73 protein-coding genes and 1 pseudogene are annotated in these 51,189 nt (G+C 70.7%); 15 read left to right on the top strand and 59 right to left on the bottom strand.

Annotated elements, in window-relative coordinates; all coding sequences use genetic code 11:
- Positions 1-162: 162 nt before the first annotated feature.
- Positions 163-423 carry a UBP-type zinc finger domain-containing protein gene (locus tag ACFVGW_RS28000; protein WP_352186996.1) on the bottom strand — a complete coding sequence of 87 codons (261 nt, stop codon included), beginning with the start codon at positions 421-423 and terminating at the stop codon, positions 163-165.
- Positions 424-470: 47 nt separating this feature from the next.
- Between ACFVGW_RS28000 and ACFVGW_RS27995 the strand changes: the two genes are divergently transcribed.
- Entirely contained in the window at positions 471-2,066 is a 1,596-nt protein-coding gene (locus tag ACFVGW_RS27995; RefSeq protein ID WP_385853895.1) for a Na+/H+ antiporter, read from the top strand.
- A gap of 33 nt (positions 2,067-2,099) precedes the next feature.
- Here ACFVGW_RS27995 and ACFVGW_RS27990 read toward each other — a convergent pair whose 3' ends face one another.
- Positions 2,100-2,993, bottom strand: a complete 894-nt coding sequence (locus tag ACFVGW_RS27990) for a 1-aminocyclopropane-1-carboxylate deaminase/D-cysteine desulfhydrase (protein WP_385853894.1) — start codon at positions 2,991-2,993, stop codon at positions 2,100-2,102.
- A gap of 29 nt (positions 2,994-3,022) precedes the next feature.
- Complete coding sequence (locus tag ACFVGW_RS27985) at positions 3,023-3,613, bottom strand: N-acetylmuramoyl-L-alanine amidase (protein ID WP_352186999.1); 591 nt, start codon at positions 3,611-3,613, stop codon at positions 3,023-3,025.
- A 278-nt stretch (positions 3,614-3,891) separates the two neighbouring features.
- Here ACFVGW_RS27985 and ACFVGW_RS27980 point away from each other — a divergent pair, with 278 nt between their 5' ends.
- Both ACFVGW_RS27980 and ACFVGW_RS27975 read left to right on the top strand, forming a co-directional pair.
- Positions 3,892-5,307, top strand: a complete 1,416-nt coding sequence (locus tag ACFVGW_RS27980) for a family 2B encapsulin nanocompartment shell protein (protein ID WP_383228448.1) — start codon at positions 3,892-3,894, stop codon at positions 5,305-5,307.
- A 101-nt stretch (positions 5,308-5,408) separates the two neighbouring features.
- A complete protein-coding gene (locus ACFVGW_RS27975) occupies positions 5,409-6,452 on the top strand; it encodes a family 2 encapsulin nanocompartment cargo protein polyprenyl transferase (RefSeq protein WP_385853893.1) in 1,044 nt (347 codons plus the stop codon).
- Here the strand turns inward: ACFVGW_RS27975 and ACFVGW_RS27970 are convergent.
- Complete coding sequence (locus ACFVGW_RS27970; RefSeq protein WP_385853892.1) at positions 6,433-7,032, bottom strand: TetR/AcrR family transcriptional regulator; 600 nt, start codon at positions 7,030-7,032, stop codon at positions 6,433-6,435. The two genes, ACFVGW_RS27975 and ACFVGW_RS27970, sit on opposite strands and share 20 nt — an antisense overlap.
- A gap of 129 nt (positions 7,033-7,161) precedes the next feature.
- Here ACFVGW_RS27970 and ACFVGW_RS27965 point away from each other — a divergent pair, with 129 nt between their 5' ends.
- From ACFVGW_RS27965 to ACFVGW_RS27955, 3 genes are read left to right on the top strand one after another with little or no spacing between them, the layout of a single operon-like run.
- Positions 7,162-7,743, top strand: coding sequence for a dihydrofolate reductase family protein (locus ACFVGW_RS27965; RefSeq protein WP_385853891.1), 582 nt, complete (start codon positions 7,162-7,164; stop codon positions 7,741-7,743).
- Between the two features lie 27 nt (positions 7,744-7,770).
- Positions 7,771-8,112, top strand: coding sequence for a hypothetical protein (locus ACFVGW_RS27960; protein ID WP_385853890.1), 342 nt, complete (start codon positions 7,771-7,773; stop codon positions 8,110-8,112).
- Positions 8,113-8,154: 42 nt separating this feature from the next.
- Positions 8,155-8,601 (top strand): DUF6304 family protein, encoded by a 447-nt coding sequence (locus tag ACFVGW_RS27955; protein WP_385853889.1) that lies wholly within the window; start codon positions 8,155-8,157, stop codon positions 8,599-8,601.
- A gap of 49 nt (positions 8,602-8,650) precedes the next feature.
- On the opposite strand, the gene ACFVGW_RS27950 is transcribed toward ACFVGW_RS27955, so the two are convergent.
- A complete protein-coding gene (locus ACFVGW_RS27950) occupies positions 8,651-9,109 on the bottom strand; it encodes a group II truncated hemoglobin (protein WP_385853888.1) in 459 nt (152 codons plus the stop codon).
- Between the two features lie 135 nt (positions 9,110-9,244).
- Complete coding sequence (gene snpA / locus ACFVGW_RS27945; RefSeq protein WP_383228454.1) at positions 9,245-9,898, bottom strand: snapalysin; 654 nt, start codon at positions 9,896-9,898, stop codon at positions 9,245-9,247.
- A 239-nt stretch (positions 9,899-10,137) separates the two neighbouring features.
- Between snpA and ACFVGW_RS27940 the strand changes: the two genes are divergently transcribed.
- Together ACFVGW_RS27940 and ACFVGW_RS27935 are read left to right on the top strand one after the other, a co-directional pair.
- Positions 10,138-11,094 carry a LysR family transcriptional regulator gene (locus ACFVGW_RS27940; RefSeq protein WP_352187007.1) on the top strand — a complete coding sequence of 319 codons (957 nt, stop codon included), beginning with the start codon at positions 10,138-10,140 and terminating at the stop codon, positions 11,092-11,094.
- Positions 11,091-11,618, top strand: coding sequence for a GNAT family N-acetyltransferase (locus tag ACFVGW_RS27935; protein ID WP_385853887.1), 528 nt, complete (start codon positions 11,091-11,093; stop codon positions 11,616-11,618). Before ACFVGW_RS27940 ends, ACFVGW_RS27935 begins: the two co-directional genes overlap by 4 nt.
- A gap of 88 nt (positions 11,619-11,706) precedes the next feature.
- Here ACFVGW_RS27935 and ACFVGW_RS27930 read toward each other — a convergent pair whose 3' ends face one another.
- Positions 11,707-11,922: a DUF6243 family protein gene (locus ACFVGW_RS27930; RefSeq protein ID WP_385853886.1), complete on the bottom strand. Its 216-nt coding sequence runs from the start codon at positions 11,920-11,922 to the stop codon at positions 11,707-11,709.
- A gap of 669 nt (positions 11,923-12,591) precedes the next feature.
- Here ACFVGW_RS27930 and ACFVGW_RS27925 point away from each other — a divergent pair.
- Complete coding sequence (locus ACFVGW_RS27925) at positions 12,592-12,819, top strand: helix-turn-helix transcriptional regulator (protein WP_385853885.1); 228 nt, start codon at positions 12,592-12,594, stop codon at positions 12,817-12,819.
- Between the two features lie 287 nt (positions 12,820-13,106).
- Here the strand turns inward: ACFVGW_RS27925 and ACFVGW_RS27920 are convergent, their stop codons facing one another.
- Complete coding sequence (locus tag ACFVGW_RS27920; protein ID WP_385853884.1) at positions 13,107-13,649, bottom strand: glycine-rich domain-containing protein; 543 nt, start codon at positions 13,647-13,649, stop codon at positions 13,107-13,109.
- A 136-nt stretch (positions 13,650-13,785) separates the two neighbouring features.
- Positions 13,786-14,259, bottom strand: coding sequence for a hypothetical protein (locus ACFVGW_RS27915; protein WP_385853883.1), 474 nt, complete (start codon positions 14,257-14,259; stop codon positions 13,786-13,788).
- A gap of 173 nt (positions 14,260-14,432) precedes the next feature.
- Between ACFVGW_RS27915 and ACFVGW_RS27910 the strand changes: the two genes are divergently transcribed.
- A complete protein-coding gene (locus tag ACFVGW_RS27910) occupies positions 14,433-15,677 on the top strand; it encodes a Twin-arginine translocation pathway signal (RefSeq protein ID WP_385853882.1) in 1,245 nt (414 codons plus the stop codon).
- Between the two features lie 2 nt (positions 15,678-15,679).
- Complete coding sequence (locus ACFVGW_RS27905) at positions 15,680-15,994, top strand: 4a-hydroxytetrahydrobiopterin dehydratase (RefSeq protein WP_385853881.1); 315 nt, start codon at positions 15,680-15,682, stop codon at positions 15,992-15,994.
- 63 nt (positions 15,995-16,057) lie between these two features.
- Here ACFVGW_RS27905 and ACFVGW_RS27900 read toward each other — a convergent pair whose 3' ends face one another.
- From ACFVGW_RS27900 to ACFVGW_RS27670, 47 genes are all read right to left on the bottom strand, one after another.
- The gene (locus ACFVGW_RS27900) at positions 16,058-16,717 is read right to left on the bottom strand and encodes a collagen-like protein (RefSeq protein WP_383292418.1); all 660 of its coding nucleotides are present in this window, start codon (positions 16,715-16,717) and stop codon (positions 16,058-16,060) included.
- A complete protein-coding gene (locus ACFVGW_RS27895; protein WP_383292415.1) occupies positions 16,714-17,046 on the bottom strand; it encodes a hypothetical protein in 333 nt (110 codons plus the stop codon). Before ACFVGW_RS27895 ends, ACFVGW_RS27900 begins: the two co-directional genes overlap by 4 nt.
- 34 nt (positions 17,047-17,080) lie before the next feature.
- Positions 17,081-17,323, bottom strand: coding sequence for a hypothetical protein (locus ACFVGW_RS27890; RefSeq protein ID WP_383292413.1), 243 nt, complete (start codon positions 17,321-17,323; stop codon positions 17,081-17,083).
- Between the two features lie 14 nt (positions 17,324-17,337).
- Entirely contained in the window at positions 17,338-18,156 is an 819-nt protein-coding gene (locus ACFVGW_RS27885) for an N-acetylmuramoyl-L-alanine amidase (RefSeq protein WP_385853880.1), read from the bottom strand.
- Positions 18,157-18,219: 63 nt separating this feature from the next.
- Positions 18,220-18,723 carry a hypothetical protein gene (locus tag ACFVGW_RS27880; RefSeq protein ID WP_385853879.1) on the bottom strand — a complete coding sequence of 168 codons (504 nt, stop codon included), beginning with the start codon at positions 18,721-18,723 and terminating at the stop codon, positions 18,220-18,222.
- Between the two features lie 3 nt (positions 18,724-18,726).
- A complete protein-coding gene (locus ACFVGW_RS27875) occupies positions 18,727-19,170 on the bottom strand; it encodes a hypothetical protein (RefSeq protein ID WP_385853878.1) in 444 nt (147 codons plus the stop codon).
- Between the two features lie 11 nt (positions 19,171-19,181).
- Positions 19,182-21,539, bottom strand: coding sequence for a hypothetical protein (locus ACFVGW_RS27870; RefSeq protein ID WP_385853877.1), 2,358 nt, complete (start codon positions 21,537-21,539; stop codon positions 19,182-19,184).
- Between the two features lie 13 nt (positions 21,540-21,552).
- Positions 21,553-23,748 carry a hypothetical protein gene (locus tag ACFVGW_RS27865; RefSeq protein ID WP_385853876.1) on the bottom strand — a complete coding sequence of 732 codons (2,196 nt, stop codon included), beginning with the start codon at positions 23,746-23,748 and terminating at the stop codon, positions 21,553-21,555.
- A 135-nt stretch (positions 23,749-23,883) separates the two neighbouring features.
- Positions 23,884-24,324: a hypothetical protein gene (locus ACFVGW_RS27860; protein ID WP_385853875.1), complete on the bottom strand. Its 441-nt coding sequence runs from the start codon at positions 24,322-24,324 to the stop codon at positions 23,884-23,886.
- Between the two features lie 9 nt (positions 24,325-24,333).
- Positions 24,334-24,855: a hypothetical protein gene (locus ACFVGW_RS27855; RefSeq protein ID WP_383292394.1), complete on the bottom strand. Its 522-nt coding sequence runs from the start codon at positions 24,853-24,855 to the stop codon at positions 24,334-24,336.
- A 12-nt stretch (positions 24,856-24,867) separates the two neighbouring features.
- Positions 24,868-25,854, bottom strand: coding sequence for a phage tail tube protein (locus ACFVGW_RS27850; RefSeq protein WP_383292391.1), 987 nt, complete (start codon positions 25,852-25,854; stop codon positions 24,868-24,870).
- 3 nt (positions 25,855-25,857) lie between these two features.
- Positions 25,858-26,058 (bottom strand): hypothetical protein, encoded by a 201-nt coding sequence (locus ACFVGW_RS27845; protein ID WP_383292388.1) that lies wholly within the window; start codon positions 26,056-26,058, stop codon positions 25,858-25,860.
- 25 nt (positions 26,059-26,083) lie between these two features.
- Positions 26,084-26,548, bottom strand: coding sequence for a hypothetical protein (locus ACFVGW_RS27840; RefSeq protein ID WP_385853874.1), 465 nt, complete (start codon positions 26,546-26,548; stop codon positions 26,084-26,086).
- Positions 26,548-27,099 (bottom strand): head-tail connector protein, encoded by a 552-nt coding sequence (locus ACFVGW_RS27835; RefSeq protein ID WP_385853873.1) that lies wholly within the window; start codon positions 27,097-27,099, stop codon positions 26,548-26,550. The genes ACFVGW_RS27840 and ACFVGW_RS27835 overlap by 1 nt, the downstream gene beginning before the upstream one ends.
- Positions 27,100-27,111: 12 nt before the next feature.
- Positions 27,112-27,405, bottom strand: coding sequence for a hypothetical protein (locus tag ACFVGW_RS27830; protein WP_385853872.1), 294 nt, complete (start codon positions 27,403-27,405; stop codon positions 27,112-27,114).
- A gap of 61 nt (positions 27,406-27,466) precedes the next feature.
- Positions 27,467-28,684 carry a phage major capsid protein gene (locus ACFVGW_RS27825; RefSeq protein ID WP_385853871.1) on the bottom strand — a complete coding sequence of 406 codons (1,218 nt, stop codon included), beginning with the start codon at positions 28,682-28,684 and terminating at the stop codon, positions 27,467-27,469.
- A 90-nt stretch (positions 28,685-28,774) separates the two neighbouring features.
- Entirely contained in the window at positions 28,775-29,458 is a 684-nt protein-coding gene (locus ACFVGW_RS27820) for an HK97 family phage prohead protease (RefSeq protein ID WP_385853870.1), read from the bottom strand.
- The gene (locus ACFVGW_RS27815) at positions 29,455-30,603 is read right to left on the bottom strand and encodes a phage portal protein (RefSeq protein ID WP_385853869.1); all 1,149 of its coding nucleotides are present in this window, start codon (positions 30,601-30,603) and stop codon (positions 29,455-29,457) included. Before ACFVGW_RS27815 ends, ACFVGW_RS27820 begins: the two co-directional genes overlap by 4 nt.
- Positions 30,604-30,616: 13 nt before the next feature.
- A complete protein-coding gene (locus ACFVGW_RS27810) occupies positions 30,617-32,146 on the bottom strand; it encodes a terminase (protein WP_385853868.1) in 1,530 nt (509 codons plus the stop codon).
- Complete coding sequence (locus ACFVGW_RS27805) at positions 32,088-32,363, bottom strand: hypothetical protein (protein ID WP_385853867.1); 276 nt, start codon at positions 32,361-32,363, stop codon at positions 32,088-32,090. Before ACFVGW_RS27805 ends, ACFVGW_RS27810 begins: the two co-directional genes overlap by 59 nt.
- 246 nt (positions 32,364-32,609) lie before the next feature.
- Positions 32,610-33,047, bottom strand: a complete 438-nt coding sequence (locus tag ACFVGW_RS27800) for a hypothetical protein (RefSeq protein ID WP_385853866.1) — start codon at positions 33,045-33,047, stop codon at positions 32,610-32,612.
- Positions 33,048-33,053: 6 nt separating this feature from the next.
- On the bottom strand, positions 33,054-33,323 hold the full coding sequence (locus ACFVGW_RS27795; protein WP_385853865.1) for an HNH endonuclease signature motif containing protein: 270 nt from the start codon (positions 33,321-33,323) through the stop codon (positions 33,054-33,056).
- A 16-nt stretch (positions 33,324-33,339) separates the two neighbouring features.
- Positions 33,340-33,810 (bottom strand): hypothetical protein, encoded by a 471-nt coding sequence (locus ACFVGW_RS27790; RefSeq protein WP_385853864.1) that lies wholly within the window; start codon positions 33,808-33,810, stop codon positions 33,340-33,342.
- Between the two features lie 156 nt (positions 33,811-33,966).
- Positions 33,967-34,146 carry a hypothetical protein gene (locus tag ACFVGW_RS27785; RefSeq protein WP_383292353.1) on the bottom strand — a complete coding sequence of 60 codons (180 nt, stop codon included), beginning with the start codon at positions 34,144-34,146 and terminating at the stop codon, positions 33,967-33,969.
- Positions 34,147-34,332: 186 nt separating this feature from the next.
- Complete coding sequence (locus ACFVGW_RS27780) at positions 34,333-34,635, bottom strand: hypothetical protein (RefSeq protein ID WP_385853863.1); 303 nt, start codon at positions 34,633-34,635, stop codon at positions 34,333-34,335.
- A complete protein-coding gene (locus tag ACFVGW_RS27775) occupies positions 34,632-35,141 on the bottom strand; it encodes a hypothetical protein (RefSeq protein ID WP_383292348.1) in 510 nt (169 codons plus the stop codon). Before ACFVGW_RS27775 ends, ACFVGW_RS27780 begins: the two co-directional genes overlap by 4 nt.
- A 10-nt stretch (positions 35,142-35,151) precedes the next feature.
- Entirely contained in the window at positions 35,152-35,301 is a 150-nt protein-coding gene (locus tag ACFVGW_RS27770; RefSeq protein WP_383292346.1) for a hypothetical protein, read from the bottom strand.
- Between the two features lie 17 nt (positions 35,302-35,318).
- Positions 35,319-36,056 carry a DUF2637 domain-containing protein gene (locus ACFVGW_RS27765; RefSeq protein WP_385853862.1) on the bottom strand — a complete coding sequence of 246 codons (738 nt, stop codon included), beginning with the start codon at positions 36,054-36,056 and terminating at the stop codon, positions 35,319-35,321.
- A 184-nt stretch (positions 36,057-36,240) separates the two neighbouring features.
- The gene (locus tag ACFVGW_RS27760; RefSeq protein WP_385853861.1) at positions 36,241-36,882 is read right to left on the bottom strand and encodes a hypothetical protein; all 642 of its coding nucleotides are present in this window, start codon (positions 36,880-36,882) and stop codon (positions 36,241-36,243) included.
- Between the two features lie 4 nt (positions 36,883-36,886).
- Positions 36,887-37,315, bottom strand: coding sequence for a hypothetical protein (locus ACFVGW_RS27755; RefSeq protein WP_385853860.1), 429 nt, complete (start codon positions 37,313-37,315; stop codon positions 36,887-36,889).
- Positions 37,312-37,443, bottom strand: coding sequence for a hypothetical protein (locus ACFVGW_RS27750; RefSeq protein ID WP_385853859.1), 132 nt, complete (start codon positions 37,441-37,443; stop codon positions 37,312-37,314). The genes ACFVGW_RS27755 and ACFVGW_RS27750 overlap by 4 nt, the downstream gene beginning before the upstream one ends.
- A 106-nt stretch (positions 37,444-37,549) precedes the next feature.
- Positions 37,550-37,762: a hypothetical protein gene (locus ACFVGW_RS27745; RefSeq protein ID WP_385853858.1), complete on the bottom strand. Its 213-nt coding sequence runs from the start codon at positions 37,760-37,762 to the stop codon at positions 37,550-37,552.
- Complete coding sequence (locus ACFVGW_RS27740) at positions 37,762-38,448, bottom strand: hypothetical protein (protein WP_385853857.1); 687 nt, start codon at positions 38,446-38,448, stop codon at positions 37,762-37,764. The genes ACFVGW_RS27745 and ACFVGW_RS27740 overlap by 1 nt, the downstream gene beginning before the upstream one ends.
- 77 nt (positions 38,449-38,525) lie before the next feature.
- Complete coding sequence (locus ACFVGW_RS27735; RefSeq protein ID WP_385853856.1) at positions 38,526-38,720, bottom strand: hypothetical protein; 195 nt, start codon at positions 38,718-38,720, stop codon at positions 38,526-38,528.
- 11 nt (positions 38,721-38,731) lie between these two features.
- Positions 38,732-38,965, bottom strand: a complete 234-nt coding sequence (locus ACFVGW_RS27730; protein WP_385853855.1) for a hypothetical protein — start codon at positions 38,963-38,965, stop codon at positions 38,732-38,734.
- The gene (locus tag ACFVGW_RS27725) at positions 38,962-39,687 is read right to left on the bottom strand and encodes an ATP-binding protein (protein ID WP_385853854.1); all 726 of its coding nucleotides are present in this window, start codon (positions 39,685-39,687) and stop codon (positions 38,962-38,964) included. Before ACFVGW_RS27725 ends, ACFVGW_RS27730 begins: the two co-directional genes overlap by 4 nt.
- A 2-nt stretch (positions 39,688-39,689) precedes the next feature.
- Entirely contained in the window at positions 39,690-40,553 is an 864-nt protein-coding gene (locus ACFVGW_RS27720; protein ID WP_385853853.1) for a hypothetical protein, read from the bottom strand.
- Positions 40,554-40,580: 27 nt separating this feature from the next.
- Positions 40,581-40,871: a WhiB family transcriptional regulator gene (locus ACFVGW_RS27715; protein WP_385853852.1), complete on the bottom strand. Its 291-nt coding sequence runs from the start codon at positions 40,869-40,871 to the stop codon at positions 40,581-40,583.
- A complete protein-coding gene (locus tag ACFVGW_RS27710; protein ID WP_385853851.1) occupies positions 40,868-42,304 on the bottom strand; it encodes a DNA cytosine methyltransferase in 1,437 nt (478 codons plus the stop codon). The genes ACFVGW_RS27715 and ACFVGW_RS27710 overlap by 4 nt, the downstream gene beginning before the upstream one ends.
- Positions 42,301-42,603, bottom strand: a complete 303-nt coding sequence (locus ACFVGW_RS27705) for a hypothetical protein (protein ID WP_385853850.1) — start codon at positions 42,601-42,603, stop codon at positions 42,301-42,303. Before ACFVGW_RS27705 ends, ACFVGW_RS27710 begins: the two co-directional genes overlap by 4 nt.
- Complete coding sequence (locus ACFVGW_RS27700) at positions 42,603-43,418, bottom strand: hypothetical protein (protein ID WP_383292309.1); 816 nt, start codon at positions 43,416-43,418, stop codon at positions 42,603-42,605. Before ACFVGW_RS27700 ends, ACFVGW_RS27705 begins: the two co-directional genes overlap by 1 nt.
- Entirely contained in the window at positions 43,415-44,296 is an 882-nt protein-coding gene (locus ACFVGW_RS27695; protein WP_385853849.1) for a PD-(D/E)XK nuclease-like domain-containing protein, read from the bottom strand. Before ACFVGW_RS27695 ends, ACFVGW_RS27700 begins: the two co-directional genes overlap by 4 nt.
- A complete protein-coding gene (locus ACFVGW_RS27690; RefSeq protein WP_385853848.1) occupies positions 44,296-44,763 on the bottom strand; it encodes a hypothetical protein in 468 nt (155 codons plus the stop codon). Before ACFVGW_RS27690 ends, ACFVGW_RS27695 begins: the two co-directional genes overlap by 1 nt.
- Before the next feature lie 109 nt (positions 44,764-44,872).
- Positions 44,873-45,214 carry a hypothetical protein gene (locus ACFVGW_RS27685; protein ID WP_385853847.1) on the bottom strand — a complete coding sequence of 114 codons (342 nt, stop codon included), beginning with the start codon at positions 45,212-45,214 and terminating at the stop codon, positions 44,873-44,875.
- Positions 45,214-45,582 carry a hypothetical protein gene (locus ACFVGW_RS27680; RefSeq protein ID WP_385853846.1) on the bottom strand — a complete coding sequence of 123 codons (369 nt, stop codon included), beginning with the start codon at positions 45,580-45,582 and terminating at the stop codon, positions 45,214-45,216. Before ACFVGW_RS27680 ends, ACFVGW_RS27685 begins: the two co-directional genes overlap by 1 nt.
- A 79-nt stretch (positions 45,583-45,661) precedes the next feature.
- A complete protein-coding gene (locus ACFVGW_RS27675; RefSeq protein WP_385853845.1) occupies positions 45,662-45,892 on the bottom strand; it encodes a hypothetical protein in 231 nt (76 codons plus the stop codon).
- 9 nt (positions 45,893-45,901) lie between these two features.
- Positions 45,902-46,147: a helix-turn-helix domain-containing protein gene (locus ACFVGW_RS27670; RefSeq protein WP_383292290.1), complete on the bottom strand. Its 246-nt coding sequence runs from the start codon at positions 46,145-46,147 to the stop codon at positions 45,902-45,904.
- Positions 46,148-46,322: 175 nt separating this feature from the next.
- Here ACFVGW_RS27670 and ACFVGW_RS27665 point away from each other — a divergent pair, with 175 nt between their 5' ends.
- On the top strand, positions 46,323-46,766 hold the full coding sequence (locus tag ACFVGW_RS27665; protein ID WP_385853844.1) for a hypothetical protein: 444 nt from the start codon (positions 46,323-46,325) through the stop codon (positions 46,764-46,766).
- A 409-nt stretch (positions 46,767-47,175) separates the two neighbouring features.
- Entirely contained in the window at positions 47,176-48,537 is a 1,362-nt protein-coding gene (locus ACFVGW_RS27660) for a LysM peptidoglycan-binding domain-containing protein (protein ID WP_385853843.1), read from the top strand.
- 126 nt (positions 48,538-48,663) lie between these two features.
- Here the strand turns inward: ACFVGW_RS27660 and sodN are convergent, their stop codons facing one another.
- A complete protein-coding gene (gene sodN, locus ACFVGW_RS27655; protein ID WP_352187010.1) occupies positions 48,664-49,059 on the bottom strand; it encodes a superoxide dismutase, Ni in 396 nt (131 codons plus the stop codon).
- A 151-nt stretch (positions 49,060-49,210) separates the two neighbouring features.
- On the opposite strand from sodN, the gene sodX reads away from it, so the two are divergent.
- A complete protein-coding gene (gene sodX, locus ACFVGW_RS27650; protein WP_383228457.1) occupies positions 49,211-49,645 on the top strand; it encodes a nickel-type superoxide dismutase maturation protease in 435 nt (144 codons plus the stop codon).
- Here the strand turns inward: sodX and ACFVGW_RS27645 are convergent.
- A complete protein-coding gene (locus ACFVGW_RS27645) occupies positions 49,549-50,178 on the bottom strand; it encodes a CGNR zinc finger domain-containing protein (protein WP_385853842.1) in 630 nt (209 codons plus the stop codon). The two genes, sodX and ACFVGW_RS27645, sit on opposite strands and share 97 nt — an antisense overlap.
- Positions 50,179-50,272: 94 nt before the next feature.
- Here ACFVGW_RS27645 and ACFVGW_RS27640 point away from each other — a divergent pair, with 94 nt between their 5' ends.
- Positions 50,273-51,037 (top strand): class I SAM-dependent methyltransferase, encoded by a 765-nt coding sequence (locus ACFVGW_RS27640; protein ID WP_352187013.1) that lies wholly within the window; start codon positions 50,273-50,275, stop codon positions 51,035-51,037.
- A gap of 62 nt (positions 51,038-51,099) precedes the next feature.
- On the opposite strand, the pseudogene ACFVGW_RS27635 reads toward ACFVGW_RS27640, so the two are convergent.
- Positions 51,100-51,189, bottom strand: a pseudogene (locus tag ACFVGW_RS27635) (ectoine/hydroxyectoine ABC transporter ATP-binding protein EhuA); the annotation flags it as partial.

The following is a 51,189-nucleotide window of genomic DNA, read 5'->3' as shown; positions in this document are numbered from 1 at the left end:
CGCCGTGACGCTATCGCGATCCATGCTGCCGTGTCGCCGTGGGACCCGGTCGGGACCCCGCCCCCGTCTGTCACTCATGGTAAGGCCATGAGTACGGACAGTGGCTAGAGGTCTGCGGGGCCCAATTGCGAGCGACCGGCGGAGGATTGTCGTACCCACCCCTCAGACGATCGAACCGTCCACGAAACACCACCGCCAGCGCTCGTTCCGCTCGAAGGTCCGCATCACCGGGTGGCCGGTGGTCGAGAAGTGCCCGCTGGCGTGCCGCCCCGCCGAGGAGTCGCAGCACCCCACGTGCCCACAGCTCAGACAGAGCCGCAGCTGGACGGGGTGCGTGCCGTCGGCCAGGCACTCGGGACAGGTGTCGGTCAGCGGCGCCGGTTCGGGGCGCGGCATTTCGGCAACGTGAGGACACTCGCTCATGATGGCCAGGTTACGTGCTGGAACGAGCCGGGGACGGGGACGTAGGGATGGACGCACTGCAGCTGGTGGGACTCGTCGCGGCGAGCGCCGCGGTGGCCGGAGCGGCCCGCAGGACGCCGGTGCCCGCGCCGCTGCTCCTGGTGGCCGCCGGCCTCGCCGCCTCGTACGTGCCCGGCGTCCCGGACTACACGCTCGACCCGCACATCATCCTCCCGCTCATCCTGCCCCCGCTCCTCTACACGGCCGCGGTGGACTCCTCGTACCTCGACCTGAGGGCCAACATCCGGCCCGTCGCCCTGCTCTCGGTCGGGTACGTCCTCTTCGCCACCGTGGCGGTCGGCTGGCTCGCGTACGTCCTCGTCCCGGACCTGCCGCTGACCGCCGCCCTCGTGCTCGGCGCGGTCGTCGCACCGCCGGACGCGGTCGCGGCGACCGCGATCGCCCGCAAGCTGGGCCTGCCGAACCGGATCACCACCATCCTCCAGGGCGAGTCCCTGGTGAACGACGCCACCGCCATCACGGCCTTCAAGGTCGCGCTCGCCGCGGCGGTCGGCGAGGGCATCAGCTGGGCCGGCGGCATCGGCGAGTTCGCGCTAGCGGCGGTCGGCGGCATCGGCGTGGGCCTGGTCCTGATGGCCCCGATCCACTGGCTCCGCTGCCGGCTCGGCGAGCCGCTGCTGCAGAACACCCTCTCGCTGCTGATCCCCTTCGTCGCCTACGCGGCGGCCGAGCAGGTCGGCGCCTCCGGAGTCCTCGCCGTGGTCGTCGTCGGCCTCTTCCTCGGACACCGCAACTGGCAGGTGGACTTCGCGACCCGCATCCAGGAGGAGGCCGTGTGGAAGATGGTCGCCTTCATCCTGGAGTCCGCCGTCTTCGCGCTCATCGGCCTGCAGCTGCCGTACGTCGTCCAGGGCCTCGGGCGGTACGGGATCGGCGAGGCGGCCGCGTACGCCCTCGGGGTCTTCGTGGCCGTGGTCGTCGTCCGCTTCGTCTGGGTCTACCCCGCCACCTTCCTGCCGCGCTGGATGTCGCAGCGGATCAGGGAACGGGAACCGGGAGTGGACTGGCGGGCGCCGCTGATCGTCGGCTGGGCAGGCATGCGCGGTGTGGTCTCCCTGGCCATCGCCTTCTCCATCCCGCTCGCGACGCACGGCGAGGAGTTCCCCGCCCGCAACCTCGTCCTCTTCCTCACCTTCACCACCGTGATCGGGACGCTCGTGGTCCAGGGCCTCACCCTGCCGCCCCTGATCCGCCTCCTGAAGCTCCCCGGCCGCGACACGTACGCGGAGACCCTGGCCGAGGCGCAGGCCCAGAGCGAGGCCTCCCAGGCTGCGGAGGAACGCCTCGACGCGCTGCTGAGCGACGAACGCAACGCCCTGCCGCAGCCGCTGGCCGACCGGCTCCGCGCGGTCATGGAACGGCGCCGCAACGCGGTGTGGGAACGCCTCGGCGCCGTCAACGAGGTGACGGGCGAGACGGCGGACGACACCTACCGCCGGCTCGCCGGGGAGGTGCTCGAGGCCGAGCGCGAAGTGTTCGTCCGGCTCAGGGACGAGCGCCGCATCGACGACGAGATGCTCCGGACGCTGCTGCGCCGCCTCGACCTGGAGGAGGCGGCGGCGTACCGGGAGGAGGGAGCCTGAGGGAGGGGCATCCCACAGGGCCCCGCGGCCCCGTCACTGCGGGGCGCCCGTGATCACCGCCGCGACGGTCGTACCCGGGGCGAACGCGCCCTCCTCGGCCAGGGCGACAAGTCCGTAGAGCATTTTGGCGACATACAGCCGCTCGACGGCGAGTCCGTGCCACGCTTCGAACTCCCGGGCGAACGCGTCGAGATCCGGTGTCGTACGGGCGTAACCGCCGCCGTGGAAGCGCTCGTCGAGGTTCCACTCGCCGCGCGGGCCGCCGAACGCGGCCACCTGGAGGGCGCGTATCTCCGCGCCCAGGAAACCGCCCTTGAGGACCGGAATGCCGAGCGCCCGCTGCCCGGGGCCCAGGCCGGCCGCCAGGCCCGCGAGCGTGCCCCCCGTGCCGCAGGCGACGGCGACGACGTCGGCCGCCCCGCGCAGCTCGCGACCGAGCTCCACGCAGCCTTCGACGGCGAGCGCGTTGCTGCCGCCCTCCGGGACGACGTACGTCCCCGGAGGGGACTGGGCGAGGAGTCCGGCCAGCACCTCGGGGTCCGCCTTGGCGCGGTACGTGGCGCGGTCCACGAACACCAGCCGCATCCCGTCCCGCGCGCACCGCGCCAGCGAGGGGTTCAGGGGGCGGTCGGCGAGCTCCTGCCCGCGGACGACCCCGATGGTCTCGAAGCCGAGCAGCCGTCCGGCGGCGGCCGTCGCGCGCAGGTGGTTGGAGTACGCGCCGCCGAAGGTGAGGACCGGACGGCCGTCGGCCGCCCGGAGGTTGAGCGCCAGCTTGCGCCACTTGTTGCCCGGCAGATCCGGATGGATCAGGTCGTCGCGCTTGAGCAGCAGCCGCAGGCCGCGCCGGGTGAAGCGCTCGTCCTCGACCGGCTCCAGGGGGGACGGGAGCCGGGGCCGCAGGCGGGCGAGGTCGAACGCGTTCACCCGGCCATTGTCTCCTCCGGGCCGCCCCGCTACCGCAGGCGCTCGCCGATCCGGGCGCGCATGGAGGCCATCGTGAAGCCGCGCGGGTCGACCTTCCCCGGCTGCCACTCCAGGTGGCCGATCACCGAGCGCTGGGTCCAGCCGTGCACCCGGCAGACCGCCGCGGCGGCCTTCTCGATGGCTTCCAGCTGGACCTTCGGCCACGGGTCCTTGCCGTCCCCGAGGTTCTCGCACTCGAAGCCGTAGAAGTGCCGGTTGCCGTCCGTGGTGGCCTCGTTGTCCGGAGGGAGGCGCTTCTCCGCGATGACCGCCCTCAGGACCTCGTCGTCGCCGGCCCCGGCGTGGTTGGCGCGGCCGTAGCCGACGAGGTGGACCGTGCCGTCCTTGGCGATCACGCCGTGGCAGAGCGGCCCGGGAAGGGCCTCGTGGCCGTCCCGGCAGAGCCGGACGGTGTTCGCGGTTCCCCGGGTGACCGTGTGATGGATCATCACCCCGTGGACCGGGCCCCAGGGGCCCTTGTGGTTGCGGTTGTGCGTACGCCACTCGCCGACCTGGACGACCGAGAGGCCCTCGGCGCGGAGGGCGTCGAGGAACCTGCTCGCGGACATGGGTGAGGCCATGACCGCCTCCTTCGGGATAAGCGGAACGGGACGGGGCCGAAGCGCCCCCCTGGTATACGGAGTACCGGAGCGAATGACTCCGCGGCTATCCGTTCGGCCGGTGTGCGAGCCGATCCGGACACCGCGCCATGGGGCGGCCCGAGCTGCGCTGTTCGAGTGGAACCGAAGGGCATGCCCAGCCCGAAGCCGATCACTCCCACTCATTTGTGTAATGGCGCGCGCACTCTCCGTGCTGAAAGGCTTCCAGTCGCAGGTCATTCACATCGAGAGGGAGTTCCATGTCCGTTGGTTCGGTTGGCGACGAGGTCCGCGCGGCACAGACAGCCCCGCAGCAGAGTCTCGGTACCGCCGCCGCGCGGAACCTGGCCACGACCACCAAGTCCGCGCCCCAGATGCAGGAGATCACCTCCCGGTGGCTGCTGCGCACGTTGCCGTGGGTGCAGGTCCAGGGTGGTACCTACCGGGTGAACCGGAGGCTCAGCTACTCCGTCGGTGACGGCCGCGTCACCTTCGTGCAGACCGGAGAGCGTGTCGCGGTGATCCCCGCCGAACTCGGCGAACTCCCCGCGTTGCGTGGTTACGAGGACGAGGAGGCGCTCACCGAGCTCGCCTCGCGGTGCCGTCAGCGGGAGTACGCGCCGGGCGAGGTGATCGCCGCCGCCGGCGAGTCCGCCGACCGCGTCCACCTCCTGGCGCACGGCAAGATCGAGCAGATCGGCGAGGGGCCGTACGGCGACGAGGCGATCCTCGGCGTCCTCGCCGACGGTTCGTACTTCGGAGACAGCGCGCTGACCCACGCGGACGCCACGTGGGAGTGGACCGCCCGCGCGGCCACCGCCTGCACCGTCCTCGAACTGACCCGTGACGACGTGCGCAACCTGGCCGAGCGGGCCACCTCGCTCGCCGACCACCTCGCGAGCGTCGCCGCACTGCCCCACCAGCGCACCAACAAGTACGGCGAGGCCGAGATCGACCTCTCCGCCGGCCATGTCGGCGAGGCGACCGTCCCGCACACCTACGTGGACTACGACGCCTCGCCGCGCGAGTACGAACTCTCGGTCGCGCAGACGGTCCTGAAGGTCCACAGCAGGGTCGCCGACCTCTACAACCAGCCGATGAACCAGACCGAGCAGCAGTTGCGGCTCACGGTCGAGGCGCTGCGCGAGCGCCAGGAGCACGAGCTGATCAACAACCGCGAGTTCGGCCTGCTCTCCAACTGCGACTACGAGCAGCGCCTCCAGCCCCACGACGGCGTGCCCAGCCCGGACGACATGGACGAGCTCCTCTCGCGCCGCCGGGGCTCCAAGATGTTCCTCGCCCACCCGCGCGCCATCGCCGCCTTCGGGCGCGAGTGCAACCGGCGCGGCCTCGTCCCCGAGTCCATCGAGATCAACGGCAACCGGATCCCGACCTGGCGCGGGGTTCCGATCTACCCGTGCAACAAGATCCCGGTCTCGGACGCCCGGACCACCTCCATCATCTGTATGCGTACGGGCGAGTCCGAGCAGGGCGTGATCGGCCTGCACCAGACGGGCATCCCGGACGAGATCGAGCCGAGCCTCTCCGTCCGCTTCATGGGCATCGACGAGCAGGCGATCATCTCCTACCTGGTCACGGCCTACTACTCGGCGGCGGTCCTCGTGCCGGACGCCCTGGGAGTCCTGGAGAACGTGGAGGTCAGCCGCTGGCGCTGACGCGCCGGCCCTGGTGACCGTGACGGGGGCCGTGCCGACCCGCCCCCGTCACGGCCGCCGTACGGAGCACCGAGCCTTCGACGAAAGAGGGACCTGTGACCATGACTCGGGCGGACACCGTGGCCGACCCCCAGGACGCCGTGGCGCTTCTCGACCAGACGCGGAGCGTCGTCGATCCCCAACTGCGATCCACCATCGAGTCGTTACCGGGCGGCATACGGAAAGTCGCGATGTACCACTTCGGCTGGGAGCAGGCCGACGGCTCCCCGGCCGACGGCCGGACGGGCAAGGCGATCCGGCCCGCTCTGGTGCTCGCCGCCGCCCGCGCGCTCGGCGGCGACCCGGCGCCCGCGGTGCGGGCCGCCGCCGCGGTGGAGCTCGCACACAACTTCAGCCTGCTCCACGACGACATCGTGGACGAGGACCCGACCCGCCGGCACCGGCCCACGGCCTGGACGGTGTTCGGCATCCCCGAGGCGCTGATCGCGGGCGACGCCGTGCTCGCGCTCGCGCTGCGGCTGCTCTCCGAGGACGGACATCCGGCCGCGGCCGCCGCGTCGGCCCGGCTCGCGGCGTGTGTCATCGAGCTCTGCGCCGGCCAGCAGGCGGACTGCGCCTTCGAGCAGCGCGCGCCGCACGAGATCACGCTGGACGAGTGCGTGGCGATGGCCACCGCCAAGACCGGCGCCCTGCTCGGCTGCGCCTGCGCCCTCGGCGCGCTGTACGCGGGCGCGGGGGAGGAGGAGGTCGCGGCGATGGACGCGTTCGGCCGGGAGGCCGGGCTCGCGTTCCAGCTCATCGACGACCTGATCGGCATCTGGGGCGACCCGGAGCGCACGGGCAAGCCGGCCGGCGCGGATCTCGCCGCCCGCAAGAAGTCGCTGCCGGTGGTCGCGGCGCTCGCCTCCGGGACCGCGGCGGGGGAGGAGCTGGCCGAGCTCTACTCCCATAAGGAACTGGACACCCGGGCCGTACGGGCGGCGGCGGACGCCGTCGAGCGGGCGGGCGGCCGGGACTGGGCGCAGGCCCAGGCGGCCGACCGCATGGCCCGCGCCGTGCAGCAGCTCTCCCGGGCGGTCCCCGACCTGGCCGCGGCCGGGGATCTGCTCGCCCTGGCGGAGTTCGTCACCCGCCGGACGCGCTGACCGGTCGGTCCGCCGGGACGATCCGGCGGACCACGGTCTCGATGAGGTCGTCCAGTTCGCGGTCGTCGTGGAGCCCGGGGACCGTGAAGTGGTCGAAGAGCAGTCCGGTCAAGGCGAAGTAGAGCAGCCGGACGGTGTCCGCGTCGCCCGGCATCCGCCCTTCGAGGTGCAGGCGGATGTTGAGGTCGAGGTCGTGGCGCAGCACCTTCGTGAGCTGGTCGCGCAGTTCGGGGCGGCGGGTGGCCTCCAGACGGAGTTCGAAGAGTCCCAGATAGCAGGTGCGCTCGGCGGCCAGCCGCCGTGCGAGCCACCGCATCAGCTCCACGACCAGCTCCCGGCTGGGCTCGGGCCGCATGGCCGTGTCCACGGAGCCCGGCTCCGGGGTGAGCCGTACGAAGATCCGGTCCCCGACCTGGGAGAGCAGCTGGTCCCGGTCGGTGAAGTAGTTGGACGAGGTGCCCGTGGGCACACCCGCCCGGGCATCCACCGCTCGGAAGGTGAGCCCACGGGCACCTTCGTCCGCGAGGACCTCGATCGCCGCGTCGAGCAGCGCCGCACGCCGCTCGGGATTTCTCGCCACCGGACCTCCTGATTCCACTTCTCTACGGAAGATAGTCCTTGCGTAACCACTACAGGTGAAGCACTATAGCTGTCGTGGTTGCGAACGCGGCCGCACATCTCGGACATTCGACAGACGAAGAGGACCGGTTTGCGCAAGCTCACCTACTACATCGCGTGCAGCATCGACGGCTTCATCGGCGACCCGAAGGGGGATGCCACGTCCATGTACAAGTTCGTGGACGCGCCGTACTTGGAGTTCATGAACGAGGAGTACCCCGAGACCGTCCCCAGGCAGGGGCGCGAGGCTCTCGGGATCGACGCCGCCAACAAGCGGTTCGACACCGTCATCCAGGGCCTCGGCTCGTACCAGCTCGCCCTGGACATCGGCGTCACCAGCCCGTACGGGCACATGCGGGAGATCGTCGCGACCCGCTCGCTCACCGAGTCGCCCGACCCGAACGTCGAGCTGATCGCCGACGACCTGGTCGGCCGGGTCCGTGAGCTGAAGGCCGAGGACAGCCCGCTCGGCATCTGGCTCTGCGGCGGCTCCATCGTCGCCGGTGAGCTCATCGAGGAGATCGACGAGCTGATCATCAAGACGTACCCGCAGGTCTACGGCTCCGGTATGCCGATGTTCGGCGCCGGGTTCGAGCCCCGCGACTTCGAACTGGGCGCCGTGCGGACCTTCGACAACGGCGTGCTCGTCCGTACGTACACCAGGAAGCGGTGACCAGGGGCGCGCCCTACCCTGGGAGGTATGGGCAGCGAAACCCCGCGTACGGTACGGGACCCGCAGGCCACGCCCACATGCACGGCCTGCGGACGTTCTCTCGGCATCGTCGCGAAGCGGCACAAGGTCCTCGGGGCCTGGGTGCCGGAGTGGGAAGTGCAGCCGTGCCGTAACCCGCGGTGCGCGCTCTACGTCCGGCCCGAGTACGCCGAAGGCGAGGGCGACGAGCCCGCCGACGACGCGGGGGAGACCGCGGGCGCGGTGGCGAACGGTGTTCCCGCGGGGGTCGCCGAGGACGGCACGGAAGCCGCTACCCCGCACGTGACCGGCAAGAACGGCGAGACCGGGAGAAGTCCGGCCACAGGGTGACCGGCCGCGCGAAGAAGCCGGTCAGACCGCTACAGTCCGCGCATGTCATCGGAGTCGACGGAAGTCTGGACCGGCTGGTACCGGGACCGCAACGGCGCGGAAGCGATCGTGATCACGGTGGACGGACGGCAGGTGTCCGCCCGCATCAGGGGAGTCGAGTACACGGGCGCGAGCTTCGCCGCCCTGCGCGCCGCGGATGCGGCGGTTGTTGCGGATGCGGCGGAGAAAAGCGGCGAGACCCTCACCGGCTGCGTCCTGGAATGGGACCTGCCGCTCCCCGTCGTGGTGGACGGTGCCGCCCAGCAGGCCACCCTCAGCTGCCTGCTGACGCTCGGCGAGCGGGCGGACCTGAGCCTGACGCTGCACTACGGCGGGACGGCCTACGAGTCGGGCATCGCGGGCGGTGACTTCGAGGAGGCGCTCCACCGGGTGAGGCGCCAGCTGCCGGAGGGTGCGGTGTTCGGCCGCCGGCTGCTGCAGGCGGCCTGACGGGAGAGACCGCCGGGTGGCGAGGCCCGGCGGTCCGGCGAGGCCGTGGTCAGGCGAGGCCGTCCCAGCCCCAGCGCGGGGTGGGGCCGGGTTCGCCGAGATCCGTGCCCGGCGCCGAGGCCGAGACGTCCTTGGCGATCCGCGTCCCCCAGTCGAAGTACTCCACCACCCGGCGCCGCAGCAGTTCGTCGTCCGGCAGCTCCTTCTCCACGGCCGCCGTCATCAACTCCATCCAACGCAGCCGCTGTTCCTCCGTGATGCCCAGACCGAGATGGGCCCGGAGCAGGGCCTGATGCCCTCCGAGGTCCGCCGTGAACCCGGCGGGCCCCGAGAAGACCTCCGCCAGCCATACGGCGACGTGCTCGACGTGTGCGGCGGTGAAGTCGGCGAAGACGGGTGCGAGGAGGGGGTCGGCCAGCACTGCTTCGTAGAAGGTCTCGGAGAGCCGGCGCAGCGCGTCGGCACCGCCCACGGCCTCGTACAGGGTGTTCGTGTGCTCGGCGGTCATCAAACGCCTCCGGATCCGGGATGTGTGCTCCCAGCCTTCACGCAACACACCCCGGATCCAAGGATGTTCGCTCTCGGCGGGGCGAACGGCGGCCGCTGCCGTCCGCCCCGCCGGGACGCGGCTCGGGGCAGGCGGTCAGAACCCCTTGAAGGCCGTGGCGAGGCCGTTGCGCCAGAGCTGGTCGACGCGCGACCGCTCCTGTGCGTTGGGCTGGGCGTTCTGGCAGGAGGTGCCGGGGCCGCCGCCGGACATCAGCTCGCTGCACGGGCCCGAGTAGTGGTCGGGGAGGCCGAGGACGTGCCCGGTCTCGTGGGCGGTGACGCGGGTGGAGTTGTACTGCTGGTTCTGCCGGTAGTCGAGGAAGATGTACCCGTTGCCGTGGCCGTCGGTGCTGGCGTACGAGCCGCGCGAGTCATTGCCCTCGTAGTAGCGGAAGTCCGGGTTGCTGCCCTCCACCAGCCGCACGTTGACCACGGAGCTGTTCCATATCTGGGTGCTCCGGGAGATCTGCGTACGGAAGCTGGGGGCGTTGGAGGCGCTGTACACGACGGTGACGGCGGCGGCGCCGGGGTTGGCGGCCCGCTTCTTCGCCACGGACTTCATCACGGCCTCGTGGAAGGCCTTGGTCGCCCTGGCGTCCTCGGCGGACCCTTCGTAGGCGGCGAATCCGGTGGGCGCGGCGCCGGATTCGACGGCTGCGGCGGAGGCGGTGGGGACGCCCAGCGCGGCGGCGAGTCCGAGACCGAGGGTGGCGGCGAGCGAGGTGGTGAGGACCTTGGGGTGTCTCATGGGGGGTGGCTCCTCCTGGTCGGTTGGGGAGAGTGTCGGGGGAGCCGGGGCGGGTGCGGATGATGGCAGCAGGCGATAGCGCGAACACATCACGCCGCCGGGGGCGGGGAGGTCGGTGCCGGGTTCGTCCTCTCCTCCCGTTCATTCCTCTTCGGTTCATCCAACTCCCTCCGATTTCACGCCAATTGGAGGGATGAGGGTGTCTGGTGCGGCGCAGGGTGCCGCCCTACCCTCGGGGCATGGAGCTGGAGGTGAGACATCTGCGCGTACTCTGCGCCATTGCCGAGACGGGCAGCCTGCACAAGGCGGCACGGCAACTGGGCATGAGCCAGCCCTCGTTGACGACACAATTGCGCCGGATCGAGAACTCCCTGGGCGCGGAGCTCTTCGCGCGCGGGCGCACCGGATGCCGTCCCACGCCGCTCGGCCGGTCGGTGCTCAGCAGGGCCCGCCCGCTGGTCGACCAGATGGCCACGCTGATCACCGAGGCCAGGGCCGCGGCGGCGCGCACCGACGGGCCGCTCCTGCGGGTCGGGTCGACGGCGAGCAGGGCACTCCCGGGGTGGCTGCGCCGGCTGCGCCAGGGCCTCGCGGGCACGGACATCGCGCTGCACATGGACGTGTCCGCCAACGCGCTGCTGCGGTCGGTCGCGGCAGGCCAGTTGGACGTCGCCTTCGTCCACGAGGTCGAGGGCTGTCCGCTGCGGGTGCCGGACGGCCTGCTGGCCCGGGTCCTGGTCGAACGGGAGCCGCAGTTCGTCGCGCTGGCCCGCGATCACCCGGCCGCCGCGCTGCCGGTGGTGGAGCTGGCCGATCTGGCGGCGGACCGCTGGATGGTCGACCCGACGGTGGACGGCGAGTGGGACGGGCTTCGGCGGGTCCTGAGCGAGGCCGGCATCGACCCGCCGCTGCTCCACGGCGACTACCACACGGCGGCCTCCCTGATCGCCCTCGGCGAGGCGGTGGCGCCCTGTCAACCGACATCGTTGCCACGCGAGGACATGGCGATCCGCCCCCTGCGTGACGACCCCCTGGCGGTACGCCTCCTCCTCTACGCCCGCGAGGAAGCCCTCCTGGAGCCCCTGTACGCGGACCTCGCGGAGGCCTACCGCGAGGCGGCCCTCCGCGTGGCTCCGTACCGCCGGTGGCTCCGCCACCACGGAATGTCGGTGGGGGCGGGCATGATGACGGCATGACGGACCGCGCAGACACCTCGCCCGAACCGGCCCACCCCGGGGGGAGGCCGCGGCCGACCGCCGCCCGCGTACGGCACGCACGGCCCGAGGACCTCGACCGGGTCGCCGAACTGGCGGCGGACCACGCCGCGTACGAGAAGGCCGCTCCGCCCGCCCCGGGCCTGGCGGACCGCCTCGCCCGCCTTCTCTTCGGGCCGGAACCTCCCCGTCTGCGCTGCCTGGTGGCCGAACTCCCGGACGGCCGCCTGGCCGGCTATGCCACGTGCGCCCCGGAGCTCTCCACCTGGGACGGCGCCGAGTACCTCCACATGGACTGCCTCTACCTCGCACCGACGGAACGCGGCCTGGGCCTCGGCCCGCTGTTCATGTCGGCCCTGCGCGCGGAGGCGGAGGCCCTCGGCCTGCCGGAGATCCAGTGGCAGACCCCGACCTGGAACGAGGGCGCGATCCGCTTCTACGACCGCCTGGGCGCCACGTCGAAGCCGAAACTCCGCTACACCCTCCCGACGGCGCCGCTGCGCTGATCGTCCTGGCGTCCCGTAGGGCCCGACGAGGGCCGTACACGCCGAAGGGGCCTGACCGGACATTCCGGTCAGGCCCCTTCGGCGTGCGTCAGCTCTGGGCGGGTTCGTCGCTCGCCTGCCCGGCGCCCTGAGTTCCGCCGGTCTTCTCGCGCATCTTGCGTACCAGCTCCGCCTTCTTGTCCGCCGCATTCCGGCGGTCGAGGTTGCGGTGCGGACCGTTGTTCTGCCGTTCGGCGCGGGACAGCTTCTTGCGCTGGCCGCCGCCCTGGCCCACGGGGTTGTTGATGTTCTTGCTGTCGGTCACGGGTTCTCCCGGTCATGAGGTGAAGTGATCTACGGATCCATCGGTGGGGGACGGGCGGCGACGTCGAAGACGTCAGCCGAGGCCCGTCACGCGCTCACCCGGAAATCGGCGTCTGGAAGAACATGACAACGACGGTACCCGGTTCGGTCGGCGCCGCGCGCCGGCCATGTCGCCGTCCGGCATCGATCGGAGGAGGGGGGAGGTCGCGCACGCGCCCCGTGGCCGGGCGGAAAAGACCGCACCCGGTCCGCTCTGGACGCCGTGTGCGGCGGCCTGCGGACCGGGTGCGGACAGGTAGGCGATGCGACCCGCGAAAGTGCAGGTCAGGCCGCCTGGAGGAAGATCAGGCCTTCTTCGTCTCCCAGAAGATGCGGTCGCTTGATGGGGTTGATAGGCGCCGCTGGTCGCGACCTGCGGGTATGCCTCTGACCTGCAGTTTAGTGGTGTGCCTATCTTGCAGTATCTAGCAGGAAGTAGCAGCGTCGCGTATCTACTCTCCATGATCATCTCCCATGGATTCTCCCACCCCTCCCATTCGCCCATGAGAAAGACCGCCCACCCGCCGGGGGTGCTCGGCAGGTGGGCGGCCGCTTGAGGGGGTTGACCAAGATCGAATAAAGCGTCACTGGTGACGCTGACATGGGATCATGCAGCTCAGAGCGTTGTCGAGTGCACGAACAACCGGGCTGGGTCCACGACAGGCGACGCGCTCTCGGCCGCCGCATCCGCGACCTCCGCATGTACGCGGGCCACACCCAGGAAGCTTTCGTGGAGATGACCGATATCGACCGGCGTACCCTCCAGCGCATCGAGGCCGGCGAGAGCGACCCGCGATACGGTCACCTGCTCCGCATCGCCGACGCGCTGAGCATCCCGCTCGCAGACCTCGTGCGGTAGCCCCGGCCGGGGGACGGTCCGACCGGGGCCGTTCGAGGGGCTACCCGCGCGCGATGACGAACCCGCGGGTCGGCTGCTGCCGACCGACGGCGGCCACAGCGTCGAGCGTCGCCTCGGTGATGTCCCGCTGGTCGGCGGGGTCCACTACGCGCCAGTCACCCGCCGGGTTCCGAGGGTCCGCGGGCGTGAGGACTCCAGGGAGTCCGTATCGACGCATCGAGTCGTGCAGTGCAGAGACGTCGCGCGCGTCCATGGCGTGGTGTCCTTCCGTCGGCAGGCCGTCGAGCCTATTCCCCGCCGCCGCCATGGGTGGCGCAGTTGCCCGGGTTGATCGGACCGCAGCCCCCGGGTGCCCCGGTGTGGTTGCAGCTCGCAGCGACCGTGACGAGCGACTGCTTGGGCCCGCGCCAGAGCTCGGCGTCGGGCGTGTAGCCGGCCTGCTCGATCAGGGCCAGGGTGCGGGTGATGACGTCCGGGTCGTGGCGGGACTCGTCGGGGCGCTCGGGGTAGTGGTGGACGGTGCGGCCGAGGCGGCTGCAGAGGGTCGCGTACAGGTGCGTGTGGAGGATGAGGGCGTGCCAGCCCTCGTCGACCTCGCGGGTGGGGGCGATCCGCACGGTCGGGAAGAGCGCCGCGGCGTGGACGAACTTGAGGCCCTCGTCGACGATCCGGGCCGCCATCGAGGGGTCCATGCCGGGGTTGTTGTCCAGGACGGTGTGCATCACGCCGTTGAACGCGCTGTCGCTCAGTAACGCTCGGGCGCTGGGCGCGCCGCCGGGGTTGGCCGAGCAGGGCGGCGGTACGGGCTCGGGCTGGTTCTTGCAGGCCATGGGTTCCTCCTGATGGGGTGCCGATGGTGCAGGGGCCCGCCTCATGGGGGCGGGAGTCAGTGGGTGATGCCGACGGCCAGGACGGCGAGGATGCCGAGGACGACCAGGCAGTACACGGCCTGGCGCTGCCACTCGGTCACCCGGCGTCCGGGGCGAGCGGGGGCAGGTCAGGGCGGCCGATGAACGTAGCCACGGCTGACTGCTGCTGGGTGCGGCGCTCGCGGAGGGCGCGGATCATGTCCCGGGCTGTGAGCGCGAGCTGCCGGGTGTACGACCAGGTTCCGAGCGGCCCGTCCGCGGGCCCATCGGCCTTCAGCTTGGTCCAGGTCTCCAGAACGCCCGTGGCGCGCGCGTCGCGCTCGGTGGCGGGGATTCCCTCGATGCCACCGGACATGCCCTCGCAGCGGGACAGCAGCCGGTCGGTGAGGTCCGCGAGGGCGACGTTCCCGGGGTGGTGCCGCAGCGCGAGTGCCTCGGCGATGTCGTGTTCGGCAGCGGCCTCCGCCTGCTCCTCGAAGGCGTCGCACGCCTGGAGGAGGAGCCCGGCAAAGTGGACCTCAACTCCGGACGCGGGCTTGTCCGCTCTGTTGTGCTCGATCTGCTCGCGCATGGCTGCTCCGTCCGTCGTTGGAGGGGCAGATCCGCCAACCGCTGTACGCCCCTTCGCGTTCAAGTCGATGATGTGTGAGCACGGCAACGAGCAGATAGGCCATCGAGTGGCCACGCATGGCCACGTCGCGGCCACGGCCGAAACGGCGCGCGATGACACCACACACTGGCGGCATGAGCCGCAACGACGCCCTCCGAGCATCACGGCTCCGGCGAGGCTGGCGCACGGTCGAGCAGGCCGCCGCCGGGCTCACCGCCCACGGGCAGCAGCTCCTCGACGACGTCCACTTCACCGTGTCCCCGCGGACATGGCGACGCTGGGAGGGCGAGCGGCCGGGCTGGCCTCCGGAGGAGACCGCGATCGTCATACACGACGCGCTCGGCCGGTGGCCCGAGGACCTCGGATTCACCACACCCCCCGGCTGGATCCGGCCGGAGCACCACGAAGAGGCCGAAGTGAAACGACGTGCATTCGTCAGCGTGACCGCCGCCGCGCTCGTTCCCGGACCGACGTCCACGCAGCACGTCGACCCTGCCCTCATCGACTACTTCCAGCAGCAGCTGGAGGGGCACTACAGGGCCGACATGTTCCTTGGCCCCCACGACCTCATCGGCACCGTGTCCGCGCAGTACCAGCTCATTGACAAGCTGATCCGCTCCGCGAAGGGCGAGGTACGCCGCGGCCTCCTGCGGGTCGGCGCGGCGTACGCGGCGCTCGTCGGCTGGCTGTACCAGGACGCCGGCGACTTGGAGGCCGCGAGCTTCTGGCGCGGCGTGACCCAGGAGATCGCGATGCGCTCGCGGGACGCGCACCTGATCGGGTACAGCCTGGTGAATCAGGCGCAGGTGCGGACCGACCTCGGTGACGGGTGGGCGGTCATCGACCTGTGCGAGGCCGCGCTCGACGACGCCGATCGCCTCGCCCCGAAGGTGCGCGTGATGTCGCTCCAGCAGCAGGCGCACGGCGCCAGCCTCATCGGCGACCGCACAGCCGTCGACCAGCTCATCGACACCGCCGACGGACTCCTCGGCCGCGTCGACGACGACCTCCCCTGGGGCAACGCCTGCCGCAGGACTCCCGGGTACCTCGAAGTGCAGCGGGCCACCTGCTACGGGCGCCTCGGGCTCGGCGCGGAGGCCGGCGCCCTGTGGTCCCAGGTCCTCGACATCGTGCCCTCGACCGCCCGCCGGGACCGCGGGGTCTACATGGCCCGGCATGCCACGGCGGCCGCGGCCGCACGCGAGCCAGAGCAGGCGCTGGAGATCGCCCGCGCCGTGGCGGAGATCGCGGTGGAGACCCGCTCCGCCCGGATGCGGCGGGAGTTGGTCACCCTGGAGCGGGCCATGCGGCCGTGGCAGGATGCCCCGGTCGGGCGGGATCTCGCCGAGGTCCTCGCACCTGTGACCGAGGGGAGCTGACAATGGCCGTACCTGCGCCGCTGTCTGACGAGGAGATCACGAAGCGGCTTGCCGCGCTGCCAGGGTGGAAGCGTAAGGGCGACGAGATCACCCGCACCTATGAGATCCGGTACCACGCGGCGGTGGCAGCGATTGTGACGATCGCGGACCGCTCGCGCCGGGTCCAGCACCACGCCGACCTCGACCTGCGGATGGACCACCTGCGGGCGACCATCACCACCCACGACGCCGGCCACCGGCTGACCGAAGCGGACTTCGACCTCGCGCGCCGCATCGACACGATCGTGGCCGCGCACCAGGCGCTCCCGCTCGGCTGACCCCGGACACGACGAAGGCGCCCCCTGCCCGGCCCGAAGGCCAGACAGGGGGCGTCGCGTTGTTCACGGGTAGGTCCGGCGGGCCGGGTCCAGGCCGAGCAGGAGCGTACGGGTCTTCAGCGGGGCGGGCGCCGTGTCGCGGCGGCAGACGAGCGCGTCGGGGTCGTCCTTCGGGGGCTGGAGCGAGTATCCGTCTGGGCATGTCTGTCCGTTGGTGCCGTCGGCTCCGTCCCGGCCGTCGGTCCCATCGCGTCCTGCTGGGCCCTGCTCGCCCTGGGGCCCCGGTGGACCCGTTGCCCCAGCCGGGCCGGGCGGTCCTGTCACCGTGGCGCCCGGCTCGCCCTGTGCCCCTGGCGGTCCGGTAGCGCCCGGCTGCCCAGGCTCGCCCTGCTCGCCGGGTAGACCTGCCGGCCCGCTGGGGCCGGGGATGGGCACGGGAACGGTGGTGCGCTGCGGTAGGTCGGCCACCGCGCGGTCCGGGTCGGGCGCTGCAGGGGTGTCGCCGTTCGCCTCGATCTGTGCCCGCAGCACGCGCACGTCGCCCGCGAGGACCGTGAGTGCGTCGCCCCGTAGGTTCGCCTCGGCGATCGCCTGCTCACGCGCCTCGGTCTCGTGGGTGACCCGCAGCCACACGAGCACCACCGCGCCCGACAGGACGAGCAGGACCGCGGCTACGGCGAAGGACCGCCACCGCTGGGATAGAACGATGCGCGTGCGGGTCACGAGGGTTGCCCTCCCAGTTCGGTGATGCGCTCGCGAAGCCGCGTGTTCTCGGCTGTGAGTTCCATGATCTGCGCCTGGAGAGCGGCCTTGTCGGCCCGCTCTCCTGCGAGTTCGGCGTAGGCCGCAGCGAGGAGCCGCTCGTTCTCGGCGATCTTCGCGGAGGCCTTGTCTCGCTCCTCCTGGAGGTTGTCGACGAGCGTGGAGTAGCCGCCGAGGACGGCGCCGGACTGGTTCGCCCGGTTGGCGCCGCGCTGCCCGATGGCCGCCGCGGCGGCCGCCACGATCCCGACGGTGATGGATCCGACAGCGGCGAGAGTCGCAGCGTCCACGCGGTGACCTCCGGGGGTGCTGGTGCTGGTGGGGCTACTGGCGCGGCGGGAGGGTCAGCGTCGGCGGCTGGTCGGTGCGGAGGAAGCCGGGGAGCAGCCGCTGTACGCCGGGCAGGGCCATCACGCGGGCGAAGCCGCCCGCGACGGCCAGGGCGCCGGCGACCCACGGGAGCGCGGCCGGGATGCCGGAGGCGTCGACGATCGCGGGCAGGGCGACGGCCAGACCGAGAGCGGTCTGGAGGATGGTGCGGGCGGTGCGCTTCGCAGCGTCGGACATGGGCGGTTCTCCTGTCAGTTGGTGAGGCGGGCGGCGAGCTTGTCGGCGACGAGCTCGGCGATCCGCTCGGCGAGGGTGGGGTGGGCGGCGACCGCGGCCGCGAGCGCGTTGAGCTGCTCGGCGGTGAGCGCGGGCGCCTTCAGGGCGTCGAGCTTGGCGGCGACCTCGCGGGTCTCGTTGCGGGTCTGCAGCGCCAGGGTGTTGGTGTCGCGCAGGTGCCAGTACGCGTCGCGGGTCACGCCCTTGCCCGTGTACGCCCAGACGTCGACCGGGTCCATGTCGTCCTCCTCAGGGGGTGTGGTCTTGCCGGTCGCGCGGGCGACGATGCCCGGGAACACGACCTCCTTGAACTGCTTCACGCGGGCGTCGCCGGGGCAGTTGGTGCCGTCCTTCGCCCACTCGGCGTGGAGCCGGTGGTAGCCGTACCCCGGGGCGTCCCACTCGGGGCAGAGCCGCAGCGGGATGCCGTGCTGGTGGTGCAGCCAGGTGCCGAGCTCGATGAGCTGCTCAACCTGAGCAGCCGTCCACGGATCCGTGCCGCTGGTGTTGGACGCGGTCTCGATGGACACCGCCCCGGTACCGTCGGCTCGACGGTTCGCCAGGTAGTTGGCGTCCGCGCGGGTCTCCGTGCCGATGAACTGCCCGAGGTCGCCCTCGTACCCGAGGCCGAAGTGGGACTCCAGGTTGGTCGAGTCGCGCCAGTACTCATACGTCCGCTTCGCCGTCCACGGCGCGATGATCGAGTGGACGATGAACTGAGTCGGGCGGATGGCCGGCTGGTCATCCGACTCCGGCTGAAGCTCGTACCGGGTCGCGCCCGGGAACCAGGCCATGGGCCCTCCAGAGATGACGAAAGCCCCGGCCGGGCGGCGCGGGGCGTCAGGGGTGGGGCGGGGTCAGGCGATCTCGTAGGTGACCTCGCCGCTGATGTAGCGGCTGGAGACTGCGGTCCAGGTGACCGGCGCGGTGGGGGACCACTCGGTCGCGGCGAGGTGTGAGTAGATCCGCGCCAAGTTCGTGCCGCGGGCGACACCGACGACGCCGGCGTACCAGTCCGCGCCGTGCCCGCGCGCGTGCCCCAGATAGTTCAGGGTCGACGTACTGCCCGAAGGGTTCTTCGCCGTGTGCGGCATCCCCCACGAGTACGTGCCAGTGCCGAACGTGGTTGTCGTCCCGAAGGTGATCTCCCACAATGCGGTGCACGACTTCCCGATGTCCTTGTGCCAGCCCACGAGCGTGCCGTTGCCCAGGCTCGGTGCGGTCCCGGTGGAATTCCAGGTCGGAGTGAAGGCAACCCAGGGGGCGATCAAGTCGTTGAACTGGTCGCGGATCTCCTGGTTCTGAATGGCGGCGGTGACGACTTCGCCGACGACCCAGGTCCGCGGTGTGGCCAGAGCCATGGGTCAGACCTCCGGCGTCTCGGCGGCGGGCGGATCCGGGAGCGGCGGCGCGAGCACCCTGACGGGGTCGTCGGGGTGCCACCAGTTCCGCTCCGATACGGGGAGCAGCGCCATCTCTTGCTCGGCCGCCTCCGGCTCGTCGGGGAACTTGAGCTGCCACCAGCCGGTGCCGCACTCGACGCACCACATGCGCGGGTCGGTCGGGGTGACGACCTGGGCGGACATACAGGTGCAGTCGGCCACCCAGCGGCCGAAGTTGATCCGGGCGTAGAGGGGCTGGCCGAGGAGCAGCCCGCTGGCGGTGATAGTGATGCGTCGCTGCTGTACTTCCTCGTACCAGCGGACCGCGCGCATCGCGGGAGGGACGAGGTCCCAGGCGTTGGCGGGCAGGCGGGGCGGCGGCTGGTAGAAGTCCTCGGCCCTGGCGACCGGGCGGGGCTCGGGCATGCGGGGTCCTCTCAGTAAGCCAGACGGGTGGACGTGCCCAGGACGCTGTACACGGGATCGTCGAGGACCCACACGGCGTCGATGTCGGAGCGGGACACCCGGAAGTTGAGGGCGTGGCCGCCTTCGGTGATCTGCTCGACGTAGCCCTCGACCGTGACCGTGGCCGTGGCGGCGGGCGCCTGGGTGGGAAGGTCGGTCACCTCGATGACGCTGGAGATGTCGGCGTCGAGGAGGGCCCGGAAGGTTGCGGTCGGGAGGGTCGCCGCGTCGACGGGAAGCTGCCGCATCTCCGGCATGGGGTCGGCGTACCGGACGATCTCCCACGTGGCCGCGTCAACGACCGCCTCGTCAGTCGTCTTGAGCACGTCGAGCTGCTGCTCGTAGGTGCCGTAAGCGGCGATCGATTCGGCGGACTGGATCCGCTGCTCGGCGCCGCCCGGCCGCGACGCCCTGATGAGGTTGACCAACTTCTGGTCGTCGTCGGAGAACTCCACGCCGTTCGTTTCCAGGTCGGCGTATTCGATGCTGGCGGTGATGGTCGGGTTGTAGCGGACGCTCCTGCTCTGGAACACCAGCTGGGCGCTGGCCCGGTCGGCGAACAGCTTCCCGCCCTCGGTGCGCTCGACGTCCCGCATGTGCGAGAGCGGCGAGGATCCCAGCTCACCCTGCGAGGCGACGGGACTGTAGGTGCCCGCCGAAATGACGCTCGCGATCTTGGCGTAGGACGCGAGGCGGACCATGCGGGTCCAGGAGTCCTCGCCCGCGTGCCCCGTCATGCCCGCCTCGTAGTGGTCGACGATGTCCGCCACGTCGGGATGGCTGGTGTTGACGACGTAGGCGGCGACATGGCTGATGGCGCCGGACCACAGGTCGGTGCCGGTGCTGGTGGCGCCGACGGTGAGGACGAGCATGTCCTGCCAGGTGCTGGTGGGAACGACGTACTGGACGCCATCCACGTACACGTCCTGCCCGAGCTCGTCCCACACCACGTGGTGTACGGCGCCGTCGGCGAGGTTCGCCGTGGCGATGGTGTGCGCGGTGGGCCCGACCGGGTAGAACTCGGTGATCTTGAGCTTCCCGGTTCCGGTCTCCAGGTAGAAGTAGATCCCGCTGTCGAACGCGGTTGCGGCGCCGGCCGACAGGGTCAGGATGACGCGGCCCGTCGTCGTGGTGGAGAACCAGAACTCGACGAGCAGGGTGCCCGGAATTGGGGAGCCGGTTGACCCGCTGGAGGTGAGCAGCGGATCGATGAAGCACCGCAAGTACTTGCCCTGCGTCGACGATGCCGGGGTGAACACGGGGGTCGACAGGCCGTCGGACGGCGGGCCGATCCCCTGGCCGAACGTGAGCGTGCCACCCGTTCCGGCCTGCACGATCGCGAGCGAGGGCCGTGCGTAGCCGGACTGGTCGCCAGCGGTCGTGCTGGACTCCGGTTCGGAGAGCGGGTAGTAGAGCTGTGCCTCGTCGCTCTGCACTTCCTCGACGAGCATCGGCCCCAGCGCGGGCCGACGACCGGGCCACTTCAGCATGTCCGACGCCGTGACGCTCGCGGTCGAGTGCAGCCCTTCCCAGCCCATCGGCCAGGACGTGACCATGCCGTAGAACCTGGCGTGATGCGTGGCTGGCGTCGACGACCAGGCGGTGGCCGACGAGCCCTCCTCGACCTGCGCCTCGTCCATCCAGCAGAAGTCACCGACCGTGGGGGAGGTGGTGTTGGTGGTGATCCGCAGAATGTGCGAGGCGGCGGTCGGCGTCCACGTGACGGTGATCCGCTGCCACTGGTTGGTGAGCGACGACGCGGTGCCGACGGTGGTCCCGTCGATGTCGAGACGGACGGCCGGGTCGCCAGTAGGTACCCAGACGTACACGGAAGCGGTGTAGGGCCGGCCGATCAGCAGCCCGTACAGCGGGCACTGCACCACGCCGCCGGTCCCGGAGTTGTCCCATCCGATCCTGAACGCGTAGGTCCCCGACTTCACGTGCGTGGTGTCGATGGCTGCCGGGTCCGGTACGGGCCCGCCCTCGTCCAGGGCGGACCACCCGGTGTCCGGCACCTCGAAACCGGGCTCGGGCAGGTAGTTCTTCCCGCCGAGGACGGTGGTGAAGACCCGGAGCGGACAGTTGCGCTTGACGTTCGGGTAGTACGGCGAGGCCGAGTTGCCCGGTGTGACCGCGCCGTCCTGGTTATCCAGCTCCAGGCTCAACGTGCCGGTCTGTGTCTCTGACTTCTCGTCCTCGGCGCCCCGCGTGATCCGGGGGCCCTCGGTGCTGGACAGCGCCACCCGTGCGGTGATGTCCGTCCACTCGATGTCGTCCGCGGTCACCGCGTACCCGAACCCGGCCTGCACTGTGAGGTGCGTCGCCGTCATAGGGCCCCCTTCATCAGTTGCCGCTGGTTCGCTGCAGTTTCAGCAGCACCCGCTCCACGGACTTCGCTGTGCCCACGGGGTCGATGGCCCCCTGAACGGTGATGTAGTTGTTGGTCATGGACATGCGGCCGGAGGGGCTGGCTGCGAGTCCGGGTGCCGCACGTCTGGGGGCGGCGGCGGTGGACGTGGCCAGCGCTGCGGTCTCCAGGCGGCCCGAGTTGAGGGCGTCCATCAGGCCCATGCCGTACTTGGCGACGGATGACGCGCGGATGACGTACTCGCCGTCGGAGAGCCACATCGGGATGCTGTCCGACGTCGCTGTACCCGGGCCCGACACGGGGCCGCCTGTGGCCCGCTCACGGCCGCCGGAACCCTTCGGGTGCCCGACCGTGCCGTGCTTCGTGATGAACACCGTCTTCACGTAGGTGGTCGACGTCTTCCCGTCGAGGCGGTCCATCTCCCGCTTCGCCTGCGCGATCTTCGCCTGCAGGTCCTTGATGTCGGCCGTCAGCTTCGCGCGCTTCCCCGGCGGGAGGTTCTTGTCGGACAGCTTCGCCTTCGCTGTGGCGATCTGCTGGTTCCAGTTGTCGATGTTCAGCCGCAGCTTGTTCTGCTGCAGCCTGGGCAGCGTCGCCTGGGCGAAGTCGCGGGTCTTCTGCTCAGCCGTCTGCAGGCCGCGCACGAAGGTGTCCTTGAACTTGCCGAACTCCCGCTCGGCGCCGCGCAGCTTGTCGCCGATGCCGGGCACCCAGCCGAACGCCTTCACCGCGCCCGACACGATGACGCCCAGCGCGACGAGGACACCCGTCGACATGACGCGGAACATGCCGACCACCTTCGGCAGGTACTCCAGCGCCGTCGAGACCATGTCGATGACGACGTTCGCAAAGATCCGGGCCCCCTCCTGGATCGCGCCCTTGTTCCGCTCGATCGCCTCCGACAGACGCTGGAACGGGCCGCGCATCTTGTCGACCTCGATCCCCGCGGGGATGAGCGCGGTGAAGATGGCCTTGCCCAGTTCCTTGATGGTCGGGCCGATGATGACCATCAGCTGGTGCATCGCCTTGAACCCGAACCCGACGTCCTTCAGGATCGGCCGGAGGGCGGTCAGGGCCTTCGTCGCGCCGTCGAGGAAGCCGGCGCCGAACGCCCCCTGGAAGCGAAACAGCTCGCCGAACAGCGACCCGAACGCGTTGGCGACCGCGCCAGAGAACCGGCCGATGGCGGGCAGCAGTTCGTTGATTCCGTCGAACAGGCCGTCGAGGAAGGCAGCGCTGCCCTTGACGCCGGTCTTCAGGCCCTCGAACATCCCGGGCAGTCCCTTGGCCAGCAGGCCGCTGATGCCGTCGGAGAACGCCTTCAGGGTCGGCCCGGACGCGGCGCCGAAGTCGAGCAGGGATCGGATAAACGGGCCCATGGATTTCGTCAGGTCCCGCACGAAGACGTTGCCCAGCTTCAGGGTGGCGGCGAAGTCCTTCTGGAACCCAGAGTCCTTCATCATCCGGCCGGCGCCGCGCGCCGCATCGCCGAAGCCCTTGCCCATCTCGGTCATGGCCTTGCCGAGGATGGTGACAGCGGGCTTGGCGTCCTTCAGAGCCTGGGTGAAGCCGGGCAGCATCGCCTTCTGGATCTGAGGGGCGAGCGCGGTGAACTGCCCCTTCATGCCCACGAGGGCCTTCGTGAACGCCCTGGCTTCCGGGCTGAGCTTCTTCAGGGCCTCGGCGTACTTCTTCTTGTCGCCGCCCGCCAGGGCGGCCGCCTCGCCGACCCCCTTGAAGCCGAGCGCCAGAGTTCCGGCGGCGACGCCGACACCGGCCATCATCGGCACCAGCGCGCCGAGGGCTGGGAGCAGGGACAGGACCACGACCGCGGCGATCGCCCCGAGTGCGCCGGACATGCCCGCACCGCCGGTGCCGCCGAGCTTGGACGTGGCGCCCGCCGCGGAGGACGCCACGTTCTGCAGGATCGGTGACAGGCCGGCGGTCTCGCCGCCCATGAGCCGGGCAGCGTCGCTCGTGGAGACGAATCGGCCGTTGAGGTCCCGCAGCCGCCCGCTGGCATCCCGGGTGAACCGCTGAACGCTCTCGTCACCGCGGGTCATCGACTCGTCGATGCGCTGGCCCAGCCGCTCGGCGGAGTCGCCCGCGTTGTTCAGGACACGGGTGAGGTTGTCCCGGCCGTCGAGAGTGAAGCTCAGCCGCTCAGCCATCCGCGCTCGCCTCCTTCCTCGCTTGGGCCTGGTGCTCGTCGATCCAGGCGGTGAGGACCTCGAACCGCTCGACGGTCAGGTTGTCGACGTCCTCGGCGGTGTAGTGCAGGAGGTGGCCGAACAGGCCGAGGTAGGTCAGGACCCGGTCTTCGAGGTCCTGCTCTTCGCCGGCTCTTTTGGGCCGGCGCCACGGAAGTCGGCGATGAACTTCTCCGCCTCGTCCGGGTCGGCCGCGTTGCGTGCCAGGTCCCGGTAGGCCCCGTCGATGTCGTCCTCGCTGCCGCCGGCCTTGCCGATCTCCGTGCAGTAGTCGGCGACTTCCCGGGCATCGAACCGGGACGTCAGTTCGTCGACCTGGGGGTCGAACTCGCCGAACCTGAGGGCGGGCTGCTCGCGCTTGAGCAGCGCCCAGACGACGGCCCGCATGGTCTCCGGCTCGTCGTTGAGGACACCCCGCTTGACCTGGGCCCAGGGCATGTCGGTGGTGCGGCACACGATCTGCGCCTCGGACGTCTTCAGCTTGCGCATGTCGAACCGCTGCGGCTCGCCGCCGTCCGGGGTGTACATGATGATCAACGGGTTCTCCTAGGTGATCTGGCGGCGGACGTCCTCGAGGACGCGGGCGACCTCGGCCCGCATGCGCGGCATGTGGCCACGGGTGGTGCTCTCCCACCACAGGGGGGTGGTGCGGTTGTTCGCCCAGCGGCGGCGGTTGCCGTAGACGGGGTGGCGGATCCTGCCGCTGGAGTTGTTCATCGCGGCCGGCATCCCCTGCAGGTCGGACGGGAGCGCGCTCTTGTCGATCCAGACCCGGGCGCCGGGGGTGCCCGTGGTGCGGACCGAGAGGCGGACCGCGCCGGCGATCGTGGCCCGCAGCGGCCGGGTGGTGGGCGAGGGGCCGCCGCCGCGGCTGCCGGAGCGCCGGGGCTCTGCCGTGATCGGCAGATTCCGGATCGTCTGCTCCATGTCGCTCTTCAGCGGCTCGGCCGCGCGGCGGATCCGGCGGGTCATGTTCTGCCGGAGCCGGGGCCCGCCGGCGGCGCGCAGGGCACGGGACAACTCCAGGAGCTGCCCCGTGCCGGTGATCTGTACGGAGCCGAGCGGCACGGGGTCACCTCCTTACAGGGTGGTGTCCGTGCTGATGTATTCGATCTTCGGCTGGTTGGTGCCGTCGTACAGGCCGGTGAAGGACAGCGTGGGCTTGAGGACGCCGAAGCCGTCGATCGTCGGGGGCGCCTCGTCGAACTTCACGGCGGGCAGGACGATCCGGAAGGTCTCGTAGTACGTCGAGGCGATCAGGCTGCCGACGAACTCCAGGACCAGCGAGGTCGCCGCATCGGAGGTGTGCAGGTCGTCGAGGACGGTGTCGACGTAGTCCATCTCCAGGCTGCCGGTGATCCGGACCTGGTCGTTGCTGATGGGTTCGGCCTTCAGGCCCTGCGCTCCGGCGTAGAAGCGGTCGGTGTCCATCGGCCGCTCGAACTTGACCGACGCCTTTCGGATTCCGCTCCGAGAGGTCTCCGACGCGTAGGTGCCGGTCTTGACCGCCATCTGCACGAAGTGGAACGGGGCCATCGCCGGGTAGCTGGCGGCGGCCAGGACGGATGTCTCCTCGACGTTCTTGGCGTCGATCTCGAACGAGGCGGTGAGCATGTCGCCTGCCGCGCAGGTGAACTCCGCGCCGGTGACCTTGCAGCCAAGGAAGTTCTTCCGGGTGACCGTGCCGGTGGTGAGCGGCAGGCCTTCCTGGATCGTCAGGCTCTTGCCCGCGCTGTCGGCCAGGATGTGGCTCTGCAGGTAGGCGGTCGTGGCGGCCTGCTGCACGGGGGTCACGCTGGTGCCCATCAGGGCCTGGAGCCACAGGCCCATGCCCTTGGTGGTGACCTCCAGGTCCACGCTGCCGGAGGCCTGCCGCTGGGTGACGACGCGGCGGTCCGAGAGCGGCAGCAGCCTGCCGGCCGCGATGCCCGCACTCTGGGCGGTCGTCTTCTTCAGCTGCAGACCGGCCTTCGTGATCTCCGTGAACTTCGTCGGGGCCACGTAGGTGCCGTAGGTGACTTCGGGCGCGATGCCGAGCTGTGCGCCGAGACCGGAGCCGATCGCCATGGGTCAGTCCTCCTTCGCGGTCTTCGCCGCGGTCTTCTTCGTCGCGGCGCCCGGTTCCTCGATGGGCTCCCACGTCGCGGTCTGGCAGACGTAGCCGTCGAACCGGTCGTCGGGGACGGCCACGATCTCGTCCGGGTGGACGGTCCTGCTGCCCAGCTCCGGCACGGTGACCGGCTCCGGGCCGATGTAGCGCACACGCGCCATCGCTTGCTCCTCTGGTAGGGGTGGATCAGATGCGGGCGCGGCAGGAGACCGCGAAGTTGATGCCGACGATCGCGCCCTCGGCCTGCTGCTGGGACAGGTCGCCGGCGGTGAGGTGGGCCCACAGGACGGTGCCGTTCAGGGTCGGGGCCTCGGGCGCGAGGTCGGTGGCGCGCAGGGCGTCCTCGACGGCGGCGAGGATGGCGAACGCCTGGTTGCGGCGGAGCGCCATGTCCTTGTCGCCGCCCCGGGCCTCGATGTACCCGGAGATGACGAAGTCCTCGTCCCGGGTGCGGGCGCCGGCGTAGTTGAAGTCCTGGACCAGGGAGACGGCCATCTCGCCGGACGGCTGCCAGCCGATGTGGATCCGCTGGCGTTCGGTCAGGTTCACCGCTTCCGGGCCGTCGACGATCCGGATTCCGTCCAGGGCCGGGGCCGCGCGCAGGATCTCCAGCAGCGCATCGACGGCGGCCGGTACGCGGGAGGTCGCCATCACGCCACCGCCGGCGGGACCTTGTACGGCTCCAGCAGCTGCAGCACCCGGTTCGGGATGGCGTAGCCCCAGCCGACGATGGGCTCGTTGACGTCGAAGTCATCGGCGCCGCCGGACCCTCCGCGTGCCGCGCCGTACTGGGTGCGCCACAGGTGCTGCAGGAGGATGAGCGCGGCGAGCTTGATGGTCTCCGGGATCCCGCCCCGCCCTGCGGTGTAGGTGACGGTCCACAGGCCGCCACGGAAGTTGCCGCCGTCCAGGCGTCGGACGATGCCCTTGGCGCCGTCGAGGTGGACGGTGTCGACGGCGACGGCCTGCCCGCTGGTGAGCACGGGCAGGATCGAGGTGAGCGAGACCGCGGGGACGGTGCTCAGGCACAGGGTGGCCGTGCGGCCCTCGATCACCTCGGCGACCTCGCGGTCCTCGACCGGCCCGACGTGCCGCTCGATCGGGGCGGTGAGGGCGTTGATGTACCGCTGCAGCTCGTCGTCGTGGTCGGTGCTGTCGATGTCGAGCTGGGCCTTGGCCTCGGCCAGGGTGACGAGAGCCATCGCCGTACCGCCTTACTCGTCGCCGGGCTTCTTCGCCTGACCGCGCCGCCGGGCGGGGACGGCCTTCTCCGGCTCGCCCGGCGGGGTCGCGGTCTCCTCGACGGGGCCGCTGTCCTCGCCCGTCTCCTCGGTCTTCTCGCTCGCCGCCACGTTGTCCTCCCCGGGCTCGTCGTCGGTCTCCTCGGCGACGCCTGCCTTGATGAGGTGCTGGGCCTCGTCGTCGGGGAGGTCGACAGTGCCGCCGCGCTTGGGCCAGGCCTCGCCGTCGCGGGTGCCGGACAGGGTGGCCTTCATGCGCACGCGCATGCTGTTCTCCGTTCTGGTGAAGCAGGGGCCGCACCGCCCGGTGCGGCCCCTGCGAGGCGGGTCAGGCGGCGTTGCCGGTGAAGACCTTCAGGGCGCCGGTCTGGTCGACGGTCAGGCCGTCGGCCCGGATGATCGCCCGGAACGTGGTGAGGTCGGTGTTGAACGCATAGTCGTCCGAGCGCTCGAACCGCACCCCGCCCGCCATGCGGACGAAGTAGGCGGAGAAGTCGCCGAAGATGACGGACTTCGCGGCCAGCCCCACCGCTGCGACGTTCGGGTCGGTGTGGACCGGCTTGCCGAGCAGGGTGTCCGGGGCGCCGATCTGGATCGACGGCTGCCACAGGTACTGGTTCTGGCTGTCCTTGAGCTTGCGGACGGCGCCGAGGGTGGCGTCCCGCATCATCCAGCCGCACGAGGTGCTGTTCCGGTACGGGGCGATGACGCTGTAGTAGAGGTCGATCAGGTTGTCCGCGGTGAACGCACCCGCGACGCTGGCGCCGCCGGTGACGCCGGTCGACGCGGAGGTGACGATGCCGGTCGGCTTGGACGAGCCGTCGCCCGTGATGGCGTGGACACCGAAGGCGTTGCCGAGCGCGCGGCCGGCCTGCATGGCGAGGTAGCCCTCCAGGTCCACGCCGGTGTCGGACAGCAGCTCGCTGGAGGCCTGGAGCAGGACGCCGTACTTGTAGGCGCCCAGGGTCCGCTTGGCGAACGCCGGGTCGGACTCGGAGATGGCTGCGGCCTCGGCGGTCAGCGCGGCGCTGGAGTGCGCCGTGGTGACGGGGACCTCGATGGTCTCGCCGGAACTGGTGTTGAGGACGGTCGGGCCGGCCATCATCACGCCGGACACCTCGATGAGGTGGGCCATGAGCTGGCCGTAGAACGTGGTGGGGACGGTGTTGCCGCCCGCGGTAGCGGTGCCCTTGGTCAGGTCACGGAAGCTGGTCCCGGCCGGGACGGCGATGTCGATGCTGCGCATCTCTCCGCGGGCCCAGCGCCGGAGGTCGCTGTCCTTCTTGTCGCCGCCGGTCGGGCCGGTCTCCGGCTTGGCCAGCAGCTTGCCGAACGCCGCGTCGGCGTCCTTCGCGCGCTGCTCGGCGTCGACCATGTCCTTCACGCGGGCGTCGATCTGGTCGAGGTCGGCGTTGAGGGCCTGGTAGGTGGCCTCCTCCTCGGCCGACAGATCGCGCTTGTTCTCCTCGGCGGTGTCGAGCAGGGCCTTGGCCTGCTCCCACACGTTGGCGCGGCGCTCCTGCATCCGCTTGATGAGCTCGCTCACTGTGCCCTCCCGGGGCAAGACGACGGCACCCGCAGCCGGGTGGCCGGGATGTCTGGTGGGTTGGGGAGTCGAGGTGGGTGTCGCCCTGCCTCAGGGGGTGCGGCGCTGAAGAAGCTCGGCGCGCCGCTGCCGAAGCGCCACAAGCGGGTGGGGGTCGCCCTGCCCGCCGCTCGGCGCCAAGTCGATGACGGTGGCTGGCGGCTTCTCCAGGAAGCGGCGCAGCGCGTTCTCGTCGGCCGCGTGGCGGACCTCGTCCAGCTCGGCGCCCGCCTTCTCGGCGAGGGAGCGCAGACCGGTCGAGGTGTCCAGGTACGCGGGGGTGTTCACGGGGGCCACGTCGACCAGGGAGCCGGACAGCAGCGTCCGCACGGGGAAGCCCTGCTCGGACATGCCCCAGTCGTCGGCGAAGGTGTAGAACGCGAAGCTGGAGCGGCGGACGTCGCCGCGCTGGACGAGCTCGTAGACGTCCTCCCGCGAGGCGGGCACGTCCACGCTGTAGTCCAGCCCAGTGCCGTCCGTGACCAGCCGCAGCGTCTGCGCCTCGGTGGTACCGAGGAGCCGGTTGTCGTCGTGGTTGTAGCGGGCCAGGACTTCGGGCCAGCCGTCGCCCTCGCTCTTCGCGAAGAACGAGGGGTCGATCCGCTCGACGAATCCGCCCAGGTTCCTCGACAGGGCGTTGTACTTCGCGGCGTAGCCGCCGATCGTCCTGCTGGTGCCAGCCGCCCGGACCTCGACAAGGCCCCGGGTGAACCGGCGTTCCGCGTCGCCGCTCACGTCTTCTCACTCTCGTCGGGCGCCGCCTTGACCAGCGGTGCATAGTTGGTTCCCTGGCCGTCGGGCAGGGGTTCCATGTCCTCGATGGCGCGCAGCTCGTCGATGCTGTTCAGCCCGATCACACGGGCAATCCGGTACGTCTGGTAGCGGGTCAGGGTGTCCGTGCGCAGCATCGCGTCAGCGTTGAAGCTGACCTCCTCGACCGGCGGCCGGAGCAGGGAGAACGCCTGCTCCAGGCGGGCCAGCCACGGGCGCAGCGTCCACGTGAGGAGGTCGATGCTGTTCTGCTCCACCGTGGCGTAGGTCAAGCTGCCGCCGGTCTCGCCGCCGACCTTCTCGGGCGGCACGCCGTACCAGGCGGCGATCTGGTTGGCCGTGGCCTTGATGGTCTCCAGGAACTGGGACTCCTCGGCCGGGACACTGATCGGCCGGTACTTCACGCCGCCGCCCAGGGCAACGACGTCACGGTCTGAGGCGGCCTGCTTGAAACGCGCCTTCAGAATGTCGGCCGCTTCCTTGGAGACCTCCATGTCGGTCTCCAGGACCGCCGAGGGGGTCGAGCCGTTGGCGAACCAGTCCCGGCCGAACTGCTGCGCCAGCAGCCCCGTCTCCGTCGTCACCATCAGGTAGCCGATCGGCGACAGGCCGAGGATCTGACCAGGCAGGGTGTACGCCGGGATGTGGAACATCTGCCCGTCGTCGAGGCGCCGGCCCTTGTAGTACCAGACCGGGACCGCGGCGAAGTTGTCCTCGATGGACACGTCGTCGGGGTGGAGCCACTCGATCTGCGTCGGCCACCCGGCGCCGTCGGTGGCGACGATCAGCCCGTAGGCGTTGCCCCTCAGCGTCAACGAGGTGACCGCGCGGTGCAGCCAGTCATACCGGGTACCGACCGCGGCCGGGCGCCGGAACAGAGCGGGCAGCGGAGTGGGCCTGCGCTCGTCTCCCGCAGCCAGGTAGGACTTCATCGGCAGGGACGCCACGGAGTCCGCCAGGATCCGCGTGGCGGCGTACACGGGCGCCAGGCGCAGGGCCCGCTCCTGCGAGCCGCCCCGCAGGGCGGACGGGTCCGCGCCCGCGCCCCACACGTCCTGGTACGTGATCGCGCGCTGCTGCTTGCGGCGGAAGGGCCACCACCAGCTCATGCCGATACCCCTCTCACCACACGTTGTTCAGGATGTCGCGGTCCGGCTGCTCGTCGACCTCGGCCGTCAGGCCCCACTTCGCAAGCGTGGCCGCTACGAGGGGGGAGATGTCCGTCCCCTCGCCGCGCCGGGCCCACGCCCACGCGTCGCCGAGCGGACGCTTCTGTGCACCTGCAAGGGCCACCGCGAGCGGCGGCTGGTCGATGTGGCTCATCGCCTGGGCGGCTACCGCGTCGTAGAACTGCGCCGTGGCCTGCGCGATCTGCCTCGCCTTCGGCTGCACCACGGTGAGGCCCAGCGCCGCTTCCAGGTCGGCGATGAGCGACCCAGCCGGGCCGCCCCCGTCGACGACCCAGCAGCGGGGCCCCCAGCGCTCCTGGAGCTGCTGGGCGCGCTCGACGATCCAGTCCATCCCGGGCCGGTGCTCGACGACCTCGACGTGCGTGCCGCCCCGCCAGGTGCCGGCCACCACGATGGCCGCGTGTGACCGCTCGGGCGTCGCGTCGATCGAGAACGCGAACGGGCCCTCGGGCTTGGCCCTCGCGTCCGCCAGGGCCCGCCACGCGTCCTCGCCGATGACCTGCCACGTGCTTGCCGACGTCGCTGGGTACTCGCCCACACCGAGCCTCTCCCGCGCGTAGAGAGTGTCGCCCAGGGTCAGGCGCCTGTTCAGGGACTTCTCGACTTCCAGGCGGTAGCCGACGGCCGGGTTGGCTCGCAGGAGCGACTCGACTGTGTCCACGGCGTCGTGCTCGTCGCAGCCCTGCACGCACTCGGCCACGTGCGGATCGATCGACCACTCGAAGTACGCGAGGGTCGGATCCGGGACGCCGGTCTCCAGGGCGCTCAGGGAGCGTTCCCGCAGGCGCCCGAGCTGCACCGAGGGGTGGCCGATGCCCGCCGATCCCAGGTACCAGAGCTGACTGTTGGGCACGGCGTCCGTGGTGGGTGCGAGGGCCGCCATGGCCGCGTCGTCCAGGACCATGCACTCGTCGAAGATGACCGTGTTCGCGGTGAAGCCGCGGCCCGAGCCGCTGGAGCGGGCGATGTACCGCAGCTCTCGCCCGTCGTGCAGCTCAACTCCCTCGCGGCCCACGGTCCTGTGGTACGCCTTGACGCGTTTGTGCAGGTCAGGGCACCCCTTGATGAGGGACTCGATCCGGTCCCGGGCGTTCAGCACGGTCTTGAACTCGTGTGCGGAGAGGAGGATCTGCTTCTCGTTGCCGATGAACAGGCCCCACAACACGCGCGCTTCGATCAGCGCACCCTTGCCGTTCTGCCTCGGGAGGTTGATCGCCACCTCGGTCGCGGTCCAGTCGCCGACCTCGTCCTCGCCCATCGCGGTCCGCAGGATGTACTGCTGCCACGGATCGAGACGCAGCCCCGCCCTGGCGGCCAGGTCGATGGCCTCCTGGCCTGCAGTCGAGACGGAACCGGGAGGGACGATCTCGATACGGGGGCGCTGCGCGCCGTACAGCGGCTGCTCAGCCGTGGATCCGGCGGACTTCCGCACGGCGCGCTTCTCGCTCGCGAGTGAACTCATCGACGCTGTCCCCCTGCTCCTTGACGGGCGCGAGTCCGCGGAGGCGGATCAGCAGGGCGTGGAGCTTGTCGGCGAGGTGGGCCTGCGCTGTCGGGGAGTCACCGTCGGCGATCCGATCGAGTGCGCGGGCGAGCTTGAGCGCGGTCGCCGCGAGGCCGGGCGCGACACTGATCACGCCGAGTTTGTCAAGCTCATCCTGGGTTTGATCTTCAACCATGATCGACCCCCATCACTCTGCGTGATGTCACAGAGAGTCACTAATTGGGTTAGTTGTAAGGCTCGGGTCAAGATCTTTTTTGGCCGCGCAAAAAATCGGGCGGGAAGAGCTTTTGGGGTCGCCCGCTCGTCCCCTAAAGAACGGGCCGGCCTCCTGCCCTACCTGCTCCGGGTCGGCCCCTTCGGTCACCGAGTGGCACCCTCAGGTCTGATCACTGATTGCGTTCTGTCACCCGGTGGCGGTGGGTCACCACTGGCGTGACGCCTGTGGCATGACGCTGCGTGGCATGCTCCGGCGCTGGTTGTACCAGCGGGTGGCGACGCGGGCCATCTCGGGTGAGCGCATGGCTTCGATGCGGGCCATGACGATGTCACGGCCGGGGTCGACCGCGATGACCTTGGCGTCCAGCCGCTTGTACTTCGCCATGGCCTTGGCGTTGGGCATGGTGTGGATCAGGTAGACGTCGACCTCGTCGAGGTGGCGGCAGGCTTCCTCGATGGCCGCGTACCGGGCCTGCAGCGCCACGCGTACCGGAACCTTGGCCTGGTTCCAGGACGGGGCGCCGGGGCCGGTGAGGGCCTGGGTGATGAGGTCCAGGTCGATGACGATGTCGTTCGCGGTGGCGTGGGCCTGGATCCAGCTGGACTTGCCTGCGGCCGGCGGGCCGGTGATGACGTACAGCACGGTGCGTCACCACCTCCGTGAGGTGCGCTGCGGAGCCGTGGTTCGGTTGCCCCGGGCCGAGTTGCAGCGGCGGTGCATGCTCCGCGCGTTCGCCGGGTCGAGGAGGTCGCCGCCCTTGGAGAGCGGCACGATGTGGTCGAGGGTGAACGACCAGCGGCTGCGCGGGTCGAGGTGGGGGTTGATGTAGCCGCCGCAGCGTGCGCACGGGAGCCCGAGAGCCTTCTGCGCGGCGACGAGGCGGCGGTAGGGGCGCCCCTGGCGCGGGTCTCCAGCCACGGGGCGCCACCTCCCGTCAGGGCGTCCCAGTGGACCCCTTGCCGATCAGGTCGTCGGTCACGTCCGCGATGGCCTGGTCCAGCTCCTCGCCGGACAGGTCTCCGCAGGCGCCATCGCCGGCGGTGGCGTCGATGCTGTCGGTGGAGTCTCGGAGTTCGGCCTCGATCCACGCTCGGCACTCAGGGGGAATCGCGGAGGAAGCGGCGCTGGGCTCGGTGCTCTGTGCCGGATCCTTGGTCTGATCGTCGATCTGCTCCGCGATCAGCTCGCCAGCGATGCGCTGTGCGGTTTCGTCGTCGATCCCGACGCAGGCGGGTGGGCGCGTGCTCTGCTCCGCTTGCTCCCCTGCTGCTATGGCATCGGCGTAGTCCCTCGACATGGCGGCCTTGCAGGCGGCCGGGTCGGCTTTGGCGTCGCTGCTGCCGCAGGCGGTGACCGCGAGGAGCATGCATGCGGCGAGGGCGGCGGTGGTGTGGTGTCTGAGCATCGGGACAGCGTCCCGTACTGGCGAGCTCGTGGGGGCCGGTATGGCCGTCTCGTGACATGGCGAAGGCCCCGACCGGGGTGGGTGGTCGGGGCCTGTGCGCTCGAAGCCCGGGCACGCCGGACGTGGGGTCAGTGTTACACCCCGTGAGCCTTGGGTTCAAGCGGGCTTGTCGGCGAGGCGTTGCTGGAGCTCGTGGAGGTCGAGGAGCGCGCGGCCGGCGCGGTCGTATCCGTGGTGGGTGAGGCGGCCGCGGTGGAGCCACTGGCGGATGGTCCCGGGGCGGGCCCCGGTGGCCGCTGCGGCAGCGTGGGTGTCGACGAGGAGCGGTGTGGCCATGGGGACATGATGCGCCCCGCCGGCCGGGCGCTGTTCCGGCGGCGGGGCGTGTCCTCCGCCTGTGGGTCTGAGGTTGCAGCGTGCCTCAGCAGAACGGATGTGGTGCGTTCACGGTACGTCGGGGGTCTGACAGTCAGTGGCCGCAGCGGGGCTTGGACCACCATCCACAGGAGGGGCAGTACTCCATCAGGCCACCTCCTCGGTGTGCCACACGATGTGGGTGCGGTGGGGGTTGTCGGGGTCGGGCACGCTTGTGAACTGCGGTTTCGTGTCTTCGGAAGGGGGGCTCGGTGGGGGAGGGGAGGGGTTGTGGATCTTGGGGGTGCGTCGTACGGACCACCACACGGCCCCTGTTGCGGCGCCGACGGTGGTGAGGATCCCGGCCTCCGTCGAGGCGGCGTATGCGACCGCCAGGGGCACGCCCGCGAGGGCGACGAGGACGCATCCGCCGGCCGCCCGTGAGCGCTGCGGCTCCTCCTCGGCGGTCACGCGAGGACCCCGTACACCTGCTCGCCGATCGCGTTCACTCCCTGCGCCAGCGGCACCGCAGCGAACCCTGCGACGCCGGCGGACGTGGCGAGGCAGATGCCGCACCAGGCTCCGGTCTTGATGGCGCGTCCGGCGCGGGACTTCTTTGCTGCGACGACCACGGCGACGGTCATGAGGAGTACGACGCCGCCGCCCTGCTGGGTGAGCGGCAGGAACGTGGGAGTGGCCCCGGTCTGGCCGACCTGTCCGCCGACGCCCCAGACGAGCGCGGCGTCGCCCAGCCAGTTGGAGATCCACAGGGTGGCGTCTGCCGCCCAGCCGATGAGCCCGGCGACGGTGAGGACGGCGAGGGCGCCGTAGCACCAGGCGAGCACGAAGGGGAGCAGGGCCCCGGCTTGGCCGAGCGGGTCCTTGAGCAGGGTCTTGCGGCCGGGCCACCACTCGGTGAGATGGCGGATGAGGAGGGCGAGTCCGATGGTGACTCCGCCGAACGTTGCGACGATCATGGGGTGTTCCTCAGGTGAGGATGGCCGCGCCGAGCGCGGCGAGAGTGAGGATGAGGGCGACGGTCCCGAGAGTGCGCGGGACGTCGTGGAGCGCGAGGGCGCAGAGTCCGAGCAGCCCGCCGAGGGCTGCGAGCAGGCAGAGCAGGCCGAAGCCGGGCATGAGCCGGGGCGGGCTGCTCAGCTGGTGGTCGTGAGCGGCGGCAGCGTCTCGGGGTCGTAGAGGTTGCCGCGGCGCGGGTCCTTGAACGCGCGCTCGATGATGCCGCGGTCCAGCCACGTGCCGACGGTGCTCATGGTGACGCCGTAGCGGTCGGCGACCTCGCGGGTGCTGAGGAAGCGGTCGCGCTCGGGCTGCTCGGTGGGGGCCTCAGGGAGGGGCTCAGGCCGCTCGTCCTTGACGGGGGGCTGCTCGGGCGTCTCCGGGGCCTGCTCGGCGGGCTGCTCGCCGTGGGCGGGGCGGGCTGCCAGGACGCCGTGGATCTGCCGCATGAGCGCGCCGAAGGCGAGGAGGGCGGCGACGGGCGGGACGGCGGCGACGACGTAGTGCAGTGCGGGTGCGTTGGGTCCTACGCCGGCGACGTTCAGGGCGATACTTCCGCCGGATCCGAGGGCGGCCAGCGCGATGGCCCAGCCGTCCGTGGAGCCCTTCAGGCTCGCGCGGAGGATGAGGAGTTCACCGACGACGATGAAGAGGTCCACCGTGGCTGGCCATGCCCAGGCGCGGGAGGGCGTGGAGGCGAGGCCGTGGGTGGCTGCGACGTCGTGGAGGTGCTCGTAGGAGAGCCAGAACGCGGCGGCGGTGAGCGCGATGGTGGTGATGGCGGCGAGGACGGCCAGCCAGAAGATGGCGCCGTTGGCGCGTGGGGTGCTCGGGGCCGTGGTGGGCGAGCCGTGGGGCATGGCAAGATCGGACATAGCCGGTCTCCTTGTTGTGGCAAGGGGTCGGTCAGGCCCTCGGTTCGGTGTTGGTAGCACCGGGTTGGGGGCCGTTTTCGTGTCTCAACTCCCGCACTTTAGCACGGTAGTTGGTGTTACGTCATGGTTTGTGACAGTCCCGGGGTGGGTGAGTTGCCGGGCTGCTCACCCACCCCGGGGCGTCTCAGACTGCTGCTCGCTCGTCGTGGTCGATGAGCTGCTTCAGTTGCGTCCAGGTGCCGGGCGGGTAGGTGTGTGAGCACCACGGGCAGGTGACGAGCTGCTCCCCGGGGTGGAGGCGGAGGATGGCGCCGCAGAGCGTCCCGTCGGTGTGCTCGGCCGGGCAGGGCCCGAGACGGGTCCCGCGAGGGGGCTGCTCAGCGCCTCCGGTGACCGTCTCGATCGCCGCTTCGAGGTCGCGGATCTCGTGGGCGAACGGGCCGGCGGCGGGCCACTCGACGGCGAGCGATGGGGCGTTGCGGGCGAGGGCGGCGGACGTGCGGCGGATGCGGCCCTCGATCGATCCGTAGGCGGACGGGGCACTCAGGCGCCGGTCGTACTGGAGGGTGCGGTGCCAGTCCTCCAAGATGCCGACGACGCCGCCGGGGCCTCGTAGGTCGAGGACGTGAACGGAGACGGGCAGGGGGGCCTCGCTGCGGCCCGTACGCCCACCCGTGGTGTCTCCGGATGCTCCGGGGGCGAGGAAGGGCTCCAGGGTGGCGTAGAGGTGCGGCATGCGCTGGAGCCGCTCGGCAAGGGCTCGGGTGCAGCCGGGGCAGAGGTAGCCGTGCTCGATCGAGGTCTCGCACATGCCGCAGTCGGTCATCGGGTCACTGCTCCTGGTGCTCGTCGAGGGCGGCGCGGATGTGTCGGAGGCAGGCGAGGTACCCGCCGGCGAGTTCCGGGGCTGTGGGGTGGTCCTGGACTGCGGCCTCGATTCGGTTGCACTCGTCACGGACGCGTCGAACGGTTGCTTGGTCCTTCCCGGCCTTCCCGGCCAGGGCCACGTGAGCCTCTTTCAGGGCGTACAGCCGGGACTCGGCCTGCTCGGCCCGCTCCCGCTGCTCGCGGAGCTTGCGGGCCCACGCGGCGCTGACGTGGTCGGCCCCGGCCGTGGCGAGCCGCAGGTTGCCCAGCTCGGCGTACAGGGTGTTGATCCCGTTGCGGAGCCGTGCGGCTTCGTCCCCGGTGAGCTGGTGGCGTTCAGCGCGGTCAGCGAGGTTGAGCAGCTGGGCGGCGGCGGGGCTGGGTTGGGTCACAGGAGGTCTCCTGTCGGGACGGTCTCGATGGGACGGGGCTCGGGCTCGGGATCCACGCAGGGGCAGCCGTCGGCGTCGTCGTCCCAGGCGCAGCGGACGTCCGGGTCGTCGAGGCAGGCGGGCCTCATCGGGTGCGCTCGCGGATCGTGTTCCGGACGTAGCCGACAAGGGCGAGCAGGGCGCCGGTGGTGAAGCTGGCGGCGAGGTACCAGGCGAGGAGGTCGAGGAACGCGCTCACGGGGCGCACCGCTCGGCGGGGTGGGATTGCCGCATCGACTTGGCGGCGGACCAGTGGTGCTCGCTGCACGCGTCCGTCACCTGCCGCCAGATGACGAGCCCGCAGGGGGCCTTGGGGCAGGGGCAGGTGTCCTCGATCTCGTGCGTGGTCCAGGACCGGCCGATGTGGATGTCGGAGAGGGCTTGGGTGTCGTCGGCGGGGGTGGGCATCAGCGGGTCTCCTCGACGGCCATGAGGGCGGACTGGACCAGCCCCCTGTACTCCAGGGCGGTGCGGTTCAGGACGGGCTCCATCTCCAGGACGTGACGCACGCGTTCAACGGCTGCCATCTGGCGTTCCGCCTCCGCCTCTGCGTCGGCGGCTTCGCGGAGGATCGCGGCCCGGTACTCGTCGATCAGCTCGATGGTCTCGTCGCTGTAGTCGCCGATGAGGTGCATCAGGGCGTAGCGGGCTTCCTGCGCCTCGACGCACGCCTTGTCGGCGAGTTGTGCTTCGGCCGGCTGCTCGACGGCGGGGCGCGGGCGGTGTCGGTGCGCTCCGGGGTGATCGGCGGGAAGGACGCAGCCACCCCACTGGCCGCACTGCCCCTCGCCTTCGGTGGTGGTGGTCTGTCCGGCGGCGGGGCAGGGGTCGCCGGGCTGTCCGTGGCTGTCGGACCAGGGGGCGCCGCATGGGCCGCGGGGGATGCGGTGCTGGGTGGGCTGTCCGGCGGCCTGACGGGCGGCGTCCCGGATCCCGGCGACCGCCTCCTCGACACGGTCCAGCGGGACGCGCACGGGGACGCTGACGCCGTACTCGCCCCGGCTCCAGAGGGCGATGCCCGGCTTGTCGTCGAGGTCGGTGTCCGGGACGGCGCTGAGGATACGGCCGTGGGCGTCGCGGTACTCGAAGGTCATGGTGCTGCTCCTGGGGCTCGGTACGGTGATGGGGATGGCCGCCCGCACTGCCCGCGGGCGGCCGTCGTGCGTGCGGGCTACTGCTCGGCGGCGGCCTCGGCCTCGAACTGCTGGGCGACGTGCCGCAGGACGTAGGCGGCTTCGGCCTTGCTCATGCCGTTGGCGAACGCCTCGATGGAGACGGAGCCGGGGGTGGAGCCGGGGCGGATGATGACGGCGGCGAGGGCGTCGGTGCCGTCGACGGCGGTCATGGTCACGTTGCGCTCGGGCATGTGGATCTCCTTCAGGTGGCGGGGGTGACGGTCCAGCCGCTGGACGCGAGGTATTCGGCAGCGCGTTCGGCGGCCCCGTGGGGGGTCTGCTGGTGGTCGGGTGTGGTCAGGCGGTAGTCCTCCAGGCCGGCGGCCATGGCAGCTACGGCAGCGTCGGGGATGAGGGGGAGTTGGCCGGGGACGGCGGCGGGCGGAGGGGTGTCGAGGAGGCGGCGGGCGCGGTCGAGGCGCCGCTTCGCGCTCATGCGGCGCCTCGGCGGCGGCGGTCGGCGCCGGTCATGGCGACGACGGTGGTGTCCTCGGAGAGACGGGAGACGATCCGCTCGCCGAGCGCGGACGCGAGGTCGGGCACCGAGGACGAGCGGGCGGGCAGGTTCGAGGTGTAGATGGTGGGGCGGCAGGCGTTGTACCGCTCGTTGACGAGGCGGTACGTGGTCTCCTCGACCCATTCGGTGGCCTTGGCGGAGCCGAGGTCGTCGAGGAGCAGCAGGGGGATGTGGGCGAGGCGCCGGAGTTCTTCCTCGACGCCGCGGGGGCTGCCGTTGGGGCGGAGGAGGCCGTTCATGTCGGCGGCGGTGGTGGCGCGGATCTCGTAGGGGTGGGTGCTGCCGGCGGCGGCGATGCGGCGGAGAGCGCCGTACGCCTCGTAGGTCTTGCCGGTGCCGGTGGTGCCGGTGAGGAGGAGAGAGCCCGCGGTGGTGGGGTCGACGGCGACGCGGTCGGCCCACGCCTGGACGGCAGGCAGGGTCGCCTCGGCGCTGCGGTAGCGCGGGGGGACGGCTGCCGACCAGCGGGTGAGCGCCCACTGTGCGCGGCGCTGCCGGTGGTACTCGGGGTGGCCGGGCTCGTTCTCACTGGGGGCGTCGTCCACAGGGCCGGGGGCGACGTGTGGATGACGCTCCTGGATCCCGGCCATGATGCGGGCAAGGGGGCTGGTGGGCTGGGCTCCGAGGGTGTTGGGCTCCATGATCAGAATCCCTGCTCGTAGACGGTCGGGTCGGTCGGGTTGGTGTAGGGCTGCCAGCCGCCGGCGACGGCGCGGAGAGCCGGGCGGGCGGCGCCGGGCTCGGGCATCGGGGCGAGCTCGCTCCAGCCGCGGAGGAAGAAGCGGGCGGAGTCGACAGGCGTGCGGCCAGCGGCGCGGACGGCGTACTCGGTCATCGCGGGGACGCCGCACTTCTTGATGAGCGACAGGACGGGGAACCAGCTGTCGCCCTTGAAGGGCCAGCGGACGTTGACGCCCGCGAGCTGGATCGCATCCATCAGGGGGCGAGCGGCGGCGGGGATGCCGTACGAGAGGTCCGCCTCAGGCTCGCCCTCGTGCATGTATGAGGGGGTAGTAGGTGAGGGGCTCTGAGGGGTAGGGGTCCCGGATTCCGGGACACTGAAGTCCCGGAATCCGGGACTCTGAGACGGGTCAGCGTCCCGTGTCGCGGGACTCTGAGCGGTCGTGTCAGTGTCCGCACTTCCGGGACGCTGAGGGGCGTCAGTGTCCCGGGGATCGGGACGCTGAGCCGGTACTTCAGTGTCCCGGGGTTCGGGACTCTGAGTGGCGGCCGGGTAGGCCGGGAGCCGGTACTTCGCGGTTCCGTTCTTCTGGCCGGCGGCCACCTTCTCCAACGCGCCGTTGGCGACCAGGGACTTGAGGACGACGTACATCTGCGAGCGGGAGACGCGAGCGCGGCGGAGCATTGCGGGCCGCTGGACGCTGTTCCACGTCGTCCTGGTCTCGTCGTTCGCGTCCTCGGCGAGCGCGACCAGGACGTAGGCCTCACGGTGGGTGAGGGACGCTGGGGCGTTGTCGAGGACGTCGACGATGAGGCGGATTCCCACGGGCTCACTTCTCTCGATCGTGGTGGGTCAGGCGGCGTTGCGGCGGGCGGCGGCGTCGCGGGTACGGCGGATCTCTCGGCGCTGGTCGTCGGTGGTGGCGCCCCAGACGCCGTGCTCGCCGTGCGCGATGGCGTACTCCAGGCACTGGAGCCGGACCTCGCACGCCGTGCAGATGCTCCGCGCGCTGGCCGCGGTGCCGAACTCCGGGAAGAACAGGTCGGGGTCGACCTGGCGGCACAGGCCGTTCTCCTGCCAGTTGGTGCCCGCGCCCGGGAGGGGAGTCGTCATCCCGGGCGCGGGGGTCTGGGCGGTGGTCACGCAAGCACTGCCTTCACGCGCTCGCCGAGCCACTGCGCGGCGTTCACCGACACAGCGTTCCCGGCCTGCATGGTCTGCTCGCCCTTGTTGCCATGGACGACGTAGTCCATGGGGAACCGCTGCGCGAGGAGCTGCTCACGCGGCTGGACCATCCGGAAGTAGCAGTCCTCGACCGCCGGGGCCGGGGCACTGACGAGGCCCGCGCTGTCCTTCGTGGCGAGGGTCAGCATCGGCTCGGCCGTGGTCTTCGGCGCCGCGTTGCGGTACGGGATGACCAGGCCGTGGTGGTTGCCACGCGCGGTCAGGGTGGCGAGCGGCCGGCCGACCGGCTCGGCGCCGCCGTTGCGCCGGTACTCGATGACGAACGGTGCGGCGACCAGGGCCTCGAAGCCCTTCGGGTTCGCCATCCGCGTGCGCATCGGCTGCCCGGTGTGGGTGGACTCGGTGTTCCACGTGCCGCCGGACGGGACGAGCAGCCCCTCACCGATCTTCACCGTGCGCGACGGCAGCGGCGCCGCGTCGGCGGGGAACGCGCGGCCGTCGTGCCCGGAGTGGTTGACCGTGAGGACGGTGCGGGTCTCGGGGTACTGCTCCAGGCCCTTCCGGATTCGGGCCATCGTCGCCGCGGCGAGCGGCTTCGTACGGTCCCCGATCCGGCTGCCGGTGTTCGACCAGTCGATGATGGACGCGGCCGGGCGGACGTACGGCTCGACGATCGTGTGACGGCAGATGCTGTTCGGACACCGGTAGTCGTACTGCTGCCGGTACTTCCCGATCGTCCGGCCCGGCCGCCACGACTGCACGGCGTCGATGTCCTCGCCGCACGCCGGGCACCAGGCCCGCGGCCTCGGCTTCACGTCCGGCATCGGGATGCCCTTGCGGGTGAACACGATGTAGATCCGGTCCCGCCACTGTGGCGCCCCGTCGTTGCCCGAGCCGCCGAGGTGCGCGGACGACGCGGAGACGACCTGCGAGTTGTAGCCGAGCATCTCTATGCCCGTGCGCCACCAGGCGAACAGCTCCCAGTCGACGGCGAACTCGACGACGTTCTCGCACAGGACGGCCTTGTACCGGTGGACCTCGGTCGCCCGGATCACGTCGTACGCGGTCGCCCGGGTCCGCTCCCACGCGGCGTCCGGGACAGAGCCGTACTCCATGAGCGAGAGCTGGCCCTTGGTCCGCTTCCGGCCGCCGGCCGGGCTGATCTCGGTGCAGATCGGGGACGCCCACAGGATGTCCGTCTTGGGCAGGCGGCGCATGTCGTAGTTGTTGACGTCGGCGATCAGGTGCTCGGCGTCGGGGTGGTTCGCAGAGTGGGTCTCAATCGCGCGGGCCCAGTGGTTCGCGGCGAGCTTCAGCTCGTACCCGGCGGACACGAGGCCGGTCGACGAGCCGCCCGCGCCACAGAAGATGTCGGTGAAGGTGAGGGTCACCGCTGCACCTCCGCTCGGGCCGAACGGACGGCGCTGCCGAGTGCCTTGAGGCCCTCGTCGGAGTAGCCCATGGAGCACATGAGCTGGTCCGAGAGACGGTCGGCGACGCGGCACTGCGCGGCGTAGTCCCGGCGGGCGACGGCGACGGCGCGGCAGAGGCGGACCAGGCGCCGCTCGTACTGGTACACGGTGCGGGCGTTGTCCACGGTGAGGGCCTCGTGGACCCTCAGCCGCATGCGGAGCCGTCGGTTCTCCGCCTCCAGGGCGACCGCGCGACGGCGGGAGACGAGACCGAGCATCACGCCTCACCTCCGGCCGCGCCCGTGATCTCGGCGGCGGTGACGCGCGGCTCGGGGAACTCGTCCTCGATGGACACCTCGCGCCGCTCGATGCTCTTGTGGGTGATGAGCAGCTGCGCGATGTCGGCGCCGGTCCACTGGTCCCGCTTCCGGCCGAGCTTCTGCTCCAGCCGTTCGGCCGGAACGCCGAGCCCGGCGAACACGGATACTGCGCCGTCGATGCGGGCGGGGAGCGGCCGTCCGTCGCCGCGCTCGACCGTGCGGGCACAGATGTCCTTGGCTTCCTCGACGAGCCACGGCGGCAGGATGCTGAAGATCGCTTCCCTCAGGCGCCGGGCGCCCATGTTCGCGTTGTTCTCGTAGATGTCCCGCAGATCGATGAGCTTCTCCGCGCCGCCCTTCTTGTCCCGCATGTGCGGGACGATGAACGTCTGCGAGGAGCGGGCGTTGGTCTGCACGTCCCACGCCCACGCCTGCATCTCGGACTCGCCGTACTGGTCGTCACGGCGCAGCTCGTTGACGCCGTACTGGACGTTGCCCCAGCAGCGCGCGAGCTCGCGGGCGAGGTGCACGGTGGCGCCGGACACCGGCCCGCCGGCCCGGGGGAAGCGGTAGAACGCGCGCTCGGCGAGGGCGGGCATCTCGCAGGACTGCTGCATGGCGACGCGGGCGGCGCCGATGCTGCGCGGGCACTGCTGGGCGACGACGATGGCGGCCTGTACCTCGGCGACCGCGCGGGACTGCTCGACGGCGGTGCCCTGGCCGATCCGGGCGGGGGCGGCGGCGGGCGCCATGCGCTCGATGGGGTTGTTCACAGGTACTCCTCGGTCTCACGCTTCTCGGCCCACGGGGGCAGGGACAGGTAGGCGACGTCGTCGCTGTAGGCGGGCCAGCGGTCGGACTCGACGCACTCGGCGAAGACCTGCAGCGCGCGCCGGTTCTTCGCGGCGGCGATGCGCATGGCCACGGCGCTCGGCTGGAACACGGTCACGAGGTAGGGCGGGGTCTTCTCCTGGCAGACGAAGACGAACGCGGTCGTCTCGTCGCCGAGCCCCAGTGCCGTCGCTCCGGTGCGGTACCACTCGGCCTGCTGGTGGTAGCCGTACGACGCCATGGCCTTCTCCAGGTCGTCGTGAGCGGCGCTCACACAGGTCTTGTAGTCGGGGATGATCAGCCGCCCCGGGCTACGATTCGGCATCCAGTCGAACCGGACCCTCCGCGTGACGCCCGTCGGCCCGTCGGTCCAGAAGCCGGACAGTTCCGGGCGCCCGGAGCCCGGCGCGAACAGGGCGGCGGCCTGCGGGTGTCGACGGATCGCGGCGGCCATGTCCTGCACCTGGTCGTACTCGTGCTGCTTCAACGGCACGGCGCCGGCCGCGCGGGCCGCAGCAACTTCGGCCTTCAGCTCGTTGGTGTCCCAGCGCGGCGCGTCGATGACGACGAGCTCGGGTCCGTCGCCGAGCACTTCGCGGTGGGCGGCGTGCCCGAAGTCGAACGTCTTCTTCGGCGGCTGCGGGTGGTCCTGCTCGTACCGGAACAGGGCGGCGCACGTGTCGAGGATCTTGCGGGCGCCGCTCGACGAGAGCGACGCGCGGTCGGCGTGGTATGCCTCTGCCGACAGGTCGGGGTACAGGCCGGGCTCGATGGGGCCGACGGCCGGGGCCGAAGCCCCGGCACGCTGGGTGGTGCTCATCAGAACGGCATCCTCACGGTGTAGTAGCGGCGGCCCTTGGCCTCGTGCCGTGTGAGGCAGTTCGCCTCGGCGAGGGACATGAGGGCGTGCCGCGCGAAGTGACGGGGCGGGTGCGGACTGGTGTTGGCGACGAGCCAGCGGTGTGCCTTGACCGCGGTCCACTCGCCGCCCTGCTCCTCGATGGCGGCGAGCAGCAGCTGCTCCCGCGTCGGGGTCTCCGGCTCGGGCTCGTCGTCCGAGGCGTGGTGCAGGAGAACAGCCCTGACCATCAGCTCGTTGGCGGCGTCGCAGTGGCAGACGATCCATGTCTCCTCGGAGGTGCCGTGGTCCGGGCACGAGGCGACGATGTTCTGCGTGGCTGCGGCGAGAACCTCGGCGTGCGAGGCGTTCACGAGGCGCTCGGCTTCGCCCGGCCGCAGTTCCGGCGACCCGTGAAGCGCGGCGAGCAGCCGCTCACGGGCGCTCACGCGGGCCTCCGGGTCTGGGCGGGCAGGAGCAGGGGGAGGGTGCGGCGCGTGTTGCGCTGGGAGGGGTGGCGGAGGGCCGCGCACAGGCGGCACAGCTTCGGGTCGTGGATCACGCCGCCCTCCCGAGGAGGACATGCGTGCGGCGGATGCTGTCGATGACCCGGTCGATCTGGTCCCGCATCGCGGCGAGCTCGTCGAGGGTGACTGCGACCCGGGCCGGGTCCAGTTCGGCGACCCGCTCGACGTCGGCGATCCGGCGACCGATCTCGTCCTCGTCGGTCACGTCCTCGGCGACGACGGCGAGGTTGTCCAGCGCGGCGATCACGTCCGCGCGGGTCTCCTCGTCGGCCCACTCCTGGACGAGTCCAACGAGCGTGTTCCAGCGGAAGACGTCTGCCGACACGTGGCCACGGAGCGCGCCCTCGTCGAGGGACACGGACAGAGGGCGCATCACCAGGAACCCCCGGGGTGCTCCGGGAAGTCGCGGCCGAGCGCGTAGTCGTGGTGCAGGTCCGAGTCGTGCGGGTCCTCCAGCGCGGCCCGCTGGCCGGCGAGGATGCCGCGCAGCTTCTGCACCTGCGGCGTCACGTCCTCGTTGGCGTCGTCGCGGTCGGTCTGCTGCGGTCGTAGCCCGTGCTCGGCCAGCTCGTCGAGCGTGGCCATCACGTGCTCGGGGCACGTGTGGACGCCGTCGATGGTGTACAGGCCGCGGCCGGTCCGGGTGATGGCGGAGCGCACCCACACGGTGCCGTCGCTCGTCGTCACGGACAGCGGGTCCCGGGGACGGGGCGTCAACTGCGGGATATCGTTGGGGTTCACGGTTCCTCTTCTCAGTGCGTTGAGGTGCCGAGGGGCTTCCTGGACCAGGCCCGGTCCGGGCGGCCCCGCTTTCGTTCGGTCAGGCGGCGCGGCGGCGGTTCTTCGGCTGCGCGGGGATGCGGTGCATGGCCGCGATCTCGGCCCGGTCCTGCGGGCTGAACATCAGCCGGCGGCCCATGCGGTGGGCGGGGAAGCCGCGGTGGTTCACGCCGTCGCGGAGCCGACGGGCGCCGATGCCGAGCCGACGCGCGGTCTCGGAGACATCGGTGAAGTCCTCCGGGGAGAGGGTGGCGAGAGCCGTGGCGGACATGGGGTCACCTCATTCGGTGTTGGGCTCGCGGGTGGCGAGCAGCTGTTCGTCGTCCTCGGGGAGCTCCAGTGCGGCGCGGAGCGCCGCGTAAGCGGGGGGCCGCATGTGGCGCCGTACGCCGATTTCCAGCCGCGTCAGGTAGCTGCGGCTGATGTGTGCGCGACGGGCGAGGTCGGCGATCTGGATCCCGCGTGACATGCGGATCTTTCGGATTGCCGCCCCGTCCACCTCGAAAGTGGGTCGGGGTGCCTGCATGCACAGAAGCTAACAGGTTCTGCTGGCAGTTCCTAGCAGTACTTGGGAGTAACTAGCAGGAACTAGCAGGTTCTGTGATCCGGAATCTTAGGCTCAGCTCAAGAGGAGGTGATGAACGCGTAGAGGCTGAAAGGTGTTCCTGGCGGTACCTAGCAGTTCCTGAGAACATCAGGACATGGCTAACCCCGACCATGCCGACATGCAGAGACTTGCGCGGCTCGTGATTCAGCGCCGACGAGAGCTCGGCTTGCACAAGGTGGAGGCGGCCACGGCGGCGGGCCTCACGCACACGACGTACATGCGCGTCGAGAACGCGCAGTCCGTCCGTGACGTGACCTACGCCAAGATCGAGGCGGCATTCGGCTGGGCGCCCGGCGCCTGTGCCGCAATCCTCGAAGGCGTCCAGGAGGCGCAGCTGGCCGGGGACGTGGTCGGCGGAACGCGCTTCGCGCCCGCCTCCGGCATGGACGAGGAAGCCCGGAAAGCGGTCCACGATGCAGTGATCGCCGTCATGCCGGACGTGCCGGCGGGGCAGATGGCGAAGCTCAGTGAAGCGGTGGTCGAGATGCTGCGCGAACGCGGCGTCGTCCCTCCCAAGGGTGAGAACACAACCCCGTAGCCGTACAACTTTTCGGTTGTTGTTGAATCGTTACATTGGGTTCGATTCAAGATTCATCGACTGTCTTTCGGTCACGCGTTCGGTATGTAAGTCTCCTCTCACTGAGGGTTTCCAAGCGCATCGAAAGGAGGCCCATGCACGAGCTGTTCACGCATGACCCTGGGCCTGGATTCGTGGGAATGTCCGGGTGGGTAGGCGACAGAATCGTGTGCGTAGTGACTCCGAGAGTCCATACCGACGAGTCCGTACGACAGGACGCGCGGAGACTCGTGCGGAGTCTGGGAGGCGACTGCGACACGTGCGAGCAACTGGGCTGCCCGCTCAGGTGACCGCCCGGCCGCAGTCTGTACGTAGATGGCTGACAGTCAGGGGTGCCTGTCGGTCGTCTCCGCACCTGGAGGGGCGGACTGTGGCATACGCAGAGAAGCGCGGTAAGACGTGGCGCGTCAGGTACCAACTACCCAACGGCGAGTACGCGTCTGAGAGCGGGTTCGCCACGAAGCAGGACGCCCTCGATCACGGGCGCGCGCAGGAGACGGACGTCCAGCGCAAGGTCTTCATCAACCCCAACGACGGCCGCAAACTCCTCGGCGATTGGGCCGCCGAGTGGCTGGAAGTGCTGGACGTCGCCGAGACCACGGACCGCACGTACAACAGCCTGCTGAACGCCGTTGTGCTGCCGAGATGGAAGAGCGTTCCCCTCGGCGACATCACGGCGATGACGTACAAGGCGTGGCGGGTCCAGCTCGCCGACCAGTTCTCGAAGAACTACGTCAACAACATCGAGGCCGTGATGCGCATGCTCCTCGATGACGCGGTCGACGAGAAGCTCATCCCGTTCAACCCGATGCCCACAGGCTCGAAGCGCCGCCGCGGCCGGCACGTGCCCGTCGAGGCCGAGGACGTCTACATCTGGCCGACGCCTCGCCAGGCGCGGCTGATCGCCGAGAACGCGCGGGCGATCCGTGGCCACCAGTGGTCCGCCATGATCCTGACCATGGCCTACACCGGCATGCGCATCGGTGAGATCGCTGGCCTCCGGCGCGACCAGGTCCACCTGCTCGCCCTGAAGTACGGGTCCTCCGTTCGGGTGCAGTGGCAAGGGCAGTGGCTGACCACGCCTGCCAAGCACGTGGTCAACAAGGGCGACACGTGGGAGTCCATCGCCGCCCTGCGGCACGCCGACCCGAAGCGCGCGGCCGACGTCGCCGCGGCGAACGAGATGGACCTGGGCGACCGGCTCCGCGCCGGGCAGAAGCTGAAGCTGGCCAAGGGGTTCACCCTGCTGCCGCCGAAGTACAGCTCGTACCGGACGCTCATCCTGCCGCCGTTCGTCGCCGACCTGCTCGCAGAGGCCATGGCGGAGGAGGCTCACGATCTCCTCGTCTTCCCGTCCCAGCGCGGCCGCCCGCTCCGGGTGGACGACCAGTTCTACGGCCGCTTCTGGAACCCGATCATCAAGGGGCAGGACGCGGAACCGTCGCGCCGCGGCCGTCCCGAGCAGCGAGCGCTGCCAGCCGTTGAGGGCGTCGAGGACATGGTTCCGCACGGCACGCGCCACGGGCACAAGGTCTGGCTCGACGAGGCCGGCCACCCGCGCGTGGCCGTAGAGGAGCGGATGGGGCACCGGCTCAAGGGCGTGGAGGGAACCTACTCGCACACCTCGCCCGAGATGGAACTCGCCATCGCCAAGGGCCTGCAGGACATCTGGGAGAAGTCCCTTCTGCCGGAGCAGGAACCCGGCGACTGGACGCGGCGGCGCGTCTCCTGACCTCGTCTCCCAAACGTCTCCCATTGGATCTTGAAACAGGCGAACGGCCCGACCCCGGGAAGGGGTCGGGCCGTTCGTATTTACCGTCTGACCTGCCGCGCAGCGACGAGGTGAAGGAGGCCTCGGTCAGGCCTTCTTCGTCTCCCAGAAAATGCGGTCGACCTCGGCGATGAGCTCCAGCGCCTTCTCGCCCGTCTTCGGGTCCGTCGACGCCTTGGCGGCCGAGAGGGCCTTCAGGGTGTCGTTGATGAGCTGGTGCAGCTCGGGGTGCTTCTCGAAGTGCGGGGGCTTGAAGTAGTCGCTCCACAGCACCGAGATGTGGTGCTTGGCGAGCTCCGCGCGCTGCTCCTTGATGACCGTGGCACGCGCGCGGAAGTGCGCGTCCTCGTTGGCCTGGTACTTCTCCTGGACGGCCTTGACCGACTCGGCCTCGATCCGGGCCTGGGCCGGGTCGTAGACACCGCAGGGGAGGTCGCAGTGGGCGCTGACCTTCACCTTGGGGGCAAACAGGCGGGAGAGCATTGAGCTGTCCTTCCTCGTGATCGTCTTCTCAGGTGGGAGATTACTCCCCGAGAAGGCTGTTTTCGCGAGCGCCCCCTAGGGCTTAGGACAAAAGTCCAGGGTCACCATGGGACTCGTGTACGAGTGGACGATCGGATCGGGAGGTGCCGGAATGACGGACGCGGGGCGGGAGCCGGGGCGGGGGGCCGGGCCTCTGTTCGGGATCGCCGAGGTGACGGGGGTGTCCATGGTGCCCACGCTGCTCCACGGCGACCAGCTTCTCGTGCACTACGGCGGGCGGTTGCGGCCCGGCAGCGTGGCCGTGCTGCGGCACCCGCTCCAGCAGGATCTGCTCATCGTGAAACGTCTGATCGAGCGACAGGGCGCCGGCTGGTGGGTGCTCGGGGACAACCCGGACGCCGAGGGCGACAGCCGGGTCTTCGGCGCCGTGCCGGCCGAGCTGGTGCTCGGACGCGTACGGGCGCGGTACCGGCCCGTCACGCCCGGGCGTCAGCGCTCGGTGGGAGTGGTGGTCTCCTGGCTGTTCTCCGCGCTGAGGCCGGTCCGGTCCGGCCGTTCGGCCTCCAGGCGCTTGCGGGCCCGGTAGGCGGCCACGTTGGCGCGGGTCGCGCAGCGGTCCGAGCAGTAGCGGCGGGAGCGGTTGGTCGAGGTGTCGAGGTAGGCGTTGCGGCACGGTGGCGCCTGGCAGAGGCCCAGCCGGTCGGCGCCGAACTCCGTGAGGTGGAAGGCCAGCCCCATCGCCGCGATCGCGGCGAAGCCCGCCGTCGCGTTCGAGGGGTGGTCGGCGAGGTGCATGTGCCAGCGCGGATGGCCCTCGTCGTCCAGGTAGTCGTGGCCCGAGATCTGCGGGCTGACGGGAAACTCCAGGAGCAGCGAGTTCAGCAGGTCCACCGCCTGGGTGTGGTCGCCGTCGTCCGCTGCGGTGAAGACCGCGCGCAGCCGGGCCCGTACCGAGCGGAAGCGCGTCACGTCGGCGTCCGTCACCCGCCGGGCCATCTGGGAGGCCGCGCCGAAGAGCTCGCGGACCGCCTCGACCGACGTCAGGGCGTCCTTGCTGCGGGCCGGCTCCTCGGTGTTGACCAGACGCACGGCGTAATCCGAGTAATAGGCCAGTTCCACTTGTAGTCCTTACTGCGGAGGTCTAGTGTCGGGTGCGGAGGGGGTAATGGACGTTCCCCCTTCGAGGGTATTACGAAGAGGGCGAGGTAGGGCGATGACGGACGCGGCGACGACCGGAACCGACTGGGCGGCCTGGCAGGAGAGCTGGGACCGCCAGCAGGAGTGGTACATGCCGGACCGCGAGGAGCGGTTCCGCGTGATGCTCGACATGGTCGAGGCCGTGGTGGGGCCGGAGCCCCGCGTCCTGGACCTGGCGTGCGGTACAGGGAGTATTACGGATCGGCTCCTCAAGCGGTTCCCGAAGGCGACCAGCGTCGGCGTCGACCTCGACCCCGCGCTCCTCGCCATCGCCGAGGGGTACTTCGCGGGAGACGACCGCGTCACCTTCGTGACCGCCGACCTCAAGGACCCGGAGTGGGCCGCGGCGCTTCCGTACGACTCGTACGACGCCGTGCTCACCGCCACCGCACTGCACTGGCTGCACACCGAGCCGCTCACCGCGCTCTACGGTCAGCTCGCCGGCCTCGTCCGGGACGGCGGGGTCTTCATGAACGCCGACCACATGATCGACGAGACCACCCCCCGGATCAACGCCGCCGAGCGCGCCCACCGCCACGCCGTCATGGACCGCGCCAAGGCCGCCGGCGCCCTCGACTGGGCCGAGTGGTGGGCCGTCGCGGCCAAGGACCCGGTCCTCGCCGCACCGACCGCCCGCCGCTTCGAGATCTACGGCGAGCACGCCGACGGCGACATGCCGTCCGCCCGCCGCCACGCGGAGATCCTCCGCGCCGCCGGCTTCGCGGAGGCCCGGCCCGTCTGGGCCTCGCCCTCGGACACCCTCGTGCTGGCCGTGAAGTAACCCGGCCGTGTGAACGGAGAAGGGGCGGTACGGGAACCCGTACCGCCCCTTCTCCATGCCGGCTAGAGCACCTTGGAGAGGAACGCCTTGGTGCGGTCGTGCTGGGGGTTGCCCAGGACGTCGCGGGGGTGGCCGGACTCGACGACGACGCC

It is taken from the genome of Streptomyces sp. NPDC127129 (genome assembly GCF_042671585.1).
GTDB lineage: Bacteria > Actinomycetota > Actinomycetes > Streptomycetales > Streptomycetaceae > Streptomyces.
The sequence above is the reverse complement of the archived record's forward strand: the minus strand, read 5'-3'. Positions and strand labels throughout refer to the sequence as shown.

Coding starts and splice junctions, on each gene's coding strand:
- snpA (WP_383228454.1), bottom strand. CDS start 9,898: ATGAGACACCCCAAGGTCCTCACCACCTCGCTCGCCGCCACCCTCGGT.
- ACFVGW_RS27725 (WP_385853854.1), bottom strand. CDS start 39,687: ATGGAGCCCAACACCCTCGGAGCCCAGCCCACCAGCCCCCTTGCCCGC.
- ACFVGW_RS27910 (WP_385853882.1), top strand. CDS start 14,433: ATGAGCCGCAACGACGCCCTCCGAGCATCACGGCTCCGGCGAGGCTGG.
- ACFVGW_RS27805 (WP_385853867.1), bottom strand. CDS start 32,363: ATGGTTGAAGATCAAACCCAGGATGAGCTTGACAAACTCGGCGTGATC.
- ACFVGW_RS27905 (WP_385853881.1), top strand. CDS start 15,680: ATGGCCGTACCTGCGCCGCTGTCTGACGAGGAGATCACGAAGCGGCTT.
- ACFVGW_RS27980 (WP_383228448.1), top strand. CDS start 3,892: ATGTCCGTTGGTTCGGTTGGCGACGAGGTCCGCGCGGCACAGACAGCC.
- ACFVGW_RS27685 (WP_385853847.1), bottom strand. CDS start 45,214: ATGCGCCCTCTGTCCGTGTCCCTCGACGAGGGCGCGCTCCGTGGCCAC.
- ACFVGW_RS27940 (WP_352187007.1), top strand. CDS start 10,138: ATGGAGCTGGAGGTGAGACATCTGCGCGTACTCTGCGCCATTGCCGAG.
- ACFVGW_RS27775 (WP_383292348.1), bottom strand. CDS start 35,141: ATGATCGTCGCAACGTTCGGCGGAGTCACCATCGGACTCGCCCTCCTC.
- ACFVGW_RS27955 (WP_385853889.1), top strand. CDS start 8,155: ATGTCATCGGAGTCGACGGAAGTCTGGACCGGCTGGTACCGGGACCGC.
- ACFVGW_RS27865 (WP_385853876.1), bottom strand. CDS start 23,748: ATGGCTGAGCGGCTGAGCTTCACTCTCGACGGCCGGGACAACCTCACC.
- sodX (WP_383228457.1), top strand. CDS start 49,211: ATGACGGACGCGGGGCGGGAGCCGGGGCGGGGGGCCGGGCCTCTGTTC.
- ACFVGW_RS27915 (WP_385853883.1), bottom strand. CDS start 14,259: ATGCGCGAGCAGATCGAGCACAACAGAGCGGACAAGCCCGCGTCCGGA.
- ACFVGW_RS27885 (WP_385853880.1), bottom strand. CDS start 18,156: ATGGCCTGGTTCCCGGGCGCGACCCGGTACGAGCTTCAGCCGGAGTCG.
- ACFVGW_RS27785 (WP_383292353.1), bottom strand. CDS start 34,146: ATGGCCACACCGCTCCTCGTCGACACCCACGCTGCCGCAGCGGCCACC.
- ACFVGW_RS27830 (WP_385853872.1), bottom strand. CDS start 27,405: ATGCGCGTGCGCATGAAGGCCACCCTGTCCGGCACCCGCGACGGCGAG.
- ACFVGW_RS27920 (WP_385853884.1), bottom strand. CDS start 13,649: ATGGCCTGCAAGAACCAGCCCGAGCCCGTACCGCCGCCCTGCTCGGCC.
- sodN (WP_352187010.1), bottom strand. CDS start 49,059: ATGCTCTCCCGCCTGTTTGCCCCCAAGGTGAAGGTCAGCGCCCACTGC.
- ACFVGW_RS27845 (WP_383292388.1), bottom strand. CDS start 26,058: ATGGCGCGTGTGCGCTACATCGGCCCGGAGCCGGTCACCGTGCCGGAG.
- ACFVGW_RS27950 (WP_385853888.1), bottom strand. CDS start 9,109: ATGACCGCCGAGCACACGAACACCCTGTACGAGGCCGTGGGCGGTGCC.
- ACFVGW_RS27735 (WP_385853856.1), bottom strand. CDS start 38,720: ATGCCCGAGCGCAACGTGACCATGACCGCCGTCGACGGCACCGACGCC.
- ACFVGW_RS27665 (WP_385853844.1), top strand. CDS start 46,323: ATGGCTAACCCCGACCATGCCGACATGCAGAGACTTGCGCGGCTCGTG.
- ACFVGW_RS27975 (WP_385853893.1), top strand. CDS start 5,409: ATGACTCGGGCGGACACCGTGGCCGACCCCCAGGACGCCGTGGCGCTT.
- ACFVGW_RS27765 (WP_385853862.1), bottom strand. CDS start 36,056: ATGTCCGATCTTGCCATGCCCCACGGCTCGCCCACCACGGCCCCGAGC.
- ACFVGW_RS27675 (WP_385853845.1), bottom strand. CDS start 45,892: ATGTCCGCCACGGCTCTCGCCACCCTCTCCCCGGAGGACTTCACCGAT.
- ACFVGW_RS27850 (WP_383292391.1), bottom strand. CDS start 25,854: ATGGCGATCGGCTCCGGTCTCGGCGCACAGCTCGGCATCGCGCCCGAA.
- ACFVGW_RS27760 (WP_385853861.1), bottom strand. CDS start 36,882: ATGACCGACTGCGGCATGTGCGAGACCTCGATCGAGCACGGCTACCTC.
- ACFVGW_RS27695 (WP_385853849.1), bottom strand. CDS start 44,296: ATGAGCACCACCCAGCGTGCCGGGGCTTCGGCCCCGGCCGTCGGCCCC.
- ACFVGW_RS27995 (WP_385853895.1), top strand. CDS start 471: ATGGACGCACTGCAGCTGGTGGGACTCGTCGCGGCGAGCGCCGCGGTG.
- ACFVGW_RS27750 (WP_385853859.1), bottom strand. CDS start 37,443: ATGAGGCCCGCCTGCCTCGACGACCCGGACGTCCGCTGCGCCTGGGAC.
- ACFVGW_RS27745 (WP_385853858.1), bottom strand. CDS start 37,762: ATGCCCACCCCCGCCGACGACACCCAAGCCCTCTCCGACATCCACATC.
- ACFVGW_RS27670 (WP_383292290.1), bottom strand. CDS start 46,147: ATGCAGGCACCCCGACCCACTTTCGAGGTGGACGGGGCGGCAATCCGA.
- ACFVGW_RS27640 (WP_352187013.1), top strand. CDS start 50,273: ATGACGGACGCGGCGACGACCGGAACCGACTGGGCGGCCTGGCAGGAG.
- ACFVGW_RS27985 (WP_352186999.1), bottom strand. CDS start 3,613: ATGGCCTCACCCATGTCCGCGAGCAGGTTCCTCGACGCCCTCCGCGCC.
- ACFVGW_RS27740 (WP_385853857.1), bottom strand. CDS start 38,448: ATGACCTTCGAGTACCGCGACGCCCACGGCCGTATCCTCAGCGCCGTC.
- ACFVGW_RS27870 (WP_385853877.1), bottom strand. CDS start 21,539: ATGACGGCGACGCACCTCACAGTGCAGGCCGGGTTCGGGTACGCGGTG.
- ACFVGW_RS27960 (WP_385853890.1), top strand. CDS start 7,771: ATGGGCAGCGAAACCCCGCGTACGGTACGGGACCCGCAGGCCACGCCC.
- ACFVGW_RS27935 (WP_385853887.1), top strand. CDS start 11,091: ATGACGGACCGCGCAGACACCTCGCCCGAACCGGCCCACCCCGGGGGG.
- ACFVGW_RS27790 (WP_385853864.1), bottom strand. CDS start 33,810: ATGCTCAGACACCACACCACCGCCGCCCTCGCCGCATGCATGCTCCTC.
- ACFVGW_RS27810 (WP_385853868.1), bottom strand. CDS start 32,146: ATGAGTTCACTCGCGAGCGAGAAGCGCGCCGTGCGGAAGTCCGCCGGA.
- ACFVGW_RS28000 (WP_352186996.1), bottom strand. CDS start 423: ATGAGCGAGTGTCCTCACGTTGCCGAAATGCCGCGCCCCGAACCGGCG.
- ACFVGW_RS27705 (WP_385853850.1), bottom strand. CDS start 42,603: ATGCTCGGTCTCGTCTCCCGCCGTCGCGCGGTCGCCCTGGAGGCGGAG.
- ACFVGW_RS27730 (WP_385853855.1), bottom strand. CDS start 38,965: ATGAGCGCGAAGCGGCGCCTCGACCGCGCCCGCCGCCTCCTCGACACC.
- ACFVGW_RS27835 (WP_385853873.1), bottom strand. CDS start 27,099: ATGGCTCTCGTCACCCTGGCCGAGGCCAAGGCCCAGCTCGACATCGAC.
- ACFVGW_RS27840 (WP_385853874.1), bottom strand. CDS start 26,548: ATGGCGACCTCCCGCGTACCGGCCGCCGTCGATGCGCTGCTGGAGATC.
- ACFVGW_RS27880 (WP_385853879.1), bottom strand. CDS start 18,723: ATGGCTCTGGCCACACCGCGGACCTGGGTCGTCGGCGAAGTCGTCACC.
- ACFVGW_RS27875 (WP_385853878.1), bottom strand. CDS start 19,170: ATGCCCGAGCCCCGCCCGGTCGCCAGGGCCGAGGACTTCTACCAGCCG.
- ACFVGW_RS27770 (WP_383292346.1), bottom strand. CDS start 35,301: ATGCCCGGCTTCGGCCTGCTCTGCCTGCTCGCAGCCCTCGGCGGGCTG.
- ACFVGW_RS27815 (WP_385853869.1), bottom strand. CDS start 30,603: ATGAGCTGGTGGTGGCCCTTCCGCCGCAAGCAGCAGCGCGCGATCACG.
- ACFVGW_RS27890 (WP_383292413.1), bottom strand. CDS start 17,323: ATGTCCGACGCTGCGAAGCGCACCGCCCGCACCATCCTCCAGACCGCT.